The sequence below is a fragment of the Leifsonia araucanica genome, assembly GCF_051161895.1.
GTDB lineage: Bacteria > Actinomycetota > Actinomycetes > Actinomycetales > Microbacteriaceae > Leifsonia.
Genome location: NZ_JBMBTW010000002.1, coordinates 3,715,416 through 3,770,769 on the forward strand (window position 1 = coordinate 3,715,416; position 55,354 = coordinate 3,770,769).

The window sequence follows — 55,354 nt, forward strand, 5'->3', positions numbered from 1 at the left end:
GTGCGGAGGTCCAGCCTCGAAGACGTGTTCCTCCGGCTCACCGGCAGGAGCCTGATCGAATGACGACGACAGCAGGCACAGCCCCGGATGCGCAGCTCGCCATCGCGGCCGCCGTCAAGCCGCGCAGATTCGGGGCGTGGTACGTCGCGGAGCACCGCTTCCGCGTGATGCGCTCCTACCTGCAGACGGTGCTGATGACCGCCATCGGCTACCCGCTGCTCTACCTCTTCGCGATGGGCGTCGGCCTCGGCAGCCTGGTCAGCAAGAACCTGGGGGAGCAGGGCGTCGACGGGGTCAGCTATCTCGCGTTCGTCGCGCCGGCACTCCTCTGCACGGCCGCGGTCACGATCGCGAGCGAGGAGTTCACATACCCGGTGATGCTCGGCTTCAAGTGGAACCCGACGTTCTACGGCATGAACGCCGCCCCGATCGCCGCCGGCCAGATCATCGACGGGCTGGTGATCTCGGTGGTCGCTCGCCTGTTCACCGCCAGCATCATCTACTACGTGGTGATGGTGCTGTTCGGCGCCGTCCCGTCCGCCGCCGGGTTCCTCGCCATCCCGGTCGCCGTGCTCGCGGGCGTCGCGTTCGGCGTCCCGGTGATGACGTACGTGGCAACGCTCGAACAGGACACGGGGCAGCTCGCGCTGGTGATGCGCTTCGTGCTGCTGCCGATGACCCTGTTCTCCGGCACCTTCTTCCCGCTCACCGCGATGCCCCCCTTCCTGCAGTGGATCGGCTGGCTGTCCCGCTCTGGCACGCCTCGGAGCTCGCCAGGGTGTTCACCTACGGCATGGCGGAACCGCTCTGGCTCACGATCACGCACGTGCTCTATCTGGTCGCCCTGTTCGTCGTGTTCTGGATGTGGACCCGCCGGATCGCGTCGAGGAGGCTGAACAAGTGAGCGGCCAGAGGCAGACCACCGCCGACGAGCCGCTGATCGCGACCGTGGCGCACACCAGGCCGCTGAGCGCGCTCTACGCGGGGAACGCATCCAGTGTCATGCAGCGCGGCTGGCTCGCCACCCGCAGCACCAACTGGCTCGTGATCGTCTCCGGGTTCTTCGAGCCGATCTTCTACCTGCTGTCGCTCGGCGTCGGCCTCGGGGCGATGGTCGGGCAGGTGACGACGTCGTCCGGGCAGGAGGTCGGATACGCGGCGTTCATCGCCCCGGCGCTCCTGGCGACGGCGGCGATGAACGGCGCGGTCTACGACTCCACCTGGAACGTGTTCTTCAAGATGCACTTCGCGAAGCTCTACGAGGGGATGCTCTCCACCTCGCTCGGCCCGCTCGACGTGGCTCTCGGCGAGATCCTGCTCGCGCTCGCGCGCGGGGCGCTCTACGCTCTCGGCTTCATGCTGGTGATGCAGGTGCTCGGGCTCAACCTGTCGTGGTGGGCGATCCTCGCGCTGCCCGCCGTGCTGCTGATCGCGTTCGGCTTCGCCAGCTTCGGGATGGGCATCACCAGCTACATGAAGACCTTCCAGCAGATGGACTGGATCAACTTCGTCATGCTGCCGATGTTCCTGCTCTCGGCCACGTTCTACCCGATCACGGTGTACCCGCCGGCGATCCAGGTGGTCATCCAGGCTCTCCCGCTCTGGCACGGCGTCGAACTGGTCCGCAGCCTGACCACCGGCGCCGTCGACGCCGGCCTGCTCTGGCACGTGCTCTACTTCGTGGTGATGATCGTGCTCGGGCTCATCCTGACCACGCGGCGGCTGCGCGCGCTGTTCCTGGACTAGCCGCCGCGCCGCCGCTACGACACGTTCTCGTTGAAGTCCACGTCCTTCGTCTCCTTGCTGAGGAACAGCGCGATCAGCGTCAGCACTCCGGCGAGGGACAGGTAGACGCCGACCCAGACCGTCGAGCCGTGCGCCATCGTCCACAGCCAGACGGCGATGGTCGGTGCGACGGCCGCGCCGAGCACGCTGGCCAGGTTGTACGCGATGGCAGAGCCGGTGTAGCGCACATTGGTGGGGAACAGTTCGGGCAGCTGGGCGCCCATCGGGCCGAAGGTGAGGCCCATCAGGGTGAAGCCGACGATGAGCAGGGCCATCGTGCCGACGAAGCCGCCTCCGAACAGCGGGACGAACAGCAGGCCGAAGACGATGATCCCGAGCGTCACCCAGATCAGCGTCTTGCGGCGGCCGTAGCGTTCGGCGAGCGGTCCGGCCACCAGGGTGAAGATTCCGAAGAACACGACACCGACGATGAGCATGATGAGGAACTCGTTGCGGGTGTAACCGAGGCCGGGGACGAAGGCGGCGGGATCGAACGCCTTGCCCGCCTTCTCCGCCGCCGCGCGGGCGGACGCCTCGGTGGCGGCCGTCGTGCCGTATGTGAGGGTGAACGCGGTCATCAGGTAGAACAGCACGTAGGTGGCCAGCATGATGAACGTGCCGAGGATGATCTGGTACCAGCTGGTCTTGAACACGCGGGCGAGCGGCAGCTTGGCGACCTCGCCGGTGTCGACGACCTTCTGGAACGCGGGGGTCTCGACGAGTTTGAGCCGCACGTACAGGCCGACGATCACCAGGATGGCGCTGAGCAGGAACGGCACACGCCAGCCCCACGCGCTGAACGCCTCCGGGCTCATCGAGAGGTTGAGGACCAGGAACAGCAGGTTGGCGATGATGAAGCCGATCGGGGCGCCGAGCTGCGGGAACGTGCCGTAGATCGCGCGCTTGCCCGCCGGTGCGTTCTCGGTCGCCAGCAGGGCGGCACCACTCCACTCGCCGCCGAGGCCGAGCCCCTGGCAGAAGCGCATGATCACGAGGAGGAACGGCGCCCAGAACTCCCAGCCCGGCACCTGAGCGGTGGGAAGGCAGCCGATGAGGACGGTCGCGATGCCCATCGTCAGCAGCGAGCCGACGAGGGTGCCCTTGCGGCCGATCCTGTCGCCGAAGTGCCCGAACAGGATGGAGCCGACCGGGCGCGCGATGAAGGCGACGCCGAAGACGGCGAACGACGCGAGCAACGCGGTGGTCGGGTCTTCGTTCGTGAAGAACAGGGCGGGGAACACCAGGACGGCGGCGGTCGCGTAGACGTAGAAGTCGTAGAACTCGATCGACGTGCCGATGAGGCTGGCGAGGATGACGCGGCCGCGCGTGTTCGCTGGTGCGGCTGGTGGGGTGACGGAGGCCGTCGAAGACATGGGGGTGCTACTTCCGGGGTGCGTGACGAACAGTGAACGATGCTGTGGATGCGGGCGTCGGTCGGGCGTCTCGCGAACTCGTGAGCAGAAAATCGGTGGGTACGGCGCTTGTGGCGCCCCTCCACCATACGTCGGAGCCGCGGCAGGCCAGAAACCGGGCGACAGACCGCATCGCTACGCTGGAGGCATGGATACTCTGTTCGCTGTTCTGCACGTCGTGTCTGCCGTCTTCATCGTCGGCCCGATGGCCATCCTCCCGATGACCGCCATGCGCGCCGTCCGCGCCGGAAACGCGGGACAGGTGACCACCCTGGCGAAGTCGACCAACATCTTCTCGCTGCTGTCGCTGCTCGTGGTCGTCTTCGGCTTCGGCGTGATGGGGATGTCCGACCCGAAGTACAAGACCTCGGTCACGACGCCCTGGATCCTGTGGTCGATCATCGCCTACGTCATCGCCCTCGGCCTGACGCTGTTCGTGGTCGTTCCGGCCATGAAGCGCGCGGCCGAAGCGCTCGAGGTTCGTGCGACATCCGGTGCACCAGCCGCCGTCGCGGCCGGGCAGACCCCGGCGGCCGAGGCCGCCGACCTGTCCTCCCGCGGCTACCCGGCGATCGCGGCAGGGTCCGGTGTCGCCTCGCTGCTGCTCGTGCTCGTCGTCGTGCTCATGGTCTGGAAGCCGTAGCGCGCAATCCCTTCGCCCGAGATGCCACTATCTGTCGCGCATCCCGGGCGTTTCGCCGCAGTTACTGGCATCTCGCCGCCGGAGGGGGCGAGCCTGTGGATGAGGGTCAGGCGCGCAGGGCCCGGAGGGTCAGCGCCGTGCTGAGCGCGGCGTGCGCCGCCTCCGCGCCCTTGTCCTCGCGCGAGCCGGGCAGGCCGGCCCTGTCGATGCCCTGCGCCTCGTCGTCGAGCGTCAGCACGCCGAAGCCGACCGGCTTGCCGGTGTCGATGGCGACCCGGGTGAGCCCGTCCGTCGCAGCGGACGACACGTACTCGAAGTGCGGCGTGCCACCCCGGATGATGACACCGAGGGCGACAACGGCATCCGCACCGGACTCCAGTGCGGCCTTGCTCACCACCGGCAGCTCGAAGCTGCCGGGCACGCGCACCAGCGAGAACGTCGCTCCCGACGCCTCCAGCGTGCGCTGGGCTCCCGCGATGAGGCCGTCGGTGATCTGGTCGTGCCAGGTCCCGGCGACGATGACCACGTTCAGACCGGTTCCGTCGACGGTCTCTTCGGCGTTCGGGGCTCCCGCTCCGCTCATCGTGCTGTCCTTTCGGCTGTCTGCTCTGCAGGGGTGAAAAGGTGACCCATGCGGTCACGCTTGGTTTCGAGGTATCCCTCGTTGAAGGTGCCGACGCCCACGACGAGCGGCACGCGCTCCTCGACGGCGATGCCGTGCTCTTCGAGCTGGCGCACCTTCTCCGGGTTGTTGGTGAGCAGGCGCACCGACTGGATGCCGAGCTCCTGCAGGATCGCCGTGGCTGCACCGTAGTCTCGGGCGTCGATCGGCAGGCCGAGGGCGAGGTTCGCATCCAGGGTGTCGAGACCCTCCTCCTGCAGCTTGTACGCGCGCAGCTTGTTGATGAGCCCGATGCCCCTGCCCTCGTGACCGCGCAGGTAGACGACCACGCCGCCCTCCCGCTGGATCGTGTCGAGCGCAGCGTCGAGCTGCGGACCGCACTCGCACTTGAGCGAGCCGAACGCCTCGCCGGTGAGGCACTCGGAGTGCACCCGCACCAGTGTTCCGGATGCGCTGGGCTGGCCGGACACGATGGCCACGTGGTCGGCGCCGGTCATCCTGTCGCGGTATGCGCGCATTTTGAACGAGCCGTGCGTGGTCGGCACCGTGGTCTCGACCTCGAAGATCACCCGCGAGGTCTCTGGGATCGGGGTGACCGTCTCGAGCTGCTGGTCGCAGTGGAACTCCTGCAGGTAGGCGATCAGCGCCTCGATGGTGATGACGAGCACGCCCTCGCGCTCGCCCAGCTCGATCAGCCCGGGCAGGCGCATCATCTCGCCGTCGTCCGCGACGATCTCGGCGATGGCTCCCACCGGGGTGAGGCCGGCGAGCTTCAGCAGGTCGACCGCAGCCTCGGTGTGGCCGTCGCGCTCCCGCACGCCGCCGTCGACGGCGCGCAGGGGCAGGATGTGGCCCGGCCGGTGCAGGCTGGCCGGCACGGAGTCGAGGTCGGCGAGGACGCGCAGCGTGTGGGCGCGGTCCGCGGCGCTGATGCCGGTGCTGAGCCGGTCGGCCGCATCCACGCTCACCGTGTAGTTGGTGCCGCGCGAGTCCTCGTTGGTGGCGACCATCACCGGCAGGTCGAGCCGGTCGGCGATCTCGTTGGTCATCGGTGCGCAGATGAAGCCGGACGAGTTCTTGACCGTCCAGGCGATCCACTCCTGGCTGGCCAGCTCTGCGGCGAGGATGACGTCGCCCTCGTTCTCGCGGCTCTCGTTGTCCGCGACGATGACCGGGCGGCCGGCGCGCAGTTCGCTCAAGGCCTGGGGGATGGTGGCGAGGCTCATGATGCGCTCCGTTCGGGTTCTGCTGTCAGTGGTCCGTAGCCCAGGCCGAGCATCCGCTCGACGTGCCTGGCCACGATGTCGGTCTCGATGTTGACGCGGTCGCCGACGACGCGCTCGCCGAGGGTGGTGGCCGCGAGCGTCTCCGGGATGAGGGACACCTCGAACCAGCCGTCGTCGATGGTCCCTCCGACCTCGCTCACCGTGAGCGAGACGCCGTCGATGGCGATCGAGCCCTTGCGGGCGACGAGCGGCGCGTGCTCCGGGTCGAGGCTGAGCCGCACGACGCGCCAGGCGCTGCCGTCCGTGATGGCGATGACCTCCGCCGTTCCGTCGATGTGGCCCTGCACGATGTGGCCGCCGAGGCGGTCGCCCACCTGGGCTGCGCGCTCGAGGTTGACCGTGCGGCCGGGCTGGACGCCGTCCAGGGTGCTCATCGCGAGGGTCTCCGCCATGACGTCCGCCGTGAACGTCTCCGCATCCTGGTCGATGACGGTGAGGCAGACGCCGCTGACCGAGATCGAGTCGCCGTGCTTCGCGTCGCTGACGGCGATGGGTCCGCGCACGGTGATCCGTGCCGCGTCGTCGCCGAGGTCGACGGCGACGATCTCGCCCAGCTCTTCGATGATTCCGGTGAACATGCTCAGTTGCCTTCTCTCTGTGACTGCTCTGGATGCTGCCGTTCCGGCACGGCCTGGACGAACAGGTCGGCCCCCAGCTGCTCGATCGAGTGGATGCGCAGCAGCCGCTGCTCGGAGATCGTCCCCACCCCGATGTCCCCGATGGCGACCTTGCTGCCGCCGAGCAGGGTGGGCGCGAGGTAGATGGCGTACTCGTCGACGAGTCCGGCCTCGATGAACGCGCTCGCGAGCGTCGGCCCTCCCTCGACGTACACCCGGCGGAAGCCGCGCTGGTGCAGGTCGGCGACCACGTCGTGCACGTCGTGCGTCCCCTCGAAGATCACCGGGTTGGGGTGCCGGAAGACCGCCGCGTCCTTGGGCACGGCGCGCATCCCGACCACGACGGGGGTGGGCTGGGTGCGCAGGAGTTCTCCGGCGTCTCCGCGGGCGGTGAGGCTGGGGTCGTCGGCGAGCACGGTGCCTGTGCCGACCACGATGGCGTCCGACGCCTCGCGCTGCTCGTGCACGCGCTGCCGGGCAGCAGCACCGGTGATCCAGGTGCTCGTGCCGTCGTCGGCCGCCGCGCGGCCGTCGAGGCTGCTCGCCCACTTGACCGTGATGTACGGGCGGCCGAGGCGCGCGGCCGTGAGCCAGTCGCCGAGGAACGCCTCGACCTCGTCGGCGAGCACACCGCCGATCACCTCGACGCCGGCCTCGCGCAGCCGCGCGGCTCCTCCGCTGGAGGAGTGGCCGGGGTCGGTGGCCGCGTAGACGACCCGTGCGACGCCCGCCTCGATGAGGGCCTCCGAGCACGGACCGGTGTGGCCCCAGTGGTTGCACGGTTCGAGGGTGACGACGGCCGTCGCGCCGGCGGCTTCTCCTTCGCCGAGCTTGGAGAGCGCATCCACTTCGGCGTGCGGGGTGCCGACGCCGCGGTGCCAGCCTTCGGCGATGGTCGCGCCTGCTGCGTCGAGGATCACGCAGCCGACCCGCGGGTTCACACCCGTGGCCGGCCCGTTGTGAGCGAGTTCGATGGCGGTTCTCATCGCCGCGTCCCACGTCATCCCAGATCGGTCCTGTCTCTTGTAGCGAGACGTGTGCCGGGGTCGCGTGGCCGGCGACCGCATGCGGCCGCCACCCGTGCTGCCTCCCATCCGGACTGAGTGGCCAGGCGTTGCCTGACCCCATTACCGTCGGTGCCGGAGTTTCACCGGCTCAACAGTGCTGCGCTCTCACGCAGCCCCGCTCGCGGACTATCACCGCCGGTTCGGACTTTCACCGACCCCGGAGCACGTTTGTGTTCTGAGTCTAGTCAACGCCTCGGTGTGCGGACTATTCCCGTCGCACTGTTACGCGGGCTGCTGCGCGATCCAGCCCGCCGTGAGCGTCTGCACGGCCGACCCGTCGAGGTCCGCGAGCTTCACGCCTGCGAAGCGCTTCGCCGCCTCGGAGGGCTGCACCCTGGCAGCGGGATGCTCGTCGGCGAGCAGCGCGACGATCACGTCGGCGACGCCGTCGGGAGTCTGCGCGTTCGCCGGGTCGAACGCCGCGGCCGTCCTCGCGAGGTACGCGTCGAACAGGGGACGGTACGGGGAGTCGGCGGCCGGCGCGGAGCTGCCTGCACCGACGTTCGCGACGAACTCGGTCGTGACGGCGCCAGGCTCGATGACGGTCACGCGCACGCCGAGCGCTCCGGCCACCGGGGTCAGCGACTCCATGAACCCCTCGACGGCGAACTTCGCGGCGCAGTACGCCTCGTTGAACGGCTGGCCGACCACTCCGCCGACGCTCGAAACGGTCAGCACCCGGCCTCCCGTCTCGCGCAGCATCGGCATGGCCGCCTTCGTCACGGCGACGACGCCGAAGAAGTTGACCTCCATCACGTCGCGCACCTCTTGGACGGACTCGTCCTCGATCGTGCCGACGTGGCCGGAGCCCGCGTTGTTGAGCAGCACATCCAGTCGTCCGTGCTCCGACCGGATGTGCGCGAAGCAGGCGTCGATGGATGCAGGGTCCGTCACATCCAGGGCGTGCACGTCGAGCGTCACCCCTGCTTCTGCGGCGGCGGCGTCCAGCGGTCCGCGCTTGGCGAGGTCGCGCATGGTGGCGACGACGGTGTGGCCGGCGCGGGCCGCCGCGATGGCGGAGGAGCGGCCGATGCCGGTGGAGGTGCCGGTGATGAGCAGGACGGATGCGGTCATGTGCTCAGTCTCGCAGCGAAACCAGTGCGCGGGCAGTCCCTTCGTCCACGATCAGGTCGGTGATGAGCTCGGCGGAGAGCGCACCGCGGAGGCTGTGCACCTTGGACGGCCCCGACACGACGCAGACGCGGCGCGGCACGCGCTTGATCAGGTCGATGTCCGGCCCGCTCGCCCGTTCGTTCAGCGGGATGCCGTGGTGGCTGCCGTCTTCGCGGAAGAACACGGTGGCCACGTCGCCGACCACGCCGGACTCGTCGAGGGATGCGTAGTCGGCCTGGTCGAGGTAGCCGCCGGCGTAGACGTGCGAGCGCACCTCGGAGAACGGGGAGCCGAGGCCGAAGATCGCCACATCCATCCGCTCCTGGATGTCCAGGATGCGCCGGGTGCTGCGCTCGCGCCACATCGCCGTCTTGGTCTGCGGGTCGTCGAACAGGGCGGGCACGGGGAACTCCTGGATCGTGCCGGAGAAGGTGTCGCCGAAACGGCGCAGGATCTCCGACGCATAGAGCACACCGGTCGTGTACGTGTTGCCCGCCCCGTTCAGCTGCACGAATTCCAGGTTGTGCAGGTCTTTCGGGATGAGGTGCCTGCTGAGGGCGCTCATCGTGGACCCCCAGGCGATCCCGACGGTCTGGTTGGAGTCGATGAACCTGTCGAGAATCCGTGCAGCCGAGATGGCGACCCGCTCCAGCCTGTCCACGTCGCTGATGGCGCTCGGCATCGGCACGATGTGCGCAGCGATGCCGTAGCGCTCGTGGATGTCCTGCTGGATGCGCGTCGCCCCCTCGTGCGGGGTGGCGATCTGGATGGTGACCAGCCCGGAGGCGCGGGCGTAGCTGAGCAGGCGGGAAACGCTGGACCGCGAGGTGTGCATCTCGTGGGCGATGGCTTCCATCGTCAGGTCCTGCATGTAGTAGAGGTGGCCGGCTTTGAGAGCGTCGCGGGTCTTCTCCGGCAGGTTCTCGGTGTCGTTGGTGGGCATTCGGGTGTCGTCTTCTCTCGTCGAGCTGCGGTTGCACGTATGTGCAGCCAGCTTGAACAAAGTGTCCGGGCATCGAAAACTATAGCTGGCAGAAATCCGCCCCGAGGAAAAACAGGAGTAGCCGTGGCAACGAAGTCGAACGCAACCCGCACCGAGGTCGAACGACTTCGCGAACGCCCGAACGCCAGGGTGCTCGTCATCGGCGGTGGCATCAACGGCCTCGGCACCTTCCGCGACCTGGCCCTGCAGGGCATCGACGTGATCCTCGTCGAGCGCAACGACTTCGTCTCCGGAGCGTCCGCAGCGTCGAGCCACATGATCCACGGCGGCGTCCGCTACCTGGAGAACGGCGAGTTCCGGCTGGTCAAGGAGTCGGTGACCGAGCGCAACGGCCTGCTCAAGATCGCGCCGCACTACGTCAAGCCGCTGCAGACCACCATCCCGATCTTCTCCACCTTCTCGGGCATCCTGGCCGCCCCGCTGCGCTTCCTCACCCACAAGCAGGGGAAGCCGAAGGAGCGCGGCGCGTTCCTCATCAAGACCGGCCTGACGATCTACGACTCGTTCTCGCGCGACGGAGGCAGCGTGCCCCGTCACCAGTTCTCCGGCAAGAAGAGGTCGCTGGAGACCCAGCCGGAGCTGAACCCCGGCATCAAGTACACCGCGACGTACTTCGACGCCAGCGTCCACGACCCGGAGCGCCTGGCCCTGGATGTGCTGGCCGACGGTCTCGCGGCCGGCCCGCAAGCCCGCGCGGCCAACTACGTCGAGGCGATCGGCACGCGCGACGGGGGAGTGCTCGTCCGCGACCGCGAGACGGGCGAGGAGTTCAGCATCGTCGCCGACGTGGTCGTGAACGCGTCCGGTCCGTGGACAGACCTCACCAACGCAGCGCTCGGCCGCAGCACGGAGTTCATGGGAGGCACGAAGGGCTCGCACATCGTCCTCGACAACCAGGAACTGCTCGAGGCGTGCAAGGGCCGCGAGATGTTCTTCGAGAACAACGACGGCCGCATCGTGCTGATCTACCCGCTCAAGGGCCGCGTCATGGTCGGCACCACCGACCTCGAAGCGGACATGTCCGAGCGCGCCGTGTGCACCGAGGACGAGATCGACTACTTCATCGAGCTGGTCTCGCACGTTTTCCCAACGATCCCGGTGACCCGTTCGCAGATCGTCTACAGCTTCTCCGGCGTCCGCCCGCTGCCGCACCACGACGACACCGCCCCCGGTTTCGTCTCGCGTGACTACCGCATCGTCCCCGGCACCATCGACGGCCTCGGCTCCACCGCGGTCCTCAGCCTGGTGGGCGGCAAGTGGACGACGTTCCGCGCGCTGAGCGAGCACCTGGCCAACGAGACCCTGGATGCGCTCGGCGCGTCCCGCAGGGTGTCCACCGCCGGTCTCGCCATTGGTGGAGGCGCCGGCTTCCCGTCGACTCCCGCGGCGGAGCGCGACTGGGTGGCCAGGTACGGCGCAGACGTGGGTGCCGAGCGCGCATCCCAGCTGCTGCACCGCTACGGCACCAAGGCGACGTACGTGATCGACGCCATCGCGGGCAGCGACGACGACGACACCCGCCTCGCCGGGGCGCCGGACTACTCGCGCGCAGAGATCGACTACCTGGTGCGCACCGAGCACGTCGCGCACCTCTCCGACGTCTTCCTGCGCCGCACCAGCATCGCGTTCGTCGGCGGAATCAGCGGCGGTCTCGTGCGCGAGGTGGGCGAAATCGTGGCGAACGCACTCGGATGGTCGCCAATTCGGCGGTCTGAGGAGGAAGATGCATTCATAGCGGAACTCGCCGACGCCCACCGGGTGCACCTCGAGTCGGAGGACGGCAGCGAAGCCGCGGCGCTCCGATGATGCACGAACGTGCATAGCACGGTTCTTGTCACGGTGGGCTGGCGCTAATAGCGTTCAATTGCCCACCCTGACGAGAACCACACCACATCGCACAACAGGGTGCGGGTCAACTGAACAACTGGAAGGTCAACGTGGACAATATCGGTGTAGATTTCCTGTCGGAGTTGGTGGGCACGGCGATGCTCGTCCTCCTCGGTACCGGCGTCGTGGCGAACGTCGCACTCATCAAGAACAAGGGCTTCAACGGCGGGTTCCTGATGGTGAACATCGGCTGGGGCCTCGCGGTCTTCGCTGGTGTGATCGTTTCCTACAACTCCGGCGCCCATCTGAACCCCGCTGTGACGCTCGGACTTGTCGCCAACGGCGCCAAGGCCTTCGGCTCCGCCGCCGCGCACACGCTGGTTCCGGTGAACTTCGGTGTCGTGGCCTTGTACATCCTGGCTCAGCTGATCGGTGCCATCATCGGCGCCGTCCTCACCTGGCTGGCGTACAAGAAGCACTTCGACGAGGAGCCTGAGCCCGCCAACAAGCTCGGCGTCTTCTCGACCGGCCCGGCGATCCGCAGCTACGCGTGGAACCTCGTGACGGAGATCATCGGCACCTTCGTGCTGGTGTTCGTGGTGATCGCGTTCGGTCACCAGCCCGGCCAGGCCGCCGGTCTCGCCGCCCTCGGTGCTCTGCCCGTCGCCCTCCTGGTGATCGGCATCGGCGCCAGCCTCGGTGGCCCGACCGGATACGCCATCAACCCTGCCCGTGACCTCGGTCCGCGCATCGCGCACGCGATCCTGCCGATCAAGGGCAAGGGCTCGAGCGACTGGTCGTACTCCTGGGTGCCCGTCGTCGGCCCGATCATCGGCGGTCTCCTCGCCGGCTGGCTCGGCATCATCCTGCTCCCCATCCTCAAGTAATACCCGCGGGCCGATCCGGAAACGGATCGGCCCGCGTCAGTCCCACCCCCCAAAACAAAGGAGTTACCTATGGCCGAGTACGTTGTCGCCATCGATCAGGGCACGACCAGTACCCGTGCGATCATCTTCGACAAGTCCGGGTCGATCGTCTCGACCGGTCAGCTGGAGCACGAGCAGATCTTCCCGAAGGCCGGCTGGGTCGAGCACAACCCCGTCGAGATCTGGAACAACACCCGCGAGGTGATCGGCCAGGCTCTGTCGAAGGCGGACCTCACCCGTCACGACATCGCTGCTGTCGGCATCACCAACCAGCGCGAGACCGCGGTGGTCTGGGACAAGAACACCGGCGAGCCCGTCTACAACGCCATCGTCTGGCAGGACACCCGCACCCAGCCGATCGTGGACCGCCTGGCGGCCGACGGCGGCGTCGAGCGCTTCAAGCCGATCGTCGGCCTTCCGCTGGCGACCTACTTCTCCGGCACCAAGATCGTCTGGATCCTGGAGAACGTCGAAGGCGCACGCGAGCGCGCGGAGGCCGGGGACCTGCTCTTCGGCACCACGGACTCGTGGGTGCTCTGGAACCTGACCGGCGGCCCGGACGGCGGTGTGCACGCCACCGACGTGACGAACGCCTCCCGCACCCTGTTCATGGACCTGGAGACGCTGAGCTGGCGCGACGACATCCTCGAGGTGTTCGGCGTCCCGAAGTCGATGCTCCCGGAGATCAAGAGCTCCTCCGAGGTCTACGGCCAGGTCGAGCCGTCCAGCCTGCTCCGCGAGGTGCCGGTCGCCGGCATCCTCGGCGACCAGCAGGCGGCCACGTTCGGCCAGGCCGCGTTCGACACCGGCGAGTCCAAGAACACCTACGGCACGGGCAACTTCCTCATCTTCAACACGGGTGAGGAGATCGTCCACTCGAAGAACGGTCTGCTGACGACGCTGGGCTACAAGCTCGGCGACGCGAAGCCGCACTACGCCCTCGAGGGTTCCATCGCCGTCACCGGTTCGCTGGTGCAGTGGCTCCGTGACAACCTGGGCATCATCTCGAGCGCCCCGGAGATCGAGGAGCTGGCGAAGACGGTCGAGGACAACGGCGGAGCGTACTTCGTTCCGGCGTTCTCCGGTCTGTTCGCGCCGTACTGGCGGTCGGATGCGCGCGGTGCGCTCGTCGGCCTCACCCGGTACGTCAACAAGGGACACATCGCCCGCGCCGCCCTGGAGGCCACGGCCTTCCAGACCCGCGAGGTGCTGGACGCCGTCAACGCGGACTCCGGCGTCGACCTCACCGAGCTGAAGGTGGACGGCGGCATGATCGCCAACAACACCCTGATGCAGTTCCAGGCCGACATCCTCGGCGTCCCCGTCATCCGCCCGGTCGTCGCGGAGACGACCGCACTGGGTGCCGCGTACGCCGCCGGTCTCGCGACGGGCTTCTGGGAGAACCTGGACGACCTGCGCAAGAACTGGCAGGAGGACAGCCGCTGGGAGCCGAAGATGGATGCGGACGAGCGCGACCGTCAGCTCCGCCTCTGGAAGAAGGCCGTCACGAAGACCTTCGACTGGGTCGACGAAGACGTGCAGAACGCCTAGTCAGCACCACCACGACGAACGCCGCCCGGCTCAGCCGGGCGGCGTTCTCGCGTTCAGGGGCGTTCAGTTCAGGGGGCGAGCAGCGCCGGCAGCTCGGCGAGCGACCGGATGCGCAGCACACCGGCCGCCGCGGCGTCCGCAGCGTCCTCCGGCGACTGTGCGTCGCCGGTGCGGTCGAGCCAGACCCCGGTGAGGCCGGCGCGGGCGGCGCCGATCGCGTCGGTGCGCAGGCGGTCGCCGACGTACGCGGCGTCGGACGGCGCGACGCCGAAGACCTCGCAGGCGTGCAGGAAGATGGCCGGATCCGGTTTCACGACGCCGAGTTCCCCGGACGCGATCACGTGCTCGACGCGCTGGTCGAGGGCCACGGTCGTCACCTTGCGCGTCTGGAACGCCAGGTCGCCGTTGGTGATGAGCCCGAACCGCACGCCGGGGACGCGCTCGGTCAGCGTGTCCAGGCACGGCAGCGCGTCGTCGTGCAGGGCCCAGCTCTCCACGTAGTGCTCGAAGTACGTCGCGAACCACACGCTCGCCGCAGCGTCGTCGAGGGCGATGCCGTGACGGGCGGCGAAGTCGCGGGCGCGCGCCTGGCGCTGCCCTTCGAAGTCGAGCTGCCCGGCGAGGTAGGAGTGGTAGTGCGTCTCCTCCAGCTGGTGCCAGTATGCGACCGTCGTGGCCGCATCCAGGGCGCCGTAGGGCTCTCCCAGGGCGGCGACGTGCCGCTGGATGCCGCGGGCGACGGCAGCCCGGTGGGCGAACAGGGTGTCGTCCAGGTCGAACAGCACGACGGACGGAGCGGTCACGAGCCGTCCGCGTGAACGTAGGTGGCGTCCGGCCAGTCGCCCGCCTGCTCGCGCGGGTCGTCCGGCAGCAGGGCGGCCTGCCAGTCGTCGAGCCTGGCGCCGCGCTGGATGCCTCCCGCACGTCGCGTGCCCTCGAACCGGAACCCGGCGCGCCGGGCGACGGATGCGCTGGCGGCGTTGCCGACGAACGCCCGCCACACCAGCCGCGCGAGCCCGAGGCCGCCGGGGGCTGCCGCGAGCGCGTGATCGACCACGAGCGAAACGGCGGCGCTCATGAGGCCGCGGCCCCTGGCCTCCGGCGCCAGCCAGAAGCCGATCTCGCCCTCACCGTGGTGGATGTCGTCCACCCCGATCATGCCCAGCAGTGGGCCGTCCGCCGTCTCGCGGATCGCCCAGGTGCACGAGCTGCCCGCTGTCCACCCCGCAGGGACGATGTCGAGCACGAACGTCTCCGCGTCGCCCCGCGTGTACGGAGACGGCACCGTCGTCCAGTGCGCGATCGCCGGGTCGGAGCACAGCTCGGCCACCCGGTCGATGTCGGAGGCGCCCGGCACGGAGAGCACGACACGCGAGCCCGTCAGGACGACGGGCTCACGCGAGTTCGTCTCTGCGCTCGTCACGGTGATCCCTCAGCGTGCTCGGCGCAGGAAGCCGACGCGGTCGTACACGGCCGCCAGGGTGGCCTCGGCGATCTCCTCCGCCCGCTGGGCGTTCCTGGCCAGGATGCGGTCGAGCTCTGCCGGGTCGGCCAGCAGATCGAGGGCGCGCTCGCGGATCGGCGAGAACGTCTCGACGACCACCTCGGCCAGCCCCTTCTTGAAGTCCCCGTAGCCCTTGCCGTCGTACTCCACCTCGATGGACTCGATGCTGCGGCCGGAGAGCGAGGAGTAGATCGTCAGCAGGTTGGAGATGCCCGGCTTGCCGTCGCGGTCGAAGGACACGACGCCGTCGGTGTCCGTCACAGCGCGCATGATCTTCTTCTGCGTGACCTTCGGCTCGTCGAGCAGCCACACCACCCCGGCGTGCGACTCCGCGGACTTCGACATCTTGGCCGTCGGGTTCTGCAGGTCGTAGATGCGGGCGCTCTCCTTGAGGATCATCGCCTGCGGCACGACGAACGTCTCCCCGAACCGGCTGTTGAAGCGCTCGGCCAGATCGCGGGTGAGCTCGACGTGCTGGCGCTGGTCGTCGCCGACCGGGACGACCTCGGCACCGTAGAGCAGGATGTCAGCCGCCATCAGCACCGGATAGGCGAACAGCCCGACCGAGGTGGCCTCCGCGCCCTGCTTGGCCGACTTGTCCTTGAACTGGGTCATCCGCGACGCCTCACCGAAGCCGGTGATCGTGTTGAGCACCCAGGCGAGCTCCGCGTGGGCGGGGACGTGCGACTGCACGTACAGGGTGGATGCGGACGGGTCGATGCCGGCCGCGATGTACTGCGCGGCGGTCCTGCGGGTCTTCTCGCGCAGTTCCGTCGGCTCCTGCGACACCGTGATGGCGTGCATGTCGACGACGGAGAAGAAGGCGTCGTGCGTGGTCTGCAGTTCTTTCCACTGCAGCAGCGCGCCGATGTAGTTGCCGAGCTGCAGGGAGTCTGCGGATGGCTGCATGCCCGAATAGAGGCGGGGGAGTGTTGTCATGGTGTGTCCTTGAAAGCTCAGTGTGGGAGGCGGGTCAGATGGCGTAGTCGACGACCACGGGAGTGTGGTCGGACCATCGCTCGTCGTACGCCTCTGCGCGGTCGACCGCGTAGTGCTTCACCGTGGCCGCCAGCGCGGGGGTGGCCAGCTGGTAGTCGATGCGCCAGCCGGTGTCGTTGTCGAACGCCTGCCCGCGCCACGACCACCAGGTGTACGGTCCGTCGACCTCTCCTGCCCACTTGCGCCCGACGTCGACCCAGCCGAGGCCGCCGCCCGCGTTGTAGTCGTCGTCGCCCTCCGCGCCGATGAAGCGGTCGAAGTACGCGCGCTCCTCGGGGAGGAAGCCGGCGCGCTTGACGTTGCCCTTCCAGTTGCGGATGTCGAGCGTGCGGTGCCCGACGTTGAGGTCGCCGAGCACGACCGCGTACTCGCTGTGCTTCTGCAGCTCGGGGAGGCGGGCCTCCATCGCATCCAGGAATTTGTACTTCTCGACCTGCTTGGGGGAGTCCGCCTCACCGGAGTGGACGTAGGTGCTCACCACCGTGATGATCGAGCCGCCGACCTCGTAGTCCGCTTCGAGCCAGCGCCCAGCGCTGTCGAAGTCCTCTGCTCCGAGCTCCACCCGGTGGATGGATGCGCGGTGCCTGCTCGCGATCGCGACCCCGGCCCGGCCCTTGGCCGTGGCAGGGTCGTGCAGGATGTCCCACTCCTCGCCGAGCAGCGCCTGGATGTCTTCCGTGGAGGCGCGCACCTCCTGGATAGCGAGGATGTCGACGTCGCGCGTGTCGAGCCACGCCCCCATGCCCTTGCGGAAGGCGGCGCGGATGCCGTTGGTGTTGATCGTGGCGATACGCACGGGCTTCGAAGGCATGGATCAAGCCTACCGGGGACGACCGACGGTCCCCTCGTCGAGCACGTCGTTGAGCTCGTTCTGGGCCCGTTCGACCGCCCGCTGCGCGCGCAGCCGGCCGAGCCATTTCGCGGAGGCGAGCTCCCGCTTCGCCTGCTCCAGCTCCGCCTTGGCGACGACGACGCGCGCGCTGTGCTCCTCCGCCGCCTTCTCCGCCGCCGCCTGCTCGGGGGTGACCATGCGCGGGGAGAGGCCCCTGTCGAACATCCCGACGGCGATCCAGGATGCGGACAGCAGCATCACGCGGGAGACGAAGTTGAACCAGATCAGCAGACCGATGAACACGGCGAAGGTCGCCAGCAGCGGGTTCTTCGTCGCGCCGTTGAAGAACACGCCGGCGAGGGTGCTCAGCCCGGCCAGGGTCAGGCTGCCGAGCAGGGTGCCGAAGAAGAGGTTGCGCCACGGCACGGCCACCCGGGCGAGCACCCGGAACATCGCCCCGAGCGTGACGATGTTGAGCAGCACGGAGACGAACAGCCCGGAGACCCGTGTCACCAGATTGGTCCAGAACGAGTCGGTGAGACCGAACAGATCGAGCACGAAGCTCAGGGCTTCGGTGCTGACGATGGTGAGCACCGCCGAGATCAGCAGCACGACGCCGAACATCAGCGCGAGGCCGAGGTCGCGGATCTTCTGCAGCACGTAGTTGGTGGTGTCCCGGGAGAGACCGAACACCGCGCGGACGGCCTGCCTGGTGTAGTACAGCCAGCCGATGGCGGTCCAGATCAGGCCGATGGCGGCGATGATGCCCGTCCAGCCGAACGAGGTCGCGCCCTCCAGCTGCGACAGCTGGATGGCGCCGGGGTGGCCGTTCACTGCGATGAGGCCGGGGATGGCGCGGTTGATCACGTCGGTCAGCGCACTCAGAACATCCGGGTTGCTCGTCAGCCAGATCCCGGCCACCGAGAACGCCACCCAGATCGCGGCGAACACCGCGAACAGCGACTGGTAGCCCATCCCGGCGGCGCGCAGGTTGCCGTCGCTGTACGAGAAGTTCATGTAGACGCGGTAAGGCCGCAGCGCCTTCACCCACTTGGCCCAGATCGTGACCCGCGCGACCGGCCGTTCGAGCCGCTCGCGGAGCGGTTCGGTCGCCTCGGTGATCCGGTCCTTCAGCGACTCGGACTCCGGCTCGATCGTGCCCTCCGCGCGCTGCAGTGCCCGGTCGGGACGCACAGGCGCGACGTCCCGCTTCGACTTCTTGGCCACGGTGTCAGCTTATCGACCGCCAGATTCCAAGAACTGCGCGATTTCCGGGTGGAAATCGCGCAGTTCCTGGTGTTTCGTTCTGCTGCTCGTTACGGCTTACCGCGCATGATCGCCTGCTTGACCTCGGCGATGGCCTGGGTCACCTGGATGCCACGCGGGCACGCGTCGGTGCAGTTGAAGGTGGTGCGGCAGCGCCACACGCCTTCCTTGTCGTTGAGGATGTCGAGACGCACCTGCGCGTTGTCGTCGCGGGAGTCGAAGATGAAGCGGTGCGCGTTGACGATCGCGGCGGGGCCGAAGTACTGGCCGTCGGTCCAGAACACCGGGCAGGACGAGGTGCACGCCGCGCACAGGATGCACTTGGTGGTGTCGTCGAAGCGCGCGCGGTCCGCGACGGACTGGATGCGCTCCTTGTCCTTCGGGGGAGTGCTGTTCGCGACCAGGAAGGGCTGCACCTCGCGGTAGGAGGCGAAGAACGGCTCCATGTCGACGATGAGGTCCTTCTCGAGCGGCAGGCCCTTGATCGCCTCGACGTAGATGGGCTTCGAGATGTCGAGGTCTTTGATCAGTGTCTTGCAGGCGAGGCGGTTGCGGCCGTTGATGCGCATGGCGTCCGACCCGCAGATGCCGTGCGCGCAGGAGCGGCGGAAGGTCAGCGACCCGTCCTGCTCCCACTTGATCTTGTGCAGCGCGTCCAGGATGCGGTCGGTCGGGAACATCTCGACGTCGAAGTCCTGCCAGCGCGGCTCCGTGTCCACATCCGGGTCGAAACGCCGGATGATCAGGGTCACGGTGAACGACTGGATCGGCGCCTCGGGTGCGGGCGGAGTCTCGAGCGCGGCGTTCGACATCAGTACTTCCTCTCCATCGGCTGGTAGTTGGTCACGACGACCGGCTTCCAGTCGAGACGAATGTGGTCGGCGGCGTCGGACGAGTGGGGGTCGCCCGACAGGTAGGCCATGGTGTGCTTCATGTAGTTCTCGTCGTCGCGCTTGGGGTAGTCGTCGCGCATGTGGCCGCCACGGCTCTCCTGGCGGTTACGGGCGGAGAAGACGACGACCTCGGCGAGGTCGAGCAGGAAGCCCAGCTCGACGGCCTCGAGCAGGTCGGTGTTGAACCGCTTGCCCTTGTCCTGCACGACGATGTTGCGGTACCGGTCGCGCAGCTCGTGGATGGTCTGGGTGACCTTCGCGAGGGACTCGTCGGTGCGGAACACCTGAGCGTTCTTGTCCATCTCGTCCTGCAGCTCCTTGCGGATGGCTGCGATGCGCTCGGTGCCGGTCCCGTTGCGGAGACCGTCGATCATGTCGCGGACGGCCTTGGCCGGGTCGGCGGGGAGCGGGACGGCGGTGGCGGTCTTGACGTACTCGACCGCGTTGTTGCCCGCGCGCTTGCCGAACACGTTGATGTCGAGGAGCGAGTTGGTGCCCAGACGGTTGGAGCCGTGCACGGACACGCAGGCGCACTCGCCGGCGGCGTAGAGGCCGGGGACGACGGTGGTGTTGTCGCGGAGGACCTCTGCCGCCGTGTTGGTCGGGATGCCGCCCATCGCGTAGTGCGCCGTCGGCATCACGGGAACCGGCTCGACGACGGGGTCGACGCCCAGGTATGTGCGTGCGAACTCGGTGATGTCCGGGAGCTTGGTCTCCAGGACCTCTGCGCCCAGGTGGGTGCAGTCGAGGAGCACGTAGTCCTTGTGCGGGCCTGCACCGCGGCCCTCCGCCACCTCCTGGACCATGCAGCGGGCGACGATGTCGCGCGGCGCGAGGTCTTTGATGGTGGGGGCGTAGCGCTCCATGAAGCGCTCACCGCTGGCGTTGCGGAGGATCGCGCCCTCACCGCGCGCACCCTCGGTGAGGAGGATGCCGAGCCCGGCGAGGCCGGTCGGGTGGAACTGGAAGAACTCCATGTCTTCCAGCGGGAGCTTCTTGCGCCAGATGATGCCGACGCCGTCACCCGTGAGGGTGTGGGCGTTGGACGTGGTCTTGTAGATCTTGCCGAATCCGCCGGTCGCGAAGATGATCGCCTTCGAGTGGAAGACGTGCAGCTCGCCGGTGGCCAGCTCGTACGCGACGACGCCGGCCGGCTGGTCGACCCCGTCCACCTCGTTCATGATCACGTCGAGGACGTAGAACTCGTTGAAGAAGTTGATGCCGAGCTTGACGCAGTTCTGGAACAGCGTCTGCAGGATCATGTGGCCGGTGCGGTCCGCCGCGTAGCAGGCGCGGCGCACAGGGGCCTTGCCGTGGTCACGGGTGTGACCGCCGAAGCGGCGCTGGTCGATCTTGCCCTCTGGCGTCCTGTTGAACGGCAGGCCCATGTTCTCGAGGTCGATGACCGCGTCGATGGCCTCCTTGGCGAGGATCTCCGCCGCGTCCTGGTCGACGAGGTAGTCGCCGCCCTTGACGGTGTCGAAGGTGTGCCACTCCCAGCTGTCCTCCTCCACGTTCGCCAGCGCAGCGGCCATGCCGCCCTGCGCTGCTCCCGTGTGGGAGCGGGTGGGGTAGAGCTTGGAGATCACCGCGGTCCTGGCGTGCGGTCCGGCTTCGATGGCGGCGCGCATCCCCGCCCCGCCTGCTCCGACGATGACGATGTCGAACTCGTGATAGTGGACGCCGTCGATGACGGTCGATTCAGAGGTTTCAGTTGTCACAGCGTTTTCCGTAGTCGTTGGCTACTAGGTGATTACTTGACCGGGCAGAACGACGGCAGAAGATCGGCCGGAGCGCCTGCAGGGCACGGTTCGAAGGTGAAGATCACGAGGGTTCCGAGGACGACCAGCACCACGACGGCCGCCAGGATGGCGCCCTTCAGGATGCGGTTGACCACACGGTTGTGCGAGTAGTCGTTGACCAGGGTGCGCATCCCGTTGCCGCCGTGGATCATCGCGAGCCAGAGCATCAGCAGGTCCCAGACCTGCCAGAACGGGGTGGCGTACTTGCCGCCGATGAAGGCGAAGTCGATCTGCTTGACGCCCTCGCCCATGACAAGGTTCACGAACAGGTGCCCGAAGATGAGGATGATCAGCACCAGGCCGGACGCCCGCATGTAGATCCAGCCCCACTTCTCCCAGTTGACGCCCTTCTTGCGGGCGGGACGGGACGGGGTGCGGGGAGCTTCGATGGTCGTCATGGTCAGTGCCCCTCTCCGAAGATGTGGATGAGCTGCACCGGGACGAAGCCGGCCATCAGCACCACCCAGAGCACGATGACGGTCCAGAACATGACCTTCTGGTACTTGACGCCCTTGCTCCAGAAGTCGATGAGGATGATCCGGATGCCGTTGAAGGCGTGGAAGACGATGGCCGCGACCAGGGCGATCTCACCGAGTCCCATGATGGGGTTCTTGTACGTCCCGATCACCGCGTTGTACGCCTCGGGGCTGACCCGGATGAGCGAGGTGTCGAGGATGTGCACGAGGAGGAAGAAGAAGATGGCGACGCCCGTGATGCGGTGCAGCACCCACGACCACATTCCCTCTCGGCCCCGGTACAGTGTCCCGCCCGGCCTGTTCTTGGTCGGCTGCAGGGTTCCTGCCGCTTGATCTGGCACGAACAACCCTCCCTGGTTGTGGTCGCTTGCTGACGCGCTGGAGCGCTGCACCAGTCTATGCCGCACGGCTGTTCCACGCTGCTTAGGCGTGCCTAAGTGTCTCGACGTCGAGACAAATCGGCGCGCATCGGCTCAGGAGGGAGCGGCGAGTCCGAGAACCGGATAGAGCACCCGGAAGCCCTCTTGCAGGCCTCCGGTGAGTGCCTTCTGCACGTGGCCGCCGTTGTGCACCTCGTGGTAGTCGACGTTCATCCCGACCTGCCTGGCCGCTGCGGCGACCCGGAGGGCGACGGGCCGGTACATCGCGTCGTCCGAGCCGACCGTGAACACGGCGGTGGTGTGCCGGAAGTCCTTGCCGCGCATGAGCCGCAGCGGCTTCTGGTCCTCGTACGCGTCCCTGTCGCCGCCGAAGACGTCGTGCAGCACGGCCGCCTCGTGGTCGGAGCCGGGGAACTCCTCGCCGGAGATGTCGATCAGGTTGCTGAACAGGTCGGGTCGCTTGACCGCGATCGAGAGCGCGCACTGCCCGCCGTTGGAATACCCGGCGATGGTCCAGAACCGGCGGTCGTGGGTGATGTTCAGGTGCTTCTGCGCCCAGTCGACGACATCCTGGGTGAGGAAGGTCTGCGCCTTGCCGAACCGCTTCGTGTCGAGGCACAGCGGATCCTTGAGGGGGTCGCCGAGCTGGTCGGCGACGATCACGATGGGCGCGAGGCCGCCGTGCTTCGCCGCGATCGGGTCGAGCACCGCCGCCGCCTGGTACGGGTCCGGGTTGCCCGGCTGGCCCATCAGCATCACGACGAGGGGGAGCGGAGGCGGGTTCTTCACGAGCGCCGCCGGCGGGAGGTAGATGCCGGCGGGACGGGAGGGGAAGCCCGATCCCGTGTTCGGGATGACCTGGCTCCCGGTCTTGCCGTGCTCGGGAAGGTCGGCAGGGGGCGTCCAGTGCTTCCAGAGCTGCGTGTCGTACCCGGATGCCGCTGTCGGCGGTGTGAGCCGGATGGGCTTGTCCGTCGAGATGGAGAGCAGGTTGCCGAGCGTGCGATTGATCCCGTATGTCGCGTTGACCGCCAGCGTCCCCGCCGCGATGAACACCGGGATGCATGCCACCGCAACGATCTTCCGCCACCGGGGCGACCGCCACAGGTTCGCCACGGCCAACGCCACCGCACAGCAGGTTGCGGTGATCCACGCGTAGTTCACCAGGCCGAGCGACGTGCCGAAGAGGTCGAGCCAGCGGACGGCGACCAGCCAGATGCCCACGGAGACCACGAGTCCGGCCGCGACGGCGGAGAGGGCGGTGACCAGCCAGCGCGCCGTCGGGCGGCGCACGAGCAGGAACGCGACGGCGACGCCCGCGAGCGCGAGCACGGCCACGATGACAGGGCCATCGACGACATCGGTCGTCAGCAGCGCGTCGAACATTGAATCCACCCCCGGCTGCCTGTCGGGATCTTCGGGTGCGCGACAGGCGCCGGACGGAACGCTAGCGCATCCGGATGGCTGCGCCCTTACAACACGTCGCTGGAACCGGTGAGCTTCAGCGCGTCCACGACGGCCTTCACCCGCTGGGCATTCTCGCTCGTGGTGACGAGCAGTGCGTCCGGGGTGTCGACGACCACGATGTCCTTCACGCCGATGAGGCTGATCACCCGGCCGGACTGGCTGACCACGATGCCGCTCGATGCGTCGGAGAGCACGCGGGCGTTCTCTCCGAGGATCGCGAGGTCGGACTTGCGGCCGCCCGAGTTGAGCTTGGCGAGAGACGCGAAGTCTCCGACGTCGTCCCAGTCGAAGTAGCCGGGGATCACCGAGAGCACGCCGCGGCTGGCTGCCGGCTCCGCTACCGCGTAGTCGATGGCGATCTTCTCGAGGCCGGGCCAGATGCGGTCGACGGCCGGCCCGCGGGTGGCAGGGTCGTCCCAGGCCTCTGCGAGCTCGAGCAACCCGGCGAGCAGTTCGGGCTTGGAGCGGCCGATCTCCTCGAGCAGACGGTCGGCGCGGGAGATGAACATGCTGGCGTTCCAGAGGTACGCGCCGCTCGCGAGGTAGCCCTCCGCCGTCTCCAGGTCGGGCTTCTCGACGAATTCGGTCACCGAGATGGCGCTCGGCGCCCCGTCGATGGCGAGCCCGTCCCCGGTGCGGATGTAGCCGAAGCCGACGGCAGGCTCCGTGGGCCGGATGCCGATGGTGGTGATGTACCCGGCGTCCGCGGAGGCGATGGCCTCGCGGACGGCGGCGCCGAACAGGGGCTGGTTCTTGATGACGTGGTCGGCCGCGAATGAGCCGATGATCACGCCGGGCTCCCGCCGCTCCAGGATGGCGGCCGCGAGGCCGATGGCCGCGGTGGAGTCGCGCGGCTCGGACTCGAGCACCACGTTGTGGTCGGCCAGGGTCGGCAGCTGCGCCTCCACGGCCGCGCGGTGCGCTCGCCCGGTGACCACCATGATCCGCTGCTCGCCGGAGAGCGGGGAGAGCCGGTCCCAGGTGTCGCGCAGCAGGGTCTGTCCCGAGCCTGTGAGGTCGTGCAGGAACTTCGGCGCGTCGGCTCGGGAGAGCGGCCAGAGCCTGGAGCCGATGCCGCCCGCCGGGATCACTGCGTAGAAGCGATCGAGCGCGCTGGAGGTATGTGCCATATCGAAAGGATACCGAGCCCTCCCGGACACGAGCCGTTCACGCCGGGGTCACCCGCCCTGCCTAGCCTGGCGGCATGCGCGTAGCGGTGGTCAGCGAGAGCTTCCTCCCCACAGTGAACGGGGTGACCACGAGCGTCCTCCGGGTGCTCGACCATCTGGCGGCCGCCGGGCACGAGGCGATCGTGGTGTGCCCGGATGCGGGAGCGCCGGCCGAGTACGCCGGGTTCCGCATCCACCAGGTGCCGTCCGTGGCGTACCGCCAGTTCCCCGTCGGGCTGCCGAGCCCGCAGGTGCAGCGCATCCTGGCCAGGTTCGAGCCGGATGTGCTGCACGCGGCATCCCCGTTCCTGCTCGGCGCGCAGGCCATCGCGGCGGCGAACAGGCTGGCCGTGCCGTCCGTCGCCGTCTACCAGACCGACGTCGCCGGGTTCGCCCGCCGCAACGGGCTCGGGATGACCTCGGCCATCGCCTGGAAGTACGTGCGCTGGGTGCACGACGGGGCGGACCTCACCCTCGTACCGTCCGCCGCGTCCGAGTACGACCTGCGCACGGCGGGCGTGCGAACGCTCGCCCGCTGGGGGCGCGGCGTCGACCTGGAGCGATACCACCCCAACAACAGGAGGACGCCGGCCGCCATCGCACTGCGCGACCAGCTGTCCCCGGACGGCGAGCTCGTCGTCGGCTATGTCGGCCGCATCGCACCGGAGAAGCAGGTGGAGCGGCTGAGGGCGCTCCGCGGCATCCCGGGCCTGCACCTCGCCATCGTCGGCGACGGCCCTGCCCGAGCGGCGGTGTCCCGCGAACTGCGCGGGATGCCCGTGACCTGGCTGGGCAGGCTCGGCAGCGCCGACCTCTCCGCGGCGTATGCGAGTTTCGACATCTTCGCGCACACCGGAACGGAGGAGACGTTCGGGCAGACCATCCAGGAGGCGCACGCCTCCGGCGTCCCGGTGGTCGCGCCGCGGGCGGGAGGGCCGATCGACCTGGTCGAGCACGGCGTCGACGGCCTGCTCGTGCAGCCGTCGGACGACAGGGCGCTGCGCGCAGCGGTCGGCATGCTCGCCGCCGACGCCCCACTGCGCTTCCGGATGGGCGAGGCAGGCAGGCGGGCCGTGCTCGGACGGAGCTGGGACGCCGTCTGCAGCGAGCTCGTCGCGCACTACGGCAGCGTCATCTCCGGGGCGCGCACGCGCGTCCAGCGTGGCGGCAGACAGCGCGCGTACAGTTAGGTGGCCCTGCGAGCAGGACCGGTCCACCCGTACGCTCCACTCCGGAGGTGACTCATGGCCTCGAACACCAATCGACGCGGCATCCCGATGCCCTTCGTCTCTCGCTCCCGCCGGGTCGACCCTCCCTCCGACGAGTCGGTGGAGCAGAATCCGCCCCGCCAGCCGCGCCCGAGCATGGTCGACAGCGCGATCTACTCCAACGGCCACCGGGTGGCCTCTCCGCAGAGCCTCGCCGAGACCTACCGCGCGCTCGACGCGACGGAGGACGGCGTGGCCTGGATCGGTCTCTACCGTCCGACCGCCGAGGAGCTGATGTCGCTCGCCGACGAGTTCGGCCTGCACCAGCTGGCCATCGAGGACGCGATCGTCGCCCACCAGCGTCCCAAGCTGGAGCGCTACGACACGGTGCTCTTCGTCGTGCTCAAGGCGGCCAACTACCTGGACGTGCCTGAGGAGGTCGACTTCGGCGAGCTGCACCTCTTCGTCGGACCGAACTTCGTCATCACGGTGCGCCACAGCGAGTCGCCCGACCTCTCGCACGTGCGCCAGCGCATGGAGAGGGAGCCGGAACTGCTCGCCCTCGGCACGCAGGCCATCCTCTACGCGATCATCGACGCGGTGGTGGATGCGTACAGCCCGGTCGTCGCCGGCCTCGCCAACGACATCGACGAGATCGAGACCCAGGTGTTCGGACGGGATGCCCTGGTCTCCCGGCGCATCTACGAGCTGTCGCGCGAGGTCATCGACTTCCAGAGGGCGACGCATCCATTGACCGCCGTGATGGATGCGCTGGAGCACGGGTCGTCGAAGTACGGCGTCACCCAGGAGCTGCAGCGCGGGCTGCGCGACGTCGCCGACCACCTCACGGTGGTCAATGAGCGGGTCGACGGCTTCCGGCAGCTGCTGCGCGACATCCTCACCGTGAACTCGACCCTCGTCTCCGAACGGCAGAACGAGGAGATGACGAGACTCGCGCACTCCACCCACCGGCAGGGCGAGGAGGTCAAGCGCATCTCGTCCTGGGCGGCGATCCTCTTCGCGCCGTCACTGGTCGCCGGCGTGTACGGGATGAACTTCACGCACATGCCGGAACTCGACTGGACGTTCGGCTACCCGCTGGCGATCCTGGCCATGCTCGGGCTGAGCGGACTCCTCTACTTCGTGTTCAAGAAGCGCGGGTGGCTGTAAACGGGGGACACGCGATGGGGGCCAGGATGCTCAAATGAGCAGGTGCCAAACAGGCGTGCGTTTGTAACGCTTGCATGAAGAAGCCGGATATTCGAACGGAGCAGTTCGTCACATTCGGTAACGTGAACAGCAAATGGCCTCCTTCACCCGCGGAGGCCTGCATCTTGGAGGACACCACCTTGACAATCACAGCCCGTAAGGCCGGAGTGCTCGGCCTGGTAGCGGTCGGCGTCATGTCGATGCTGGCCGCGTGTTCGGCTGCCCCGTCGGACACCTCGACCACCGGAGCAGCGAAGAGCGACTTCCTGCCCTGCATGGTCTCCGACGCCGGCGGATTCGACGACAAGTCGTTCAACGAGACCAGCTACAACGGCATGGTCAGCGCGACGAAGAGCCTCGGCATCAGCTACAAGAAGGCCGAGTCGAAGAACGCGAACGACTACAGCCCGAACATCCAGAGCATGGTCGACCAGAACTGCAACCTGATCATCTCGGTCGGGTTCAACCTGAAGGACGCCACTGAGAAGGCCGCCAAGGCCAACTCGGACATCGACTTCGCCACGGTCGACGACAACGAGATCACGGCGGACAACGTGCGCCCGATCATCTTCGACACCGCTCAGGCCGCCTTCCTCGGCGGATACGCGGCGGCCAGCTACTCGAAGTCCGGCATCGTCGGCACGTTCGGTGGCATGCAGTTCCCGACCGTCACGATCTTCATGGACGGCTTCGCGGACGGCGTCGCGTACTACAACCAGCAGAAGGGCAAGTCCGTCAAGGTCGTCGGCTGGGACGTCAAGGCTCAGAACGGTGCGTTCACCGGCGGCTTCGACGCCAACGACACCGCCAAGACCACGGCTCAGGGCATCATCGACCAGGGCGCTGACGTGATCATGCCCGTCGGCGGTCCGATCTACCAGTCGGCAGCGCAGGCGATCAAGGACTCCGGCAAGGACATCGCGATGGTCGGCGTCGACACCGACGTCTTCATCTCGGACCCGTCGGTCAAGGACATCCTGCTCACCTCGGTGATGAAGGGCCTCGACACCGCGACCGCGTCCGTCGTCAAGGACGCGGCGAAGGGCAACTTCACCAACACGCCGTACGTCGGAACGCTGAAGAACGACGGCGTCGGCCTGGCCCCCTTCCACAACTTCGAGTCGAAGGTGGACAAGGGCCTGCAGGGCGAGCTGGACAAGATCAAGGCCGGCATCATCGACGGCTCGATCACGGTCGAGTCGCCGTCGTCGCCCAAGGCGTAACAGCGACATCGCACTATCGGGGAGGTCAGCTCGCGCTGGCCTCCCCGTCTTTTGGCCCTTGTCACTGCTGCTCAACTGAGCACACACTGACATATGTGCAAAAGGTAGGGTGAAGACGCGCAACGAGGCCCATCCGCCGTTTCGCGCGTCATCGCTCCACCCGGGCGAGTAGAGAAGGAACCCCACCCGAATGAAGCTCGAACTTCGCGGCATCACCAAACGGTTCGGTGCCCTGGTCGCCAACGACCACATCGACCTCACGGTCGAACCAGGCGAGATCCACTGTCTGCTCGGCGAGAACGGCGCAGGCAAGTCCACCCTGATGAACGTCCTGTACGGCCTCTACCAGGCCGACGAAGGCGAGATCCTGCTGGACGACGTCGTCCAGCACTTCGCCGGACCGGGCGACGCGATGAAGGCCGGCATCGGCATGGTGCACCAGCACTTCATGCTGATCCCCGTGTTCACGGTCGCCGAGAACGTCATGCTCGGCCACGAGGAGACCGGGTTCGCCGGGCGCCTCGATCTCAACGCCGCCCGCAAGCGGGTGCGCGAGATCTCGGACCGCTTCGGCTTCGACGTCGACCCGGACGCACTGATCGAGGACCTGCCCGTCGGCGTGCAGCAGCGCGTCGAGATCATCAAGGCGCTGTCCCAGAACGCGAAGGTGCTCGTGTTCGACGAGCCGACCGCCGTGCTCACCCCGCAGGAGACCGACGAGCTGATGGCGATCATGCGCCAGCTCAAGGAGCAGGGAACGGCCATCGTCTTCATCACCCACAAGCTGCGCGAGGTGCGCGAGGTCGCGGACCGGATCACGGTCATCCGCCTCGGCAAGGTCGTCGGCGAGACCGAGCCGACCGCCACGAACACCGAGATGGCGTCGATGATGGTCGGCCGCGCCGTCGAGCTGACCGTTCACAAGGAGCCGGCGACGCCCGGCGCTCCCGCCCTCATCGTCCGCGACCTGTCGGTGATCGACCCGATCGGGCAGCTCGTCGTGAACAACGTCAGCTTCGACGTCAAGGCGGGCGAGATCCTCGCCATCGCCGGAGTGCAGGGCAACGGCCAGACCGAGCTCACCGAGGCGATCCTCGGCCTGCAGCCGCGCGTCGAGGGCACGATCGAGCTGGACGGCAAGCACATCCAGGGCCACAGCGTCCGCCGGGTGCTCGACGCCGGTGTCGGCTTCGTTCCGGAGGACCGCAACGAGGACGGCCTGGTCGGCGAGTTCACCATCGCGGAGAACCTGATGCTCGACCGCTCGAACGGCGAGCCGTTCGTCAAGGGAGGCAACCTGCAGCTCGGCTACCGCGCCGAGTTCGCCGAGGACAAGATCAAGGAGTTCGACGTGCGCGCTCAGGGCGTCGACACCAAGGTCGGCAAGCTCTCCGGCGGCAATGCGCAGAAGGTCGTCCTCGCCCGCGAGCTGAGCCGTGACCTCAGCCTGTTCGTCGCCGCTCAGCCCACTCGTGGCCTGGACGTCGGATCCATCGAGTTCGTGCACAAGCGCATCGTTGCGACACGGGATGCCGGCATCCCCGTCATCGTCGTCTCGACCGAGCTCGACGAGGTCGCGGCCCTCGCCGACCGGATCGCCGTGATGTACCGCGGGGGAATCGTAGGAATCGTGCCGGGCAACACCTCGCGTGCCGTGCTCGGCCTCATGATGGCCGGCGAGCTGCCGGCGGATGTGGAGCTCGCAGCATGAGCCAGACCGCCCAGGCCCCCGAACCCACCAAGGGTCCGGAGCCGACGAAGGCCCCGGCCGTCGAGCCGCCGTCCCGCTGGCAGGTCGCTTTGCGCGACATCGCGGGCGGAAGCGTGGTCATCTCGATCCTCGCCGTCGTCATCGCCCTGGTGATCGGCGCCATCCTGATCGCGATCACCGACCCGAACGTGCAGAAGGCGTCCGGGTACTTCTTCGCCCGTCCAGGTGACACCTTCGGGGCCATCTGGCACTCGGTGTCGAGCGCGTACGTCTCCCTGTTCCAGGGCTCGATCTACAACTTCCGCCGTCCGTCGTTCGCGGCGGGCATCCGGCCGCTGACCGAGACACTCACCTTCGCCACGCCGCTGATCGCCGGTGGCCTCGGCGTCGCCCTCGCCTTCCGCGTCGGCATGTTCAACATCGGTGGCCGCGGCCAGATGCTGATCGCCGCGGGCGCAGCAGGCTGGGTGGGCTGGTCGTTCAACCTCCCTCCCGTGCTGCACCTGGTGCTGGCCATCGCCGCCGGTATCGCCGGTGGAGCGATCTGGGGCGGCATCGCCGGTCTGCTCAAGGCGCGGACCGGTGCGCACGAGGTGATCGTCACGATCATGCTCAACTACATCGCCTTCTACCTGCTGGCGTACTTCCTCCGCACGCCCGGCCTGTTCCAGATGGCCGGATCGAGCAACCCGAAGTCGCCTCCGGTGAAGCCGAACGCCATCCTGCCCCCGCTGTTCGGCAACCAGTACAACCTCACCTGGGCGTTCGTCATCGTCATCGCGCTGACCGTCTTCGTGTGGTGGCTGCTCAACCGTTCGGCGATGGGCTTCCGGTTCAAGGCGGTCGGTGAGAACCCGAACGCCGCCCGCGTCGCCGGCATCGACGTCAAGAACGTCTACTTCGTCGCCATGCTGATCGCCGGTGGCCTCGTCGGCTTCGCCGGTGTGAACCAGGCGCTCGGCACCTTCCCGCAGGGCATCACCTCCGACCTGGATGCCGGCATCGGCTTCGACGCGATCACCGTCGCGCTGCTCGGCCGCTCCCGGCCGTGGGGCACCTTCATCGCCGGACTGCTGTTCGGCGCTCTGAAGGCGGGAAGCTTCGCGATGCAGGCGGCCAACGACATCCCGATCGACATCGTGCTCGTCGTGCAGTCGCTCATCGTGCTGTTCATCGCGGCCCCGCCGCTGGTGCGGGCGATCTTCCGCCTGCCCACCCCGGGCGTCGCGTCCAAGAAGTCCCCCCTTCCCGTCGTCAGCAAGGAGGTGGCAGCGAAGTGAGCACCGTCACCGAGACCCAGCCAGGCATCCCGTCGAGTGACCAGATCGTCCTCGAGCGCACCCAGATCAAGAGCTGGAAGGCGCCGATCGCGCTGGGCGTCTTCGCCCTGCTCGCCATCGTGCTCTTCGTGTTCCTGCCCAGGCAGGGGGAGAGCAGCTTCCGGTTCGCCGACCCTGGCGACTTCTTCGCCATCCCGCTGCTGACCGTGCCGACGCAGGCGACGAGCATCGTCTGCGCCATCCTGTGCGCGATCCTGGCCGTCGGCGCGTACTTCTACATCGCCTCCGGCCGCAAGGTGCCGATCTGGTACGCCATCGTCTTCGCGCTGGTGTTCATGTTCGGGTTCCTCACCTGGGCGGCCGCCGGCCACACCGTGCCGTTCACCGGCCTGCTGCTCGGCAGCGTGAGCCTCTCCGTGCCTCTGGTGTTCGGCGCACTGGGCGGCGTCATCTCCGAGCGCGCCGGTGTCGTGAACGTGGCGATCGAGGGCCAGTTGCTCGCCGGGGCGTTCGTCTCCGCGTTCATCGCCTCGGTGGCGCAGCACGTCTGGCACCTGCCGGTCGTCGCAGCGCTCATCATCGGGATGCTGTCGGCGATGCTCGCCGGTGTGCTGGTGTCGTTCGTGCTCGCAGCCTTCGCGATCAAGTACCTGGTGGAGCAGGTGATCGTGGGTGTCGTGCTGAACGTGCTCGTCACCGGACTCACGAGCTTCCTCTTCTCCACCGTGCTGTCCAACGACATCCCCGTGCTGAACAACCCTCCGCGGTTCGAGCGCCTCCCGATCCCGCTGCTCAGCGAGATCCCGGTGATCGGCCCCGTGCTGTTCAAGCAGACGATCATCGTCTACCTGATGTACATCGCGGTGTTCCTGGTCTGGTTCGGGCTGTTCAAGACCCGCTGGGGTCTGCGCGTCCGCGCCGTCGGCGAGCACCCGAAGGCGGCGGACACCGTCGGCATCAACGTCAATGGCACCCGGTTCTGGAACGTGTCGCTCGCCGGAGCCGTCGCCGGCCTCGGCGGGGCGTACTTCACGCTCGCGTCCGTCGGCGCGTTCGGCAAGGAGATGACGAACGGCGCGGGCTTCATCGCCCTCGCGGCGGTCATCTTCGGGCGCTGGGACCCCATCCGGGCCACCCTGGCCGCCCTGCTGTTCGGCTTCGCGTCGTACCTGCAGACCACGCTCGGGATCATCGGAGCGCCGGTGCCCAGCGAGTTCATGCTGATGCTGCCGTACGTGGTGACGATCTTCGCGGTCGCCGGCCTCGTCGGCATCTCCCGCGCCCCAGCGGCCGACGGCAAGCCGTACATCAAATCATGAGTGCGGAAGACGCCGTCGACTGGGATGCGCTCCGTGCCGCGGCCCGAGAGGCGATGACGCACGCGTACATCCCGTACTCGAAGTTCGCGGTCGGCGCCGCTGCACTGGTCGACGACGGCCGGATCGTGTCCGGCTGCAACGTCGAGAACGCCAGCTACGGCGTGACCCTGTGCGCAGAGTGCGGACTCGTCTCCGCGCTGCACATGTCCGGCGGAGGCCACCTGGTGGCGTTCACCTGCGTGGACGGCGACGGGAACGTGCTGATGCCGTGCGGGCGCTGCCGCCAGCTGCTCTACGAGCACTCGGCGGAGGGCATGGTGCTCGAGACCGTCTCCGGTTTCCGCACCATCGACGAGGTGCTGCCGGATGCGTTCGGCCCCCGCCAGCTGACCGAGTACGCCGCAGCGCACAACCACTGAGAGAGCACACATGAGCGAGACCGCAGGCACGGTCGAGGCGTTCGACGCCGTCGACCTCATCCACACCAAGCGCGACAGCGGCGAGCTGTCGACGCCGCAGATCGACTGGCTGATCGACGCGTACACCCGCGGCTACGTCGGCGACGAGCAGATGGCGGCCATGACGATGGCGATCTTCCTGAACGGGATGACCCGCCGCGAGATCAAAGACCTCACCATGGCCATGATCGCCTCCGGCGAGCGGATGAGCTTCGAGGGCCTCGGCAAGCCGACCACGGACAAGCACTCCACCGGCGGCGTGGGGGACAAGATCACCCTGCCGCTGATGCCGCTCGTCGCGACGTTCGGCGCAGCGGTGCCGCAGTTGTCCGGGCGTGGGCTCGGGCACACGGGAGGCACGCTCGACAAGCTGGAGAGCATCCCGGGCTGGCGGGCCAACCTGACCAATCAGGAGATGTTCGACCAGCTGCGGGATGTGGGCGGCGTGATCTGTGCAGCAGGCTCCGGCCTCGCGCCCGCCGACGGCAAGCTGTACGCGCTGCGCGACATCACCGGCACGGTCGAGGCCATCCCGCTGATCGCGTCGTCGATCATGAGCAAGAAGATCGCGGAGGGCACCGGCGCGCTCGTGCTGGACGTGAAGTTCGGCTCCGGTGCGTTCCTCAAGGACATCGAGAAGTCGCGCGAGCTGGCGCGCACGATGGTCGACCTCGGGCGGGACGCCGGCGTCGCGACCTCTGCGCTGCTCACCAACATGAACGTGCCCCTCGGCTTCGCCATCGGCAACGCCAACGAGGTGCGCGAATCCGTCGAGGTCCTGGCGGGTGGAGGACCGGCAGACGTCGTCGAGCTGACCATCGAGCTGGCGCGCGAGATGCTCGCTCTCGCGGGCAAGACCGACGTGGATGTCGAGGCAGCCCTCAAGGACGGCCGCGCGATGGACAAGTGGCGCGAGACCATCCGCGCGCAGGGTGGAGACCCGGACGCTCCTCTTCCGGTCGCCAAGGAGACGCACACGGTCGTCGCCGACCGCGACGGCGTGCTGGTCGAGCAGCAGGCGCTGCCGTTCGGCATCGCGGCCTGGCGCCTCGGCGCAGGACGCGCCCGCAAGCAGGACCCCGTGCAGCACGCCGCGGGCGTCGACCTGCACGCGAAGCCGGGCGACACCGTCCGCGTCGGCGACCCGCTGTTCACGCTCTCCGCCGACGAGCCGGCCCGCTTCGAGCGCGCGCTCGAAGCCCTCGACGGCGCGTACCGCATCGGCGACGCGGGCGAGCCCGTGCTCACCGGCGGCCCGCTCATCGCGGACCGCATCTCCTGAACCGGCCACCATCGCTGAGATAGATTGAAGGACATGAGTAAAGAAGCAGACGGCGGGTACAGGCTCAGCGACGGCACGAGCATCCGGGAGTTGCCGAAGGTGTCGTTGCACGACCACCTCGACGGCGGGCTGCGCCCGTCGACCGTGATCGAGCTTGGTGCAGAGATCGGCCTCGAGCTGCCGACCTCCGACGCCGGCGACCTGGCCAGCTGGTTCGGCGAGAAGTCGAACTCCGGTTCCCTCGTCGAGTACCTCAAGACCTTCGACCTCACCACCGCCGTCATGCAGACGAAGGAGGGGCTCAGCCGCGTCGCGCGCGAGTTCGTCCAGGACCTCGGTGAGGACGGCGTCGTCTACGGGGAGGTCCGCTGGGCGCCCGAGCAGCACCTCGGCCGCGGCCTCAGCCTCGACGAGACCGTCGAAGCCGTGCAGGACGGCATCGAGCAGGGCATCGACGACGTCCGCTCGACCGGCAAGCGCATCCGGGTCGGCCAGCTGGTCACTGCGATGCGTCACGCCGACCGCGGGCTGGAGATCGCCGAGCTGGCCGTCCGCCACCGCGACAACGGCGTGGTCGGCTTCGACATCGCCGGCGCGGAGGCCGGGTTCCTTCCCGCGCGCCACCGCGACGCGTTCGACTACCTCGCCGCCCAGTTCTTCCCGACCACCGTGCACGCCGGAGAGGCGGACGGGTTGGAGAGCATCAAGAGCGCCCTGATCGACGGCCGCGCCCTGCGCCTCGGACACGGCGTGCGCATCGCGGAGGACATCACCATCGAGCGCCAGGACGACGAGAACACCTACGTCACCCTCGGCTCGCTCGCCCAGTGGGTGAAGGACCGCGAGATCGCGCTGGAGACCAGCCCGACCTCGAACCTGCAGACCGGCGCCATCGCCGCGTGGGGCGACGACATCCTCGACCACCCGTTCGACCTGCTCTACCAGCTCGGCTTCCGGGTGACCGTGAACACCGACAACCGCCTGATGAGCGGCACGTCGCTGACCCGTGAGCTGAGCATCCTGGCCGACGCGTTCGCCTACGACCGCACCGACCTCGAAGTGTTCCAGCTGAACGCCGCAGGCTCCGCCTTCCTGCCCCTGGAGGAACGCGAAGAGCTCGCCGACATCATCACAGCGGGTTTCGAGGGTTCGTAACCCGCGGGAAGCTACGCTTGAGCCATGCCACTGCCACCGTTGCCCGATTCCGCCATCACCATCGGAGCTCACGCCTCCGACTGGCGTGAGGCGGTCGAACTGGCAGGGGCGGCTCTCGCCGCTTCCGGCGCGACGCAGGAGAGCTACGCGGAGCGGATGATCCAGGTCATCGACGAGTTCGGCGCATACATCGTGATCGCGCCTGGACTCGCTCTCGCGCACGCCCGTCCTGGGCCGGATGTGCTGGCGGACGGCCTCTCGGTCGTCACCCTGGCCGACCCGGTCGTCTTCGGGCACCCGCACAACGACCCGGTCTCCGTGGTCATCGGCCTCGCCGTCTCGTCGCCGGAGGCGCACGTGACGAGTGTGGCCCAGCTGGCCAACGTGTTCAACGATCCGGAGTCGATCCCCGCCCTCGCGGCGGCTCAGGATGCCGCGGACGTGCAGCGCATCATGGCCGCGAGCGAGCAGGGCGCCGCCTGATGAAGATCGTCGCCATCTGCGGGGCGGGCATCGGCACGTCCGGCATCCTCAAGGTCAACGCGGAGCGCGTGCTGAAGCGGCTCGACATCGACGCTGACGTGACCGCGTCCGACATCGCCGGGCTCGCGAGCGCCGCGTCGAACGCGCAGGTCATCCTGACCTCGCCGGAGCTGGTCGACAAGATCGGCCAGACCAACGCGGACATCGTGGTGGTCGACAACTACTTCGACCTGGACGAGCTCGAACAGAAGCTCGACGAAGCGCTCGGCTGAGCTGCGTCTCCGTCGAGGCGGTCAGGCGTCCGCGGCGACCAGCGCGTCCACCAGCCCGGGGAATCGCGCGTCGAGTTCCGCTCTGCGCAGCTGGATGGCGTGGGTGCGTCCGTCCACGATCGTCAGCGTGACGCCCGCCTCGCGCAGCGCCTTGAAGTGGTGGGACAGCGTGGACTTCTGCACGTCGAAGCCCCATTCGGTCGCGGCCTTGGCGTGCGGTTGCCCGTCGGCGAGCACGCGCACGATCTGCAACCGGATGGGGTCGGCGACGGCGCGCAGCACGTCGACGAGTTCGACATCCTCGATGGCGGGAGCCGGGTAATCCGCCGACATGAGACCGCCCTTCGAAAAATAGTTTGACAACCATCGAACAATAGTCGTATCTTGACCGTATGACGTTCGTCGAACAATCATATCGCAGATCCACTCCCGCGCTGTTGATCCTCGCGCTCGCGCTGTTCGTGGTCGCGACCAACGCCTTTGTGATCGCAGGCCTCCTGCCGCAGATCGCCGACACCCTCGGGGCTACGCCCACCCAGGTGAGCTACTCGATCACTTCCTATTCGCTCGTGGTCGCCATCGCGTCCCCCGCGGTGTCGATCCTGCTTCCGCGGGTCCCTCGCACCATTCTCATGGCCGGCGGGCTCGCGTTCTTCGCGGTCGGAGCCGCCATCGCGGCAGCAGCACCCGACCTCGCCGTCTTCATCACGGGACGGACGCTCTCCGGGCTGGGAGGGGCCGCCCTCGTGCCCACCGCCACGGCGGCCGCCACCACCTTGGTCAGCCCGCAGCATCGCGGCCGGGCGCTCGCGATCGTCGGGGCGGGCTTCACCCTGGCGACCGCGGTCGGCTCGCCGCTCGGCACCGCCCTCGGCGGGCTGGCCGGCTGGCGGCTGCCGCTCTGGTGCCTGGTCGGGCTGGGCGTACTGCTCTCCGTCGCGATCCCGTTCGTGGTCCGCGGGGTGCCGCTGCCCCCTCCGGTGTCTCTGCGACGCCGGATGGCGCCGCTCGGCGACCGCCGCATCCTGGCTCCGCTCGGCACGACGCTGCTGATGGTGGCCGGGTTCAACATCGTCTACATCTTCTCGGCGGCCGTCACCCACGCATCCACGGGCGGCTCCGGCGCCCTCCTGGCCGTGCTCCTGCTGGCGTACGGCGCCGCGGGCGTGCTCGGCAACGTAGTGGCCGGCCCGCTCACCGACCGCTTCGGCAGCCGGGTGGTCGCTGCAGTGGCCCTCGGCGGTCAGTCCGTCGCGCTGATCGTGCTGACCTTCGTCGAGGCCTCGTTCGCCGCATCCATCGTCGTGTTCGCGTTCTGGGGGATCGCCGCGTTCGCCATCGCGATCCCGGTGCAGCACAGGCTCGTGCACGTCGACCCGGCGTCCGCGGCGCTCACCCTGTCCTGGTACTCGACCGCGATGTACGTCGGGATCGCCATCGCACCCCTGATCGGAACGGCGGCGCTGAGCGCCGGTGGGCCGGTCGCCGTGCCCGTCGCGGGCGCCGTGGTCACCGTGCTCGCCCTCGGACTCTTCCTGGTCGGCTACGCCAGGCGGACGAACGGTGCCGGTGCAGGCGCCGCTCGTCCGGAGACGGCGTCAGAGGGCCGTGAGCTCCCGCATCCCGTCGGCGAGGGCGGCGACGCGGGCGGTCGCGGTCGCGCGGCGCTCGGCGACGGTGCCGTCGGACGATGACGCGTCGATGTAGATCTTGAGCTTCGGCTCCGTGCCGGACGGCCGCACCATCACGCGCGAGCCGTCCGCCAGCAGGATGCGCAGCACGTCGCTCGGCGGGAGGTCGCCGAAACCGTCGATCAGGTCGTCGATCTGCTGCACCGTCACGTCGCCGATGGCGGACGGAGGGGTGGCGCGCAGCGCCGCCATGATGCGGCCGATCTGCGACAGGTCGGTGACCCTGATCGAGATCTGGTCGGAGGCGAAGTAGCCGAACGTCTCGGCGAACTCGTCCAGGTGGTCCGCGATGGTCTTCCCGTCGGCGGCGAGACTGTTGGCCAGGTCGAGGAACGCGGTCGCGGCGGAGATGCCGTCTTTGTCGCGCACGGTCTCCGGGTTCACCAGGTAGCCGAGCGCCTCCTCGTAGCCGTAGATCAGGTCGGTGGCGCGGGAGACCCACTTGAAGCCCGTGAGGGTGTTGGCGAAGTCGAGGTGATACTTCTCCGCGACGGCGGCGAGTGCCGGCGACGACACGATGGAGCAGGCCAGCGTGCCGAAGGCGGCCTGGTCCGGTCCTGCTGCGGCCTCCGCCAGCCGGGCAGCGCGCCAGCCGAGGATCGCGCCGACCTCGTTGCCGCTGAGGCGGCGGTAGCCCGCGTCGCTCGATGCGTCGGGGATCGCCACGGCCAGGCGGTCGGCGTCCGGGTCGTTCGCGATCACCAGGTCGGCGCCGGATGCGCGGGCGGCCTCGAACGAGAGGTCCATCGCGCCCGGCTCCTCCGGGTTGGGGAAGGCGACGGTCGGGAACGCCGGGTCCGGGTCGATCTGCGCGGTCACCACGGTCGGCTCCGCGAACCGTGCGGCGGCGAACACGTCGCGGGCCGTGCGCCAGCCGACGCCGTGCATCGCGGTGTATGCGAAGGAGACCGCATCCCGGGCAGCAGTAGTGGATGCGACGGAGGCGGTGGCGTCGATGTACGCGCGCTCGATGTCGTCGGCTCCCACCTCGTACGCGTCGGAACGCGGCAGGTCGAGCACGCTGCCGGCGGCGACCTCCAGGATGCGCGACTCGATCTCCGCATCCACGGGGGAGACGATCTGCGAGCCGTGGTTCTCGCCGCCCAGGTAGACCTTGTATCCGTTGTCGTTCGGCGGGTTGTGGCTGGCCGTGACCATCACACCGGCGCTCACGTCGAGGTGGCGCACCGCGAACGCGAGCACGGGCGTCGGCAGCAGCCGGGGGAGCAGAACGGCGCGCACCCCTGCTCCCGCCATCAGCTCCGCGGTGTCGCGGGCGAAGACGTCGGAGTTCTTGCGCCCGTCGTAGCCGATCACGACGGAGGGGGTCTGCCCGTCCGCGTGGTCGAGCAGGTAGCGGGCGAACCCGGCGGCCGCCTGTGCGACCAGCACCCTGTTCATCCGGTTGGGGCCCGCTGCGATCTCGCCGCGCAGCCCGGCCGTGCCGAAGGCGAGCCTCGCGTCGAAGCGCGAGTGCAGGTCGGCGACGGCGTCGGCCGACCCGGCCTGCGCGGCCACGATGAGGTCGTTCAGCTCGTCGCGGGTCTCCGCATCCGGGTCTTGCGCGACCCAGGCCTGCGCCCGCTCGATCAGGTCGTCCGTCTGCACCTCGCTCACAGGGCCTCCACGATCTGGGCGAGGAGAGCGCTGATGACCGGCTCGGCCTCGCGTCCGGCCTCGATGACCTCCTGGTGGCTGAGCGGCGTCTTCTGGATGCCCGCAGCCAGGTTGGTGATGAGCGACATGCCCAGGATCTCCATCCCGGACTGTCGTGCGGCGATGGCTTCGAGCGCCGTGGACATGCCGACGATGTGGCCGCCGATGGTCTTGGCCATCTGCACCTCGGCCGGGGTCTCGTAGTGCGGGCCGCGGAACTGGGTGTACACGCCCTCGTCGAGGCTCGGGTCGATGGTCTTCGCGAGCTCGCGCAGCCGCTTCGAGTAGAGGTCGGTGAGGTCGATGAACGTCGCGCCCTCGAGCGGCGAGTCGGCCGTCAGGTTGATGTGGTCGCTGATCAGCACGGGCGTTCCCGGCTTCCAGTGCTCCTTGATGCCGCCGGCGCCGTTCGTCAGGATCATCGTCTTCACGCCGGCAGCCGCCGCGGTGCGCACGCTGTGCACGACCCGGCGGACGCCGTGGCCCTCGTAGTAGTGCGTGCGCGCACCGATGACCAGGGCGCGCTTGCCGTTCGGCAGCAGGACGGAGCGCAGCGTGCCGACGTGGCCTTCCAGCGCCGGCTTGCCGAAGCCGACGATCTCGGTGGCGGGGATGGTGGCGGTCGTCTCACCGATGAGGTCGGCCGCTTTGCCCCAGCCGCTGCCCAGTGTCAGTGCGATGTCGTGCTGTGCGACGCCGGTCTTCTCTGCAAGCTGCTCTGCCGCGAGCCTGGCGACCTCGAACGGGTCGGTGGCCGGGTCGTCGAGCGGGTTCGTGATGGATTCAGGCATGAGCCAACTCTACTGAGCGGGCCGCGAGCGCACAGGAAGAGCCCGGGTGCGCATCCGTGCGCCAGGATACGAGAGAATAGAGGTCATGGCCTATGAATTCGAGCGCAAGCAGAGGATCGCTGTACTCGGGGGTGGGCCTGGCGGGTACGAAGCAGCCCTCGCCGGTGCCCAGCTCGGTGCAGACGTGACCCTGGTGGAGCGCACAGGCGTCGGCGGATCCGCCGTCATCACCGACGTCGTCCCGTCGAAGAGCCTCATCGCGACGGCGGAGGCGGCCAACGCCATCGGAGAGGCCGCCGACCTCGGCGTCCAGTTCTTCACCCGCGGAGAGACCGGCAAGCCGGTGCGCCCGGAGGTCGCGGTGAACCTCGCCGCCGTCAACAAGCGGCTGGTGGGCCTCGCCAGGCAGCAGTCGGAGGACATGCGTGCCGAGCTTGTGCGCGCCGGTGTGCGCATCGTCTCCGGCCAGGGCAGGCTCGACGGGTCGAGCGCGATCATCGTCTCGACCGCGAGCGGCGCGGCGGGCACGGACTTCGACAGGATCGAGGCGGACACGTTCGTCGTCTCCGTCGGCGCGAGCCCGCGCATCCTGCCGTCCGCCGTGCCGGACGGGGAGCGCATCCTGACCTGGACGCAGCTGTACGACCTCGACCGCATCCCGGAGCACCTGATCGTGGTCGGTTCCGGTGTGACCGGCGCCGAGTTCGCCTCCGCGTACACGGCCCTCGGCTCGAAGGTCACCCTCATCTCCAGCCGCGACCAGGTGCTGCCCGGCGAGGACGCCGACGCCGCGAGGGTCATCGAGAACGTCTTCAAGCGCAACGGGATGCAGGTGCTCTCCAAGTCCCGTGCTGAGTCGATCGTGCGCACGGAGGACGGCGTCGTCGCGACCCTCTCCGACGGCAGGACGGTCGAGGGAAGCCACTGCCTGATGGCGGTCGGCTCCGTGCCGAACACCAGAGGGATCGGGCTCGAAGAGGCCGGCGTGCAGCTCACCGAATCCGGGCACATCCGGGTCAACAGGGTGGCGCGCACGTCCATCCCGAACATCTACGCCGCCGGAGACTGCTCCGACCTGATGCCGCTCGCATCGGTCGCGTCGATGCAGGGGAGGACCGCGGTCTTCCACGCGATGGGGGATGCGGTCAACCCGTTCGAGCTGCGCAACGTCACTTCCAACATCTTCACCCAGCCGGAGATCGCGACGGTCGGCTGGAACCAGAAGCAGATCGAGGAGGGCATCGCGCAGGGCGACATCTACAAGCTGCCGCTCAAGTCGAACCCGCGCGCCAAGATGCTCGGCATCAAAGACGGCTTCGTGAAGCTGTTCGCCCGCACCGGTTCCGGAACGGTGATCGGCGGCGTGATCGTCGCCCCGCGCGCGTCCGAGCTGATCTTCCCGCTCGCGCTCGCCGTGGAGCACCGCCTCACCGTCGACCAGGTGGCGCGGGCGTTCACGGTCTACCCGTCGCTGTCCGGCTCCATCTCGGACGCCGCCAGGGCGATGCACATCGTGCTCTGAGCCCCACCTTCGCGGTAGGGTCGCGGGGTGGAAATCCTCCTCGTGATCGTCCTGGTGCTGCTGGCCATCGCCGGCGCGACCACGCTCGGGCCGAAGCTCGGCGTGGCTGCTCCGCTCGTGCTCGTGGTGCTCGGCATCGGGGTCAGCTTCCTGCCGTTCGTGCCGCCGCTGACGATCGAGCCGGAGTGGATCATCGCGGGCGTGCTGCCCCCTCTGCTCTATTCGGCGTCGGTGTCGATGCCCGCGATGGAGTTCCGGCGCGAGTTCACCGCGATCGGCGGGCTGTCGGTCCTGCTGGTGATCGTCAGCTCGGTCATCCTCGGTCTGTTCTTCGCCTGGGTGATCCCCGGCATCGGCATCGCGTGGGGCATCGCCCTCGGTGCGATCGTGAGCCCGACGGATGCGGTGGCGACCTCGATCGTGAAACGCTCGGGGGTCTCGCCGAGGGTCGTGGCGATCCTGGAGGGGGAGAGCCTGCTGAACGACGCGAGCGCTCTGGTGCTGCTGCGGACCGCCATCGCCGCGGCGGCTGCGTCGTTCTCGCTCGGCGGGTTCATCGGATCGTTCGCGTACTCGGTGGCGGTGGCGGTGGTGCTCGGCTGGGCGGTCGGGCGGCTGAACCTGATCGTGCGGGCGAAGGTCACTGACGCGACGGTGAACACGGTGCTGTCGTTCACCGTGCCGTTCCTTGCATCCATCCCGGCTGAGGCGCTCGGCGCATCCGGTCTGGTGGCGGCCGTCGTGGCCGGGCTCATCACCGGCAGGCGTGCTCCCCGGGTGCTCTCCCCTCAGCACAGGCTCTCCGACGCCCAGAACTGGCGGACGGTCGAGCTGGTGCTGGAAGGGCTCGTGTTCCTCACGATGGGCCTGGAGCTCTTCGGCATCGTCACCGATGTGCAGAACGATCACGCCGGGTTCCTGCCCGCTGTGCTCGTCGGGCTGGGCGCGCTCCTGCTCACCGTCCTGGTGCGCGCGGCATACGTCGCCCCGCTGCTGGCGAGCCTGTCCCGCCGGGCCAGACGCGGCGAGAAGATGCGGCCGAGGATCGAGAGCATGCAGGGCAGCCTCACCGATCCAGAATCCGCGACGACGGCGCTCGCCAAACGCGGAGGCCCAGGCGCCAACCGCCAGCTGAGCGCGGCGGACGTCGGACGGTTCGCCACCAGACTGCGCCGCACGATCGCGGACATCGACTACTTCAAGGCCGCACCCCTCGGCTGGCGAGAGGGCTCGATCGTCGTCTGGGCCGGGATGCGCGGGGCGGTCACGGTCGCGGCGGCGCAGACCCTGCCGCACGACGGCACCCCGAGCCGTTCCCTGCTGGTGCTCATCGCGTTCATCGTCGCTGCCGCCTCCCTGCTCATCCAGGGCGGGTCACTCGGCTGGGTGGTGCGCCTGGTGAAACCGGCGCCGGTCGACGAGGCGCTGGAGCGCGAGGAGGAGATCCGCCTGATGACGCTGCTCCGGGATGCGGCGGAGACGGTGCCCCTGACCGCGCCGCTCGAACGCACCCCGGAGGCGTTCCTGGCCCAGAAGGAGGCGAGGCTCGACCGCATCCAGGCCCAGCGCAGGGCCCTCCTCGACGCCCGAGACGACGGCGCCTTCAGCGCCGACCTGCTCCTGAACGCCCTCAACAACCTCGACGCCGACCAGATCAGCATCGAGCTGAAAGGCGACCCGGTCGCCTGAGCGCCGCGCCGGTCCCATCCCGCCCCCGGGCACTCCGTTCGAGCGGAGATCACGGCCCAATCGGCCAGAATCTCCGCTGTTGCGGACTTTCCGGCGGCGTGTCGCTCGTCCCCTCCGGTTCAACACATTCGGCCCTTTTCCACAGATTTCCGGATGCGCCCGCGTCGCGCTCACCGCGCATCCACACTCGATGCATGCACACCTGGAATCTCACGGAACTCGGCGGGATCGCTTCGCGATCGCAGCTCGCAGCGGCGGGCGCGCGCCCGCCTGAACTGACGCGGGCCGTGCGCGACGGAACGCTCGTGCGGGTTCGGCGGGGCCTATACGCCCTCCCGAACACGCGCGGGCCCGCACTCGATGCCGCTCGCCGGGGCGGTCGCCTCAGTTGCGTCTCCGCGGCCAGGACCTACGGGTGGTGGGGAGGAATGGATGCGCGCACGCACCTCCGGGTTCCACCCACCGCGCATCTCACCGAGCCACGGTCGCCGTCCTGCGTGGTGCACTGGGCGGAGTCGCAACCCTGCCGCGACGTCTGGAGGGTGTCGAAAGCAGACTGCCTTCGGAGCGTCGTCCGCTGTGCAGACCAGGAGACGGCGATCGCTGTGCTCGACACCGCCCTGTCCGACGGAGCCGTCCGGATGCACGAGTTGGTCGAGATGTTCGCGGGCGAGCCTGCACGCTCGCGGGCGACGGCGCTCCTCGCTCAGCCAGGCTCGGGTTCCGGAGTGGAGTCGATCGCCCGGCAGCGGCTGACGGCTGCCGGCTACACCGTCGAGCAGCAGGTCGCCGTGCCTGGTGTCGGCAGAGTGGATCTGCGGGTGGACGGCTGGCTGTTCATCGAGCTCGACGGTTTCGAGTACCACCGCGATCGGGATGCGTTCGAGCGGGACCGCGCGCGGGACCTGGGACTCGCCGTGCTCGGCGCGGGCAGGTTGCGGTTCTCGGCCAAGCAGGTGCTCTCCGAGTGGGATTCGGTGCTGGACGGCATCCGGGCTGTCGTTCGGCAGGAGATGTCGCGAGACACGCCGATGGCTCGTCCGTTCGGGCGGAGAACGCAGCGCCAGGACGCTGGTCTTCCGTTCGAGCGGAGAACCGGGGACAGAGCCGCTGGTGTTCCGTTCGAGCGGAGCGCGGAGGGCAGGGGCGCTGGTCCTCCGTTCGAGCGGAAGGAGGACCAGCGCCGCGAGCCTCAGACGATGTTGAGCAGGAGGTGGCCGGAGGAGACGGTCTCGCCGACGGCGGCGTTGATACCGGCCACGGTGCCGTCTTTGTGAGCGGTGAGCGGCTGCTCCATCTTCATGGCCTCGAGCACGAGCACGAGATCGCCCTTGACGACCTCGTCGCCGTCGGAGACCGCGAGCTTGACCACGGTCGCCTGCATCGGGGCGGTCACCGAGTCGCCGGTCGCGGTGTCGACGGCGTGCGCTCCGCCGCGGCGGCGTGGGGCCGGGCTGGATGCGCCCGTATCCGCTCCTCCGGTGAGGAGCTTCGCGGGGAGGGAGACCTCGATGCGCTTGCCCTCGACCTCGACAACGACGTTGCTGCGGCGCTCCGCGGGGGCCGCGTCGGCGAGCTCGCCGGACCAGGGGGCGATGTCGCCCTGCCAGTCCGTCTCGATCCAGCGGGTGTAGATGGAGAACGGCTCGCCGTCCTGCGGTGCGAACGCGGGATCGCGGACGATGGCGCGGTGGAACGGGAGCACGGTCGGCAGGCCGGCGACCTCGAACTCGTCGAGGGCGCGGCGGGAGCGTTCGAGTGCTTCCTCGCGGCTCGCACCGGTGACGATCAGCTTGGCGAGCATCGAGTCGAACGAGCCGCTGATCACGTCGCCGGCCTGGATGCCGCTGTCGACGCGGACGCCGGGGCCGCCCGGCGCCTTGAAGACGTGCACGGGGCCGGGCGACGGGATGAAGCCACGGCCCGCGTCCTCGCCGTTGATGCGGAACTCGAACGAGTGGCCGCGGGCGATCGGGTCGTCGTAATCGAGCTCTCCGCCTTCGGCGATGCGGAACTGCTCGCGCACCAGGTCGATCCCGGTGACCTCTTCGGAGACCGGGTGCTCGACCTGCAGGCGGGTGTTCACCTCGAGGAAGGAGACCGTGCCGTCCTTGCCGATGAGGAACTCGCAGGTGCCTGCGCCCTGGTAGCCGACCTCCTTCAGGATGGCCTTGGATGCGCTGTAGAGCTGGTCGGTCTGCTCCTGCGTGAGGAACGGGGCCGGCGCCTCCTCCACGAGCTTCTGGTGCCTGCGCTGCAGGGAGCAGTCGCGCGTGGAGACGACGACCACGTTTCCGTACGCGTCCGCGAGGCACTGGGTCTCGACGTGACGCGGCTGGTCGAGGTACTTCTCGACGAAGCACTCGCCGCGGCCGAACGCCGCGATGGCCTCGCGGGTCGCGGACTCGAAGAGCTCGGCGACCTCGTCGCGGGTGCGGGCGACCTTGAGGCCGCGTCCACCGCCACCGAAGGCCGCCTTGATGGCGACAGGCAGACCGTGGATGTCGACGAAGTCGAGCACCTCGGAGGCATCGGCGACCGGGTTCAGGGTGCCGGGAGCGAGCGGGGCGCCGACCTTCTCGGCCACGTGGCGGGCGGAGACCTTGTCGCCGAGGCGCTCGATCGCATCCGGGGACGGGCCGATCCAGGTCAGGCCGGCCGCGATGACGGCGCGGGCGAACTCGGCGTTCTCCGCGAGGAAGCCGTAGCCGGGGTGCACAGCGTCTGCGCCGGACCTGCGGGCGATGGAGAGCAGCTTGTCGATGACCAGGTACGTCTCCGCGCTGGTCGTGCCGTCGAGCGCGTACGCCTCGTCGGCGAGCCGGACGTGCATGGCGTCTCTGTCCTGGTCGGCGTAGACCGCGACAGACGCGATACCGCTGTCCTTCGCTGCGCGAACGACCCGGACGGCGATCTCGCCCCGGTTGGCGATGAGGACCTTGGTGATACGTGGCACAGTTTCCTAGCCTATTGCTCAGTCGGGGGAGCCTTTTGGGCGATCCCCACAAAAATGGTCGGGTCGGACGTGAGGTTGACTACAGTTGCCGGTTCCACAGGTCGGGCCAGTTCACGCCGAGCTCGACGAACAGTTCCCGCAGGGTGGAGAGGGAGAGCCCCACCACCGTACTCGGGTCGCCGTCGACCCTGGTGATGAACGGGCCGCCGAGGCTGTCGATCGTGAACGCACCGGCGACCTCCAGCGGCTCGCCCGAAGCGATGTACGCGTCGATCTCGGCGTCGGTGACGTCGGCGAAGGTCACGGAGGCGACCGCCGTGCGGCCGACGGCCTGGTTCTCGATGCCGTTCCTGTGGTCGATCAGCCAGTGGCCGGAGTGCAGCCTGCCCGTGCGGCCGCGCTGCGCCAGCCAGCGGGTGCGTGCCGTTTCCGGCAGGTGCGGCTTGCCGTGGATCGCCCCGTCGAGCTCGAACGCGGAGTCCCCGCCGAGGATGAAGCCGTCGATGGGCTCGCCGTTCAGGTCGCCCCGCACCGCCTCCGCCTTGAGGCGGGCGAGGAGGTGCACCATCGCATCCGGGGTCAGCGGGCCGTGCTCGGCCTCGGCGGCGAGGACGGCGGCGGGCTCGTCCACGTGCGACGGGACGACGATCGGCTCGATCCCCGCTGCGCGGAGCAGTGCGAGCCTGGCTGGTGAGGTTGATGCCAAGTAGAGGCGCATGGGTTCCTGTGGGATGCTCGACGGATGCCCCAGTTCGATGAGGTCGACCTCGACATTACCAACGTCGCCCACGGCGGCGTCTTCGTCGCCCGCCACGAAGGCCGCGTCGTCTTCGTGCCGGACACCCTTCCCGGTGAGCGCATCCGGGCCAGGATCACCGATCAGAAGCACGACAGCTTCTGGCGTGCGGAGACGCTCGAGGTGATCGAGGCCGCCCCCGAACGGCAGGAGCACGTCTGGGAGGCGGCCTCCATCCACCGCGAGCCGGGCAACAGGGCAGGAGGCGCCGAGTTCGGCCACATCAGGCTCGATCACCAGCGCGAGCTCAAGCGCCAGGTGATCGCGGACGCGATGCAGCGCATGGCGAAGCTCGACACCGACGTGGTGGTGGAGCCCGTCGCTGGCGAGACGGCGGACGGCACGGGATGGCGCACCCGCGTCCGCCTGCAGGTCGACCGTTCCGGCGCCGTCGGCCCGTACGCCGCGCGCTCGCACACCCTCGTCCCGGTGACCGGCCTTCCCCTTGCCACCGCGCTCGTCGACGAGACGGCTCCGTTCGGCCAGACCTTCCCCGGTGCGGAGTCCGTGGATGTGGTCGCCACGGGGACGGGCGCAGCCCACCTCCTCGTCAACGAGGCTCCCGTGAAGCGCGGCAGGAAGCTCGTGCGTCCCCGCCAGCGCCCCGTGCCCATCCGGGAGGTCGTCGGCGACCGCGAGTTCCAGCTGGATGCGCGCGGCTTCTGGCAGGTGCACCGCGCGGCGGCCGCCACCCTCACCGAGGCCGTGCAGTCGGCCGTCGACGAGGCGCTGTTCGACCCGCGTGCCGCCAACCTCGACCTCTACGGCGGCGTCGGGCTGCTCGCGGCGGCCATCGGCGACCGTTTCGGGTCGACGCTGCGGATCACCTCGGTCGAGAGCGACGAGGCCGCGACGGACAACGCCGCGGAGAACCTGGCCGACTGGCTCGGCGCATCCGTCGTCACCGACAGGGTGGAGCGCTTCGTGCAGCGACTCGCCGGGGAGGCGTCCGCCGTCGAGCGGGCACGCCTGCGCGCGGCGACGGTCGTCCTCGACCCTCCACGCTCGGGTGCCGGCCGCCAGGTGGTCGACGCGATCGCATCGCTCGCCCCCGCGCAGATCGTCTACGTCGCCTGCGATCCCGTGGCCCTCGCCCGCGACGTGGCCCTGTTCGCCGAGCGGGGATACCCGCTGCGCACGCTGCGCGCGTTCGACCTGTTCCCGAACACGCACCACGTCGAGGCCGTCGCCACGCTGGCGCCGTGAGCGCGTCAGTGCATCATCGCCCCACTACGATGGTCAGCATGGTGCGGGTGGCAATCGTCGATGATCACGAGTCCGTGCGTCTGGGCCTCAAAGCGGCCTGTCAGGACGCGGGCTACGAGGTGCTCGTCACCGCGCCCACCGTCGACGAGTTCGTGACGCTGCTCGGCGCGCAGGAGTGCGACGTCGTCGTGCTCGACCTCTCGCTCGGCGACGGGTCGAAGGTCACCGACAACGTGAAGCGCGCCCAGGCGACAGGGGCGGCCGTGCTGGTCCACAGCATCGCCGACCGGGTCGCCAGCGTGCGCGAGGCGCTCGCCGCCGGTGCTGCCGGCGTCATCCCGAAGTCGTCGCCGACGACCACCGTGATGAACGCGATCAAGACGGTCGCGAGCGGCGACGTGCTCAACAACCTCGAGTGGGCGACCGCGATCGACGCGGACAGTGACTTCGCCAAAGCCCAGCTCGGCCGCCGCGAACGGGATGTGCTGCACCTGTATGCCTCCGGCCTTCCGCTCAAGGCGGTCGCGGCGCAGCTCGGCATCGCCAACTCGACCGCCCGCGAATACCTCGACCGCATCCGGGTGAAGTACGTGGAGGTCGGTCGTCCGGCACCCACCAAGGTCGACCTGCTCCGCCGTGCCGTCGAAGACGGAATCCTGCCCGGGCTCGACCCCGACACGGGCAATGAGCGCAAGTAGCGCGCCACCGCGGACCGCCCCTCCCGAGGCGTCCCAACCGCGCAACCCGATCAGCCGCGAGCGGTTCGAGCGCATCGCCGGACGCAGCGTGTCTGCCTTCGGCCTGGTGTTCGGGCTGCAGACCATCCCGACGGCGCTCGGGCAGCTGCCCGGGCTCCGGTCCCCGTGGGGACTGATCGAGATCGTCGTCGTCTTCGGCGGCCTCGCGGCGATCGTGCTGCTCGCCATCGTGCAGCGGTTCGTGAAGGCGGCGATGGCGACGCTGTCCGTCGTCTACTTCGCGGCGATCGTCACCTGGCCGCTGCTCGCCCTCGACTCGCACTCGTTCGCGGCAGACAAGCCGTGGGTGTGGTTCCTCTGCTCGGTGTTCACCGCGTTCGCCGCCGTGGCGTTCCCGCTCTGGCTGGCGACCGCGTACACGTTCATCACGCCGATCGCATACGGCATCGTGCGCGCGCTGCCTGCCGGCGGAGGGGTCGGCGCCGAGCTGGCCGGTCTCGACGCGCTGTACGCGATCATCCTGGGCGGTGTGATCCTGGTCATCATCGCGATGCTGCGGCAGGCCGCATCCACGGTCGATACCGCGCAGAGCCAGGCGCTCGCCAAGTACGCCAACGCCGTGCGCCAGCACGCTACCGAGGTCGAGCGCGTCCAGGTGGATGCGATCGTGCACGACAGCGTCCTGACCACCCTGCTCTCCGCAGCGAGTGCCCGCACGCCGGAGGCCAAGGAGCTCGCAGCGCGGATGGCGTCCGACGCCATCGGCCACCTTCATGCAGCGGAGGCGTCGAGCCCGGAGGACCAGTCCCTGGTCGGTCTCGACCGGCTGAGCGAGCGCATCTTCACGGCCGCCAACGCCTTCTCGTCGCCGTTCGAACTGGATGTGCGCGACGTGGAGGTGCACGTGCTGCCCGTCAACGTCGCGGAGGCCGTCTACTCCGCCACGGTGCAGGCGATGGTGAACAGCATGCAGCACGCCGGCACCAAGGATGTGCGCCGCACCCTCTCGATCCGCGGCGGCAGCCCGCAAGCGACCGTCCACATCGTGGTGGCGGACACCGGGCGCGGTTTCTCGGCCGCCGACGTCCCCGCCGAGCGGCTGGGGCTGCGGGTGAGCATCCGGGAGCGTCTGTCGAAGGTGGGCGGTCACGCTCGCATCGAATCGGCGCCGGGTGAGGGCACGACGGTGACGATCCTGTGGCCGTCGTCGGAGAGCGATGCGGAGGTGCGCGGATGATCACCCTGCCGCGGTTCCTCTTCCTCGGTCTCGGAGCCCTGTTCTCGGCGTACCACCTGTTCCTCGCGCTGTCGTCGCTGTCGACGCCCGTCAACCCGGGGCCGCCGATCGCCGCGATGATCCTGTACGGGGTGGCGACGGTGATCAGCCTGTGGCCGACCAGCCCCACCAAAATGCCGCTGTGGCTCGCGGCGTTCGACCTCGCGGTGTGCGTCGCCATCCCGATCCTGGTGACCAGCCAGCTCGACCCGGCGAAGGACAACGGCTACGCCACCTGGTACGTGGCGGCCGTCGGCACGCTGATGACGATCGCCGCGGTGCGCAGGCAGCAGTTCGCGGCGTGGGTGGGCGTCGGCTACCTGGCGGTGCAGACCATCGTCTGGGCCGGGATCCCTGCGCTGGCGGGCCTCGGTGTGATCGGCTCGGTGGTGTGGGTCGGCGTCGCGGTCGTGATCTCCGGCTCGCTCGCGAAGGCCGGCAGAGACGCCCTGCAGTTCGCCCGCGCGGAGCGGGAGGCCACCGAGTGGCAGGCCGCCCAGGAGGCGCACGTCATGGAGCGCCAGCTGCGCCTGCGGCAGACCTACCGGGTGGCAGCGCCGATGCTCGCCGAGATCGTGCGCCGTGGGGGAGACCTGACGGAGGCCGAACGGCGGGAGTGCCGCTACCTCGAGGGCGCGATCCGCGACGAGATCCGCGGCCGCAGGCTGCTCAACGACGACGTGCGCCGCCAGGTGATGGATGCGCGCCGCCGCGGAGTCGTCGTCAGCCTCCTCGACGAGGGCGGCATCGACGACCTCGACCAGCACGCTCTCGATGGCGTCCTACGTCGCCTGGCGGACGCCATCCGGGGCACCACGACGGACAAGCTGATCGTGCGCACGGTTCCGCGGTCGTCGAAGACGGCGGTGACGGTGGTGGGGCTGCGCATGTCGGACGACGGCAACGCCAACGCGCTCGGCGCGGACACCGAAGACGACGAAGTCGACCTCTGGCTGGAGATCCCGCGGCCCGTGCACGAGCTTTAACGCCGCGCTCTGGGGTTCGTTCGGGCGGAGGTTTGGCGCGCCACGCCGCGCATGTCTCCGCAACAGCGGAGATTTCGGGGAGATGGCGCGCATTCTCCGCGTGAGCGGACGCGGCGGACCGACGGAGGATGCGGGCGGCGGAGAAGGCGAGCGCGCCCAGACAAGGAGAAAGGGGCCGACACCCGAATTGTCGGCCCCTTTTCAAACCCCGAGTCAGGGCGACAACCCGAATATCGCCCTGACTCGCCCCCAAAACACTCGCCCGCTTACCCTAGTCGGCGAGTGATTGGCGGTGTGACTCACGAGGAGAGACACCTAGCACTATCTATATTGGCGATGCCGATGACCGATAAATAGTCGTCATTTTGGAGGACATGGGGGACAATCGTGTCCCCTGCGCCTCCGGACGCCGCGAATTGGTGCTTGTCCCGCACTCGGGGGACGGCGCCCCCGGGGTACATCACCTGCATTCGTCAGCCGGCGAACGAGCGCCACGCTCCCGGGCCGGGCGTCAGCGGCGTGCGCAGCGCACGCTGGCTGCGTGCCCAGGCGTCCGGTCCCGCCGGCGGGCGCGCATCCCGTGCAGCGGCCTCCGCCTCGGCGATGGCGGCCGTGAGCACGGCGGTCACCGCGGCGACCTCCTCCGGAGTCACGCCGCGCGTGACGAACCGGATGCTGTCTGGTTCGATCGTCACAGCGGGATGTTCCCGTGCTTCTTGGGCGGCATGGATGCGCGCTTGGTGCGCAGCGCTCGCAGCGCCTTGATGACGGACACGCGGGTCGCGGCGGGCTCGATCACGCCGTCCAGCTCGCCGCGCTCGGCGGCGAGGAACGGGCTGGCCACGTTGTACGTGTACTCGTTGGCGAGCTTCGTGCGGACCGCCGCGACATCCTCGCCGGCCTCCTCCGCACGCTTGATCTCGCCGCGGTACAGGATGTTGACGGCGCCCTGGCCGCCCATCACGGCGATCTCCGCCGTCGGCCAGGCCAGGTTGATGTCCGCACCGAGCTGCTTCGAGCCCATGACGATGTACGCGCCGCCGTACGCCTTGCGGGTGATGATCGTGACGAGGGGCACGGTGGCCTCCGCATACGCGTAGAGCAGCTTCGCTCCTCGGCGGATCACGCCCGTCCACTCCTGGTCGGTGCCTGGAAGGTAACCGGGCACATCCACCAGGGTGAGGATCGGGATGCTGAACGCGTCGCAGAAGCGCACGAACCGGGAAGCCTTCTCCCCGGCGTCGATGTTGAGCGTTCCGGCCATCGCGCTCGGCTGGTTGGCGACGATGCCGACGGAGTGGCCTTCGACGCGCGCGAAGCCGATGACGATGTTCGGTGCGAACAGCGGCTGGATCTCGAGGAACTCGCCGTCGTCGACGACGCCCTCGATGATGGACTTCACGTCGTACGGCTGGTTGGGCGAATCCGGGATGATCGTGTTGAGCTTGCGGTCGGCGTCCGTCAGCTCCAGCTCCGGCTCAGCGGCGAACACCGGCAGCTCGCCGAGGTTGTTCTGCGGCAGGTAGCTGAGCAGGGTGCGCGCGTAGTCGAGCGCGTCCTCCTCGTCGCTGGCGAGGTAGTGCGAGACGCCGGAGATCTTGTTGTGCGTCAGTGCGCCGCCGAGCTCCTCGAAACCGACGTCCTCGCCGGTGACCGTCTTGATGACGTCTGGTCCGGTGACGAACATGTGGCTCGACTTGTCGACCATGATGACGAAGTCGGTGAGGGCAGGGGAGTAGACGGCGCCGCCGGCGGCGGGCCCCATCACGATGGAGATCTGCGGGATGACGCCGGACGCCTGGGTGTTGCGGCGGAAGATCTCGCCGTACTTGCCGAGCGCGACGACACCCTCCTGGATGCGCGCTCCGCCGGAGTCGAGGATGCCGATCATCGGAACGCCGGTCTTGAGCGCGTGATCCATGACCTTGATGATCTTCTCGCCGGCCACCTCGCCGAGCGAGCCGCCGAAGATGGTGAAGTCCTGACTGAACACGGCCACGTTGCGACCGTGGATGGTGCCGACGCCGGTGACGACCGCGTCGCCGTACGGGCGCTTGTTCTCCATGCCGAAGGCGTGGGTGCGGTGACGGACGAACTCGTCGAACTCCACGAACGATCCGTGGTCGAGCAGCAGGTCGATGCGCTCGCGGGCGGTGAGCTTGCCCTTGGCGTGCTGCTTCTCGATGGCGGACTGACCGCTCGCCGTCACGGCCTCGTGGAAGCGCTCCTTGAGGTCGGCGAGCTTGCCTGCTGTGGTGTGGAGATCGGCAGTCTGTCCATGTTCTGTGTCGGTCACGCCGTTCACTCTACCTGCCAGCAGAAGGGCGGTGGCGTTGAGGATTCCCTACAAAAACACGTCCGCCCGCTGGCAGACTGGGGCAATGGAGTTCCGTCGCAGTCGCGCAATCGTCCCTGTCCTCGATGTGCTCGAGGAGGCCGGGTCGACGAACGACGTGCTCGTCTCGCGCGCTGCCGGGCTGCCAGACCTCGCTGTCGTGCTCACCGACAACCAGACCGGCGGACGCGGGCGGCTCGGCCGGGTGTGGGTGTCCCCTCCCGGCAAGGCCATCGCCGTCTCCGTGCTGGTCAAGCCGACGGGTCTTCCGGTCGAGTCGTTCGGCTGGTTCCCGCTGATCGCCGGGCTCGCCATGAGCAGGGCGCTCTCGCCGCTGGTGCCGGGCGCGGTCGAGGTGAAGTGGCCGAACGACGTGCTCATCGAGGGCAGCAAGGTCTGCGGCATCCTCACCGAGCTCCTGCCCGACCTGTCCGGTCTCGTCATCGGCTCCGGCGTCAACCTCACGCTCAGCGCGGACGAACTCCCCACCGAGACCTCCACCTCCCTGCTGGTCGCCGGGGCGACCGACATCGACGTGGATGCGGTGCTCGCGGCATACCTCCGGCACCTGATCACCCTCTACCGCGAGTTCGAGACCGCGGGAGGCGACCCGGTCACGAGCGCCGTCAGGGACGAGGTGGCAGAGGCGTGCCACACCATCGGCCGCAGCGTGCGGGTGCTGCTGCCCTCTGGAGACGATCTGCTCGGGACGGCGGTCGGGATCGACGAGGACGGACGGCTCCTGGTCGAGACCGATGCCGGGATCACGGCTGTCGCGGCGGGCGACGTGACCCACCTGCGGTATTAATTGGTCATGAGCAACACGCCCCCCGATTCAGGAGCGCCCGCTGCGCCTCCCGAGCGCATCGTGGCGCGGCTGCGCTCGAACGCCCGGGCGATGTTCTGGCCGAGCATCGTCCTGATCGCCGCCTGCGGAGCGCTCGGCTACTTCGCCGGCCGGTTCGACGAGGTGTGGGAGATCGTGCTGCTCTGGTCGGCCGCCGCCGCCGTCATCCTGCTGCTGTTCCTGCTCCCGCTGGCGTCGTGGCTGAGCAGGAGGTACACGATCACCACCAGGCGGATCATCCTGCGCCACGGCTTCTTCGTGCGGGTGCGCCAGGAGCTGCTGCACAGCCGCGGCTACGACGTCACGGTCAAGCGCAACTGGCTGCAGAGCGCGTTCCGGTCGGGGGATGTGCGCATCAACTCCGGCCTCGAACGCCCGGTCGTGCTGAAGGACGTCCCGAAGGCCGACGCCGTCCAGCGCGCGCTGAACGACCTGATGGACCACGCGCAGACCGTGGTGGCCGTGCGCAGGCAGCAGTCCGAGTCAGTCTCGGACGAGACCATCGTCTGGGGTTCCCGGTAGCGGGGTAGCACCCGTGAGCACCGGCTCCGTGGTGGTGGTCGCCGCGTCGCGGCCGCCGCGGTGCGGGGCGAACACCCACCAGCGGTAGAACGCGAACCGGAACACCGTGCCGAGCGCGAGTCCGACGACGTTGTTCGCGATGT

Annotated in this window: 54 protein-coding genes, 1 pseudogene and 1 riboswitch (2 of these 56 only partly in view); of the genes and pseudogenes, 29 read left to right on the top strand and 26 right to left on the bottom strand. The window is 68.7% G+C overall.

Annotation, left to right across the window (positions count from 1 at the left end; genetic code table 11):
• The 3 genes in view from ACN6M5_RS17855 to ACN6M5_RS17865 are tightly spaced (at most 40 nt apart) and all read left to right on the top strand, a layout consistent with a single transcriptional unit that may run on beyond the window.
• Positions 1 to 63, top strand: partial view of an ABC transporter ATP-binding protein gene (locus ACN6M5_RS17855; protein WP_434951916.1) — the end only. It extends 864 nt beyond the left edge of the window; the window shows 63 of its 927 coding nt (coding positions 865–927); its start codon lies beyond the left edge, outside the window; the stop codon is at positions 61 to 63.
• On the top strand, positions 60 to 896 hold the full coding sequence (locus ACN6M5_RS17860; protein WP_434951918.1) for an ABC transporter permease: 837 nt from the start codon (positions 60 to 62) through the stop codon (positions 894 to 896). The genes ACN6M5_RS17855 and ACN6M5_RS17860 overlap by 4 nt, the downstream gene beginning before the upstream one ends.
• A 40-nt stretch (positions 897 to 936) precedes the next feature.
• Complete coding sequence (locus tag ACN6M5_RS17865; RefSeq protein WP_434952439.1) at positions 937 to 1,746, top strand: ABC transporter permease; 810 nt, start codon at positions 937 to 939, stop codon at positions 1,744 to 1,746.
• Between the two features lie 14 nt (positions 1,747 to 1,760).
• Here the strand turns inward: ACN6M5_RS17865 and ACN6M5_RS17870 are convergent, their stop codons facing one another.
• Positions 1,761 to 3,158: an MFS transporter gene (locus ACN6M5_RS17870; RefSeq protein ID WP_085369199.1), complete on the bottom strand. Its 1,398-nt coding sequence runs from the start codon at positions 3,156 to 3,158 to the stop codon at positions 1,761 to 1,763.
• 187 nt (positions 3,159 to 3,345) lie between these two features.
• On the opposite strand from ACN6M5_RS17870, the gene ACN6M5_RS17875 reads away from it, so the two are divergent.
• Positions 3,346 to 3,840: a DUF2269 family protein gene (locus ACN6M5_RS17875; RefSeq protein ID WP_085369198.1), complete on the top strand. Its 495-nt coding sequence runs from the start codon at positions 3,346 to 3,348 to the stop codon at positions 3,838 to 3,840.
• A 106-nt stretch (positions 3,841 to 3,946) separates the two neighbouring features.
• On the opposite strand, the gene ribH is transcribed toward ACN6M5_RS17875, so the two are convergent.
• The 6 genes from ribH to ACN6M5_RS17905 form a co-directional block, all read right to left on the bottom strand.
• Positions 3,947 to 4,423 carry a 6,7-dimethyl-8-ribityllumazine synthase gene (ribH, locus tag ACN6M5_RS17880; protein ID WP_434951921.1) on the bottom strand — a complete coding sequence of 159 codons (477 nt, stop codon included), beginning with the start codon at positions 4,421 to 4,423 and terminating at the stop codon, positions 3,947 to 3,949.
• The gene (gene ribA, locus ACN6M5_RS17885) at positions 4,420 to 5,688 is read right to left on the bottom strand and encodes a GTP cyclohydrolase II (RefSeq protein ID WP_434951923.1); all 1,269 of its coding nucleotides are present in this window, start codon (positions 5,686 to 5,688) and stop codon (positions 4,420 to 4,422) included. The genes ribH and ribA overlap by 4 nt, the downstream gene beginning before the upstream one ends.
• Entirely contained in the window at positions 5,685 to 6,326 is a 642-nt protein-coding gene (locus ACN6M5_RS17890; RefSeq protein WP_434951925.1) for a riboflavin synthase, read from the bottom strand. The genes ribA and ACN6M5_RS17890 overlap by 4 nt, the downstream gene beginning before the upstream one ends.
• 2 nt (positions 6,327 to 6,328) lie before the next feature.
• Positions 6,329 to 7,351, bottom strand: coding sequence for a bifunctional diaminohydroxyphosphoribosylaminopyrimidine deaminase/5-amino-6-(5-phosphoribosylamino)uracil reductase RibD (gene ribD, locus ACN6M5_RS17895; protein ID WP_434951927.1), 1,023 nt, complete (start codon positions 7,349 to 7,351; stop codon positions 6,329 to 6,331).
• A 90-nt stretch (positions 7,352 to 7,441) separates the two neighbouring features.
• A riboswitch (FMN riboswitch) is annotated at positions 7,442 to 7,602 on the bottom strand.
• A gap of 52 nt (positions 7,603 to 7,654) precedes the next feature.
• Positions 7,655 to 8,506 carry an SDR family oxidoreductase gene (locus ACN6M5_RS17900; protein WP_434951929.1) on the bottom strand — a complete coding sequence of 284 codons (852 nt, stop codon included), beginning with the start codon at positions 8,504 to 8,506 and terminating at the stop codon, positions 7,655 to 7,657.
• A 4-nt stretch (positions 8,507 to 8,510) separates the two neighbouring features.
• A complete protein-coding gene (locus ACN6M5_RS17905; RefSeq protein WP_085369191.1) occupies positions 8,511 to 9,488 on the bottom strand; it encodes a sugar-binding transcriptional regulator in 978 nt (325 codons plus the stop codon).
• A 123-nt stretch (positions 9,489 to 9,611) separates the two neighbouring features.
• Here ACN6M5_RS17905 and ACN6M5_RS17910 point away from each other — a divergent pair, with 123 nt between their 5' ends.
• The 3 genes from ACN6M5_RS17910 to glpK all read left to right on the top strand — a co-directional run bounded on the left by ACN6M5_RS17910 (position 9,612) and on the right by glpK (position 13,852).
• The gene (locus tag ACN6M5_RS17910; RefSeq protein ID WP_434951932.1) at positions 9,612 to 11,354 is read left to right on the top strand and encodes a glycerol-3-phosphate dehydrogenase/oxidase; all 1,743 of its coding nucleotides are present in this window, start codon (positions 9,612 to 9,614) and stop codon (positions 11,352 to 11,354) included.
• A gap of 179 nt (positions 11,355 to 11,533) precedes the next feature.
• Positions 11,534 to 12,262 (top strand): MIP/aquaporin family protein, encoded by a 729-nt coding sequence (locus ACN6M5_RS17915; protein ID WP_247597407.1) that lies wholly within the window; start codon positions 11,534 to 11,536, stop codon positions 12,260 to 12,262.
• Positions 12,263 to 12,331: 69 nt separating this feature from the next.
• Positions 12,332 to 13,852: a glycerol kinase GlpK gene (glpK, locus tag ACN6M5_RS17920; protein ID WP_085369188.1), complete on the top strand. Its 1,521-nt coding sequence runs from the start codon at positions 12,332 to 12,334 to the stop codon at positions 13,850 to 13,852.
• A gap of 68 nt (positions 13,853 to 13,920) precedes the next feature.
• Here glpK and ACN6M5_RS17925 read toward each other — a convergent pair whose 3' ends face one another.
• From ACN6M5_RS17925 to ACN6M5_RS17975, 11 genes are all read right to left on the bottom strand, one after another.
• Positions 13,921 to 14,655, bottom strand: a complete 735-nt coding sequence (locus ACN6M5_RS17925) for an HAD family hydrolase (RefSeq protein WP_434951934.1) — start codon at positions 14,653 to 14,655, stop codon at positions 13,921 to 13,923.
• Entirely contained in the window at positions 14,652 to 15,275 is a 624-nt protein-coding gene (locus tag ACN6M5_RS17930; RefSeq protein ID WP_434951936.1) for a GNAT family N-acetyltransferase, read from the bottom strand. Before ACN6M5_RS17930 ends, ACN6M5_RS17925 begins: the two co-directional genes overlap by 4 nt.
• Positions 15,276 to 15,284: 9 nt before the next feature.
• A complete protein-coding gene (gene trpS / locus ACN6M5_RS17935; protein ID WP_434951938.1) occupies positions 15,285 to 16,295 on the bottom strand; it encodes a tryptophan--tRNA ligase in 1,011 nt (336 codons plus the stop codon).
• Between the two features lie 34 nt (positions 16,296 to 16,329).
• Positions 16,330 to 17,166: an exodeoxyribonuclease III gene (locus ACN6M5_RS17940; RefSeq protein ID WP_434951940.1), complete on the bottom strand. Its 837-nt coding sequence runs from the start codon at positions 17,164 to 17,166 to the stop codon at positions 16,330 to 16,332.
• 9 nt (positions 17,167 to 17,175) lie between these two features.
• Positions 17,176 to 18,414: a YihY/virulence factor BrkB family protein gene (locus ACN6M5_RS17945; RefSeq protein WP_434951942.1), complete on the bottom strand. Its 1,239-nt coding sequence runs from the start codon at positions 18,412 to 18,414 to the stop codon at positions 17,176 to 17,178.
• Between the two features lie 89 nt (positions 18,415 to 18,503).
• Complete coding sequence (locus tag ACN6M5_RS17950; protein WP_434951944.1) at positions 18,504 to 19,265, bottom strand: succinate dehydrogenase iron-sulfur subunit; 762 nt, start codon at positions 19,263 to 19,265, stop codon at positions 18,504 to 18,506.
• A complete protein-coding gene (gene sdhA, locus ACN6M5_RS17955; RefSeq protein ID WP_085369181.1) occupies positions 19,265 to 21,067 on the bottom strand; it encodes a succinate dehydrogenase flavoprotein subunit in 1,803 nt (600 codons plus the stop codon). The genes ACN6M5_RS17950 and sdhA overlap by 1 nt, the downstream gene beginning before the upstream one ends.
• 32 nt (positions 21,068 to 21,099) lie before the next feature.
• Complete coding sequence (locus ACN6M5_RS17960; protein ID WP_434951947.1) at positions 21,100 to 21,546, bottom strand: succinate dehydrogenase hydrophobic membrane anchor subunit; 447 nt, start codon at positions 21,544 to 21,546, stop codon at positions 21,100 to 21,102.
• A 2-nt stretch (positions 21,547 to 21,548) separates the two neighbouring features.
• Positions 21,549 to 21,965, bottom strand: a complete 417-nt coding sequence (gene sdhC, locus ACN6M5_RS17965; RefSeq protein WP_085369253.1) for a succinate dehydrogenase, cytochrome b556 subunit — start codon at positions 21,963 to 21,965, stop codon at positions 21,549 to 21,551.
• Between the two features lie 132 nt (positions 21,966 to 22,097).
• The gene (locus ACN6M5_RS17970) at positions 22,098 to 23,390 is read right to left on the bottom strand and encodes an alpha/beta hydrolase (RefSeq protein WP_434951950.1); all 1,293 of its coding nucleotides are present in this window, start codon (positions 23,388 to 23,390) and stop codon (positions 22,098 to 22,100) included.
• An 86-nt stretch (positions 23,391 to 23,476) separates the two neighbouring features.
• Entirely contained in the window at positions 23,477 to 24,601 is a 1,125-nt protein-coding gene (locus tag ACN6M5_RS17975; protein WP_168688837.1) for a mannose-1-phosphate guanylyltransferase, read from the bottom strand.
• Positions 24,602 to 24,675: 74 nt separating this feature from the next.
• On the opposite strand from ACN6M5_RS17975, the gene ACN6M5_RS17980 reads away from it, so the two are divergent.
• From ACN6M5_RS17980 to ACN6M5_RS18030, 11 genes are all read left to right on the top strand, one after another.
• Complete coding sequence (locus tag ACN6M5_RS17980) at positions 24,676 to 25,830, top strand: glycosyltransferase family 4 protein (RefSeq protein WP_434951952.1); 1,155 nt, start codon at positions 24,676 to 24,678, stop codon at positions 25,828 to 25,830.
• 54 nt (positions 25,831 to 25,884) lie between these two features.
• Positions 25,885 to 27,018 carry a magnesium and cobalt transport protein CorA gene (locus tag ACN6M5_RS17985; RefSeq protein ID WP_085369176.1) on the top strand — a complete coding sequence of 378 codons (1,134 nt, stop codon included), beginning with the start codon at positions 25,885 to 25,887 and terminating at the stop codon, positions 27,016 to 27,018.
• Between the two features lie 179 nt (positions 27,019 to 27,197).
• Positions 27,198 to 28,280, top strand: a complete 1,083-nt coding sequence (locus tag ACN6M5_RS17990) for a BMP family lipoprotein (protein ID WP_168688839.1) — start codon at positions 27,198 to 27,200, stop codon at positions 28,278 to 28,280.
• A gap of 190 nt (positions 28,281 to 28,470) precedes the next feature.
• Complete coding sequence (locus tag ACN6M5_RS17995) at positions 28,471 to 29,991, top strand: ABC transporter ATP-binding protein (RefSeq protein WP_434951956.1); 1,521 nt, start codon at positions 28,471 to 28,473, stop codon at positions 29,989 to 29,991.
• A complete protein-coding gene (locus ACN6M5_RS18000; RefSeq protein ID WP_434951958.1) occupies positions 29,988 to 31,271 on the top strand; it encodes an ABC transporter permease in 1,284 nt (427 codons plus the stop codon). Before ACN6M5_RS17995 ends, ACN6M5_RS18000 begins: the two co-directional genes overlap by 4 nt.
• Positions 31,268 to 32,590 (top strand): ABC transporter permease, encoded by a 1,323-nt coding sequence (locus tag ACN6M5_RS18005; protein ID WP_085369173.1) that lies wholly within the window; start codon positions 31,268 to 31,270, stop codon positions 32,588 to 32,590. The genes ACN6M5_RS18000 and ACN6M5_RS18005 overlap by 4 nt, the downstream gene beginning before the upstream one ends.
• Positions 32,587 to 33,009: a cytidine deaminase gene (locus ACN6M5_RS18010; protein WP_168688841.1), complete on the top strand. Its 423-nt coding sequence runs from the start codon at positions 32,587 to 32,589 to the stop codon at positions 33,007 to 33,009. Before ACN6M5_RS18005 ends, ACN6M5_RS18010 begins: the two co-directional genes overlap by 4 nt.
• A 10-nt stretch (positions 33,010 to 33,019) precedes the next feature.
• The gene (locus tag ACN6M5_RS18015; RefSeq protein WP_434951962.1) at positions 33,020 to 34,330 is read left to right on the top strand and encodes a thymidine phosphorylase; all 1,311 of its coding nucleotides are present in this window, start codon (positions 33,020 to 33,022) and stop codon (positions 34,328 to 34,330) included.
• A gap of 33 nt (positions 34,331 to 34,363) precedes the next feature.
• A complete protein-coding gene (locus tag ACN6M5_RS18020) occupies positions 34,364 to 35,485 on the top strand; it encodes an adenosine deaminase (protein ID WP_168688843.1) in 1,122 nt (373 codons plus the stop codon).
• A gap of 24 nt (positions 35,486 to 35,509) precedes the next feature.
• A complete protein-coding gene (locus ACN6M5_RS18025) occupies positions 35,510 to 35,968 on the top strand; it encodes a PTS sugar transporter subunit IIA (RefSeq protein ID WP_085369169.1) in 459 nt (152 codons plus the stop codon).
• A complete protein-coding gene (locus ACN6M5_RS18030) occupies positions 35,968 to 36,240 on the top strand; it encodes a PTS sugar transporter subunit IIB (RefSeq protein ID WP_085369168.1) in 273 nt (90 codons plus the stop codon). Before ACN6M5_RS18025 ends, ACN6M5_RS18030 begins: the two co-directional genes overlap by 1 nt.
• Before the next feature lie 21 nt (positions 36,241 to 36,261).
• On the opposite strand, the gene ACN6M5_RS18035 is transcribed toward ACN6M5_RS18030, so the two are convergent.
• Positions 36,262 to 36,573, bottom strand: coding sequence for an ArsR/SmtB family transcription factor (locus ACN6M5_RS18035; RefSeq protein ID WP_085369167.1), 312 nt, complete (start codon positions 36,571 to 36,573; stop codon positions 36,262 to 36,264).
• 59 nt (positions 36,574 to 36,632) lie between these two features.
• On the opposite strand from ACN6M5_RS18035, the gene ACN6M5_RS18040 reads away from it, so the two are divergent.
• Positions 36,633 to 37,934 (top strand): MFS transporter, encoded by a 1,302-nt coding sequence (locus tag ACN6M5_RS18040; protein ID WP_434951966.1) that lies wholly within the window; start codon positions 36,633 to 36,635, stop codon positions 37,932 to 37,934.
• Here the strand turns inward: ACN6M5_RS18040 and ACN6M5_RS18045 are convergent.
• The gene (locus tag ACN6M5_RS18045; protein ID WP_434952441.1) at positions 37,839 to 39,539 is read right to left on the bottom strand and encodes a phospho-sugar mutase; all 1,701 of its coding nucleotides are present in this window, start codon (positions 39,537 to 39,539) and stop codon (positions 37,839 to 37,841) included. The two genes, ACN6M5_RS18040 and ACN6M5_RS18045, sit on opposite strands and share 96 nt — an antisense overlap.
• Before the next feature lie 5 nt (positions 39,540 to 39,544).
• Complete coding sequence (locus ACN6M5_RS18050; RefSeq protein ID WP_434951969.1) at positions 39,545 to 40,378, bottom strand: purine-nucleoside phosphorylase; 834 nt, start codon at positions 40,376 to 40,378, stop codon at positions 39,545 to 39,547.
• An 85-nt stretch (positions 40,379 to 40,463) separates the two neighbouring features.
• Between ACN6M5_RS18050 and ACN6M5_RS18055 the strand changes: the two genes are divergently transcribed.
• The 4 genes and pseudogenes from ACN6M5_RS18055 to ACN6M5_RS18070 all read left to right on the top strand — a co-directional run bounded on the left by ACN6M5_RS18055 (position 40,464) and on the right by ACN6M5_RS18070 (position 44,866).
• Positions 40,464 to 41,900: an NAD(P)H-quinone dehydrogenase gene (locus tag ACN6M5_RS18055; RefSeq protein WP_168688846.1), complete on the top strand. Its 1,437-nt coding sequence runs from the start codon at positions 40,464 to 40,466 to the stop codon at positions 41,898 to 41,900.
• 27 nt (positions 41,901 to 41,927) lie between these two features.
• Positions 41,928 to 43,589, top strand: coding sequence for a cation:proton antiporter (locus tag ACN6M5_RS18060; protein WP_434951972.1), 1,662 nt, complete (start codon positions 41,928 to 41,930; stop codon positions 43,587 to 43,589).
• Positions 43,590 to 43,783: 194 nt separating this feature from the next.
• Positions 43,784 to 43,915: pseudogene (locus tag ACN6M5_RS18065) on the top strand (type IV toxin-antitoxin system AbiEi family antitoxin domain-containing protein); the annotation flags it as partial.
• A gap of 216 nt (positions 43,916 to 44,131) precedes the next feature.
• On the top strand, positions 44,132 to 44,866 hold the full coding sequence (locus ACN6M5_RS18070) for an endonuclease domain-containing protein (RefSeq protein ID WP_434952452.1): 735 nt from the start codon (positions 44,132 to 44,134) through the stop codon (positions 44,864 to 44,866).
• On the opposite strand, the gene ACN6M5_RS18075 is transcribed toward ACN6M5_RS18070, so the two are convergent.
• Both ACN6M5_RS18075 and ACN6M5_RS18080 read right to left on the bottom strand, forming a co-directional pair.
• A complete protein-coding gene (locus ACN6M5_RS18075) occupies positions 44,782 to 46,545 on the bottom strand; it encodes an acetyl/propionyl/methylcrotonyl-CoA carboxylase subunit alpha (protein ID WP_434951974.1) in 1,764 nt (587 codons plus the stop codon). The genes ACN6M5_RS18070 and ACN6M5_RS18075 overlap by 85 nt on opposite strands.
• A gap of 79 nt (positions 46,546 to 46,624) precedes the next feature.
• On the bottom strand, positions 46,625 to 47,263 hold the full coding sequence (locus ACN6M5_RS18080) for a Maf family protein (protein ID WP_434951976.1): 639 nt from the start codon (positions 47,261 to 47,263) through the stop codon (positions 46,625 to 46,627).
• A gap of 24 nt (positions 47,264 to 47,287) precedes the next feature.
• Here ACN6M5_RS18080 and ACN6M5_RS18085 point away from each other — a divergent pair, with 24 nt between their 5' ends.
• From ACN6M5_RS18085 to ACN6M5_RS18100, 4 genes are read left to right on the top strand one after another with little or no spacing between them, the layout of a single operon-like run.
• Positions 47,288 to 48,547 (top strand): class I SAM-dependent RNA methyltransferase, encoded by a 1,260-nt coding sequence (locus ACN6M5_RS18085; RefSeq protein WP_434951979.1) that lies wholly within the window; start codon positions 47,288 to 47,290, stop codon positions 48,545 to 48,547.
• 38 nt (positions 48,548 to 48,585) lie between these two features.
• On the top strand, positions 48,586 to 49,245 hold the full coding sequence (locus ACN6M5_RS18090; RefSeq protein WP_085369157.1) for a response regulator transcription factor: 660 nt from the start codon (positions 48,586 to 48,588) through the stop codon (positions 49,243 to 49,245).
• The gene (locus tag ACN6M5_RS18095) at positions 49,232 to 50,482 is read left to right on the top strand and encodes a sensor histidine kinase (RefSeq protein ID WP_085369156.1); all 1,251 of its coding nucleotides are present in this window, start codon (positions 49,232 to 49,234) and stop codon (positions 50,480 to 50,482) included. The genes ACN6M5_RS18090 and ACN6M5_RS18095 overlap by 14 nt, the downstream gene beginning before the upstream one ends.
• Positions 50,479 to 51,507 (top strand): DUF8320 family protein, encoded by a 1,029-nt coding sequence (locus ACN6M5_RS18100; RefSeq protein WP_434951981.1) that lies wholly within the window; start codon positions 50,479 to 50,481, stop codon positions 51,505 to 51,507. Before ACN6M5_RS18095 ends, ACN6M5_RS18100 begins: the two co-directional genes overlap by 4 nt.
• Positions 51,508 to 51,980: 473 nt before the next feature.
• Here ACN6M5_RS18100 and ACN6M5_RS18105 read toward each other — a convergent pair whose 3' ends face one another.
• Positions 51,981 to 52,202 (bottom strand): acyl-CoA carboxylase epsilon subunit, encoded by a 222-nt coding sequence (locus ACN6M5_RS18105; protein WP_143465756.1) that lies wholly within the window; start codon positions 52,200 to 52,202, stop codon positions 51,981 to 51,983.
• Entirely contained in the window at positions 52,199 to 53,812 is a 1,614-nt protein-coding gene (locus ACN6M5_RS18110; protein WP_085369154.1) for an acyl-CoA carboxylase subunit beta, read from the bottom strand. The genes ACN6M5_RS18105 and ACN6M5_RS18110 overlap by 4 nt, the downstream gene beginning before the upstream one ends.
• 76 nt (positions 53,813 to 53,888) lie before the next feature.
• On the opposite strand from ACN6M5_RS18110, the gene ACN6M5_RS18115 reads away from it, so the two are divergent.
• Both ACN6M5_RS18115 and ACN6M5_RS18120 read left to right on the top strand, forming a co-directional pair.
• Positions 53,889 to 54,650, top strand: coding sequence for a biotin--[acetyl-CoA-carboxylase] ligase (locus tag ACN6M5_RS18115; protein ID WP_434951984.1), 762 nt, complete (start codon positions 53,889 to 53,891; stop codon positions 54,648 to 54,650).
• A gap of 6 nt (positions 54,651 to 54,656) precedes the next feature.
• On the top strand, positions 54,657 to 55,211 hold the full coding sequence (locus ACN6M5_RS18120) for a PH domain-containing protein (RefSeq protein WP_434951986.1): 555 nt from the start codon (positions 54,657 to 54,659) through the stop codon (positions 55,209 to 55,211).
• Here ACN6M5_RS18120 and ACN6M5_RS18125 read toward each other — a convergent pair.
• Positions 55,173 to 55,354 carry the 3' end of a GtrA family protein gene (locus ACN6M5_RS18125; protein WP_434951989.1) on the bottom strand. It continues 361 nt past the right edge of the window, so only the last 182 of its 543 coding nucleotides appear in the window; its start codon lies beyond the right edge, outside the window — the gene reads right to left on this strand; it ends in the stop codon at positions 55,173 to 55,175. The genes ACN6M5_RS18120 and ACN6M5_RS18125 overlap by 39 nt on opposite strands.

Coding starts and splice junctions, on each gene's coding strand:
- ACN6M5_RS17860 (WP_434951918.1), top strand. CDS start 60: ATGACGACGACAGCAGGCACAGCCCCGGATGCGCAGCTCGCCATCGCG.
- trpS (WP_434951938.1), bottom strand. CDS start 16,295: ATGACAACACTCCCCCGCCTCTATTCGGGCATGCAGCCATCCGCAGAC.
- ACN6M5_RS17980 (WP_434951952.1), top strand. CDS start 24,676: ATGCGCGTAGCGGTGGTCAGCGAGAGCTTCCTCCCCACAGTGAACGGG.
- ACN6M5_RS17995 (WP_434951956.1), top strand. CDS start 28,471: ATGAAGCTCGAACTTCGCGGCATCACCAAACGGTTCGGTGCCCTGGTC.
- glpK (WP_085369188.1), top strand. CDS start 12,332: ATGGCCGAGTACGTTGTCGCCATCGATCAGGGCACGACCAGTACCCGT.
- ACN6M5_RS18015 (WP_434951962.1), top strand. CDS start 33,020: ATGAGCGAGACCGCAGGCACGGTCGAGGCGTTCGACGCCGTCGACCTC.
- ACN6M5_RS17985 (WP_085369176.1), top strand. CDS start 25,885: ATGGCCTCGAACACCAATCGACGCGGCATCCCGATGCCCTTCGTCTCT.
- ribH (WP_434951921.1), bottom strand. CDS start 4,423: ATGAGCGGAGCGGGAGCCCCGAACGCCGAAGAGACCGTCGACGGAACC.
- ACN6M5_RS17970 (WP_434951950.1), bottom strand. CDS start 23,390: ATGTTCGACGCGCTGCTGACGACCGATGTCGTCGATGGCCCTGTCATC.
- ACN6M5_RS18010 (WP_168688841.1), top strand. CDS start 32,587: ATGAGTGCGGAAGACGCCGTCGACTGGGATGCGCTCCGTGCCGCGGCC.
- ACN6M5_RS18100 (WP_434951981.1), top strand. CDS start 50,479: ATGATCACCCTGCCGCGGTTCCTCTTCCTCGGTCTCGGAGCCCTGTTC.
- ACN6M5_RS18035 (WP_085369167.1), bottom strand. CDS start 36,573: ATGTCGGCGGATTACCCGGCTCCCGCCATCGAGGATGTCGAACTCGTC.
- ACN6M5_RS18095 (WP_085369156.1), top strand. CDS start 49,232: ATGAGCGCAAGTAGCGCGCCACCGCGGACCGCCCCTCCCGAGGCGTCC.
- ACN6M5_RS18000 (WP_434951958.1), top strand. CDS start 29,988: ATGAGCCAGACCGCCCAGGCCCCCGAACCCACCAAGGGTCCGGAGCCG.
- ACN6M5_RS18040 (WP_434951966.1), top strand. CDS start 36,633: ATGACGTTCGTCGAACAATCATATCGCAGATCCACTCCCGCGCTGTTG.
- ACN6M5_RS18080 (WP_434951976.1), bottom strand. CDS start 47,263: ATGCGCCTCTACTTGGCATCAACCTCACCAGCCAGGCTCGCACTGCTC.
- ACN6M5_RS18025 (WP_085369169.1), top strand. CDS start 35,510: ATGCCACTGCCACCGTTGCCCGATTCCGCCATCACCATCGGAGCTCAC.
- ACN6M5_RS17915 (WP_247597407.1), top strand. CDS start 11,534: ATGCTCGTCCTCCTCGGTACCGGCGTCGTGGCGAACGTCGCACTCATC.
- ACN6M5_RS17905 (WP_085369191.1), bottom strand. CDS start 9,488: ATGCCCACCAACGACACCGAGAACCTGCCGGAGAAGACCCGCGACGCT.
- ACN6M5_RS17870 (WP_085369199.1), bottom strand. CDS start 3,158: ATGTCTTCGACGGCCTCCGTCACCCCACCAGCCGCACCAGCGAACACG.
- ACN6M5_RS18030 (WP_085369168.1), top strand. CDS start 35,968: ATGAAGATCGTCGCCATCTGCGGGGCGGGCATCGGCACGTCCGGCATC.
- ACN6M5_RS17875 (WP_085369198.1), top strand. CDS start 3,346: ATGGATACTCTGTTCGCTGTTCTGCACGTCGTGTCTGCCGTCTTCATC.
- ACN6M5_RS17940 (WP_434951940.1), bottom strand. CDS start 17,166: ATGCCTTCGAAGCCCGTGCGTATCGCCACGATCAACACCAACGGCATC.
- ACN6M5_RS17900 (WP_434951929.1), bottom strand. CDS start 8,506: ATGACCGCATCCGTCCTGCTCATCACCGGCACCTCCACCGGCATCGGC.
- ACN6M5_RS17950 (WP_434951944.1), bottom strand. CDS start 19,265: ATGTCGAACGCCGCGCTCGAGACTCCGCCCGCACCCGAGGCGCCGATC.
- ACN6M5_RS17975 (WP_168688837.1), bottom strand. CDS start 24,601: ATGGCACATACCTCCAGCGCGCTCGATCGCTTCTACGCAGTGATCCCG.
- ACN6M5_RS17890 (WP_434951925.1), bottom strand. CDS start 6,326: ATGTTCACCGGAATCATCGAAGAGCTGGGCGAGATCGTCGCCGTCGAC.
- ribA (WP_434951923.1), bottom strand. CDS start 5,688: ATGAGCCTCGCCACCATCCCCCAGGCCTTGAGCGAACTGCGCGCCGGC.
- ACN6M5_RS17960 (WP_434951947.1), bottom strand. CDS start 21,546: ATGACGACCATCGAAGCTCCCCGCACCCCGTCCCGTCCCGCCCGCAAG.
- ACN6M5_RS18115 (WP_434951984.1), top strand. CDS start 53,889: ATGGAGTTCCGTCGCAGTCGCGCAATCGTCCCTGTCCTCGATGTGCTC.
- ACN6M5_RS18085 (WP_434951979.1), top strand. CDS start 47,288: ATGCCCCAGTTCGATGAGGTCGACCTCGACATTACCAACGTCGCCCAC.
- ACN6M5_RS18090 (WP_085369157.1), top strand. CDS start 48,586: ATGGTGCGGGTGGCAATCGTCGATGATCACGAGTCCGTGCGTCTGGGC.
- ACN6M5_RS18020 (WP_168688843.1), top strand. CDS start 34,364: ATGAGTAAAGAAGCAGACGGCGGGTACAGGCTCAGCGACGGCACGAGC.
- ribD (WP_434951927.1), bottom strand. CDS start 7,351: ATGAGAACCGCCATCGAACTCGCTCACAACGGGCCGGCCACGGGTGTG.
- ACN6M5_RS18055 (WP_168688846.1), top strand. CDS start 40,464: ATGGCCTATGAATTCGAGCGCAAGCAGAGGATCGCTGTACTCGGGGGT.
- ACN6M5_RS18120 (WP_434951986.1), top strand. CDS start 54,657: ATGAGCAACACGCCCCCCGATTCAGGAGCGCCCGCTGCGCCTCCCGAG.
- ACN6M5_RS18050 (WP_434951969.1), bottom strand. CDS start 40,378: ATGCCTGAATCCATCACGAACCCGCTCGACGACCCGGCCACCGACCCG.